This window comes from Streptomyces sp. NPDC111802 (assembly GCF_055634335.1).
Genome location: NZ_JBVKCZ010000037.1, coordinates 1 through 56390, shown reverse-complemented (window position 1 = coordinate 56390; position 56390 = coordinate 1). Strand labels below are relative to the sequence as shown.

The 56390-nt window shown below is 68.3% G+C and carries 53 protein-coding genes and 1 pseudogene; 30 read left to right on the top strand and 24 right to left on the bottom strand.

The genetic code is table 11. The features are described 5' to 3' along the window. Window positions 1-45: 45 nt before the first annotated feature. A complete protein-coding gene (locus ACZ7NC_RS33010) occupies window positions 46-885 on the bottom strand; it encodes a hypothetical protein (protein WP_471493541.1) in 840 nt (279 codons plus the stop codon). Continuing rightward, complete coding sequence (eccE, locus tag ACZ7NC_RS33005; protein WP_471493538.1) at window positions 885-2204, bottom strand: type VII secretion protein EccE; 1320 nt, start codon at window positions 2202-2204, stop codon at window positions 885-887. The genes ACZ7NC_RS33010 and eccE overlap by 1 nt, the downstream gene beginning before the upstream one ends. A 375-nt stretch (window positions 2205-2579) precedes the next feature. Between eccE and eccB the strand changes: the two genes are divergently transcribed. Both eccB and ACZ7NC_RS32995 read left to right on the top strand, forming a co-directional pair. After that, the gene (eccB, locus tag ACZ7NC_RS33000) at window positions 2580-4136 is read left to right on the top strand and encodes a type VII secretion protein EccB (protein ID WP_471493536.1); all 1557 of its coding nucleotides are present in this window, start codon (window positions 2580-2582) and stop codon (window positions 4134-4136) included. Between the two features lie 252 nt (window positions 4137-4388). Next, window positions 4389-4700, top strand: coding sequence for a WXG100 family type VII secretion target (locus ACZ7NC_RS32995; protein WP_471493534.1), 312 nt, complete (start codon window positions 4389-4391; stop codon window positions 4698-4700). Here ACZ7NC_RS32995 and ACZ7NC_RS32990 read toward each other — a convergent pair. Beyond that, window positions 4681-4848 carry a hypothetical protein gene (locus ACZ7NC_RS32990; RefSeq protein ID WP_471493532.1) on the bottom strand — a complete coding sequence of 56 codons (168 nt, stop codon included), beginning with the start codon at window positions 4846-4848 and terminating at the stop codon, window positions 4681-4683. The genes ACZ7NC_RS32995 and ACZ7NC_RS32990 overlap by 20 nt on opposite strands. A 29-nt stretch (window positions 4849-4877) precedes the next feature. Between ACZ7NC_RS32990 and ACZ7NC_RS32985 the strand changes: the two genes are divergently transcribed. From ACZ7NC_RS32985 to ACZ7NC_RS32945, 9 genes are all read left to right on the top strand, one after another. Then, window positions 4878-5168, top strand: a complete 291-nt coding sequence (locus ACZ7NC_RS32985; protein WP_393520412.1) for a WXG100 family type VII secretion target — start codon at window positions 4878-4880, stop codon at window positions 5166-5168. Window positions 5169-5386: 218 nt separating this feature from the next. After that, complete coding sequence (gene mycP / locus ACZ7NC_RS32980) at window positions 5387-6727, top strand: type VII secretion-associated serine protease mycosin (RefSeq protein WP_471493529.1); 1341 nt, start codon at window positions 5387-5389, stop codon at window positions 6725-6727. A gap of 82 nt (window positions 6728-6809) precedes the next feature. Beyond that, the gene (locus ACZ7NC_RS32975) at window positions 6810-7163 is read left to right on the top strand and encodes a hypothetical protein (protein WP_471493527.1); all 354 of its coding nucleotides are present in this window, start codon (window positions 6810-6812) and stop codon (window positions 7161-7163) included. Between the two features lie 37 nt (window positions 7164-7200). Further along, the gene (locus ACZ7NC_RS32970; RefSeq protein WP_471493525.1) at window positions 7201-8763 is read left to right on the top strand and encodes a hypothetical protein; all 1563 of its coding nucleotides are present in this window, start codon (window positions 7201-7203) and stop codon (window positions 8761-8763) included. An 84-nt stretch (window positions 8764-8847) separates the two neighbouring features. Continuing rightward, the gene (gene mycP / locus ACZ7NC_RS32965) at window positions 8848-10203 is read left to right on the top strand and encodes a type VII secretion-associated serine protease mycosin (protein WP_471493523.1); all 1356 of its coding nucleotides are present in this window, start codon (window positions 8848-8850) and stop codon (window positions 10201-10203) included. 444 nt (window positions 10204-10647) lie between these two features. Beyond that, window positions 10648-10983, top strand: coding sequence for a hypothetical protein (locus ACZ7NC_RS32960; RefSeq protein WP_471493520.1), 336 nt, complete (start codon window positions 10648-10650; stop codon window positions 10981-10983). Further along, window positions 10980-12143, top strand: a complete 1164-nt coding sequence (locus tag ACZ7NC_RS32955) for a WXG100 family type VII secretion target (protein ID WP_471493518.1) — start codon at window positions 10980-10982, stop codon at window positions 12141-12143. The genes ACZ7NC_RS32960 and ACZ7NC_RS32955 overlap by 4 nt, the downstream gene beginning before the upstream one ends. 29 nt (window positions 12144-12172) lie before the next feature. After that, the gene (locus tag ACZ7NC_RS32950) at window positions 12173-13486 is read left to right on the top strand and encodes a hypothetical protein (protein ID WP_471493516.1); all 1314 of its coding nucleotides are present in this window, start codon (window positions 12173-12175) and stop codon (window positions 13484-13486) included. A 3-nt stretch (window positions 13487-13489) separates the two neighbouring features. Then, window positions 13490-14071, top strand: coding sequence for a S8 family peptidase (locus tag ACZ7NC_RS32945; RefSeq protein WP_471493609.1), 582 nt, complete (start codon window positions 13490-13492; stop codon window positions 14069-14071). A 313-nt stretch (window positions 14072-14384) separates the two neighbouring features. Here ACZ7NC_RS32945 and ACZ7NC_RS32940 read toward each other — a convergent pair whose 3' ends face one another. Both ACZ7NC_RS32940 and ACZ7NC_RS32935 read right to left on the bottom strand, forming a co-directional pair. Further along, the gene (locus ACZ7NC_RS32940) at window positions 14385-14996 is read right to left on the bottom strand and encodes a hypothetical protein (RefSeq protein WP_471493514.1); all 612 of its coding nucleotides are present in this window, start codon (window positions 14994-14996) and stop codon (window positions 14385-14387) included. 33 nt (window positions 14997-15029) lie between these two features. Next, window positions 15030-15548, bottom strand: coding sequence for a hypothetical protein (locus tag ACZ7NC_RS32935; protein ID WP_471493512.1), 519 nt, complete (start codon window positions 15546-15548; stop codon window positions 15030-15032). A gap of 193 nt (window positions 15549-15741) precedes the next feature. Here ACZ7NC_RS32935 and ACZ7NC_RS32930 point away from each other — a divergent pair, with 193 nt between their 5' ends. The 7 genes from ACZ7NC_RS32930 to ACZ7NC_RS32900 all read left to right on the top strand — a co-directional run bounded on the left by ACZ7NC_RS32930 (window position 15742) and on the right by ACZ7NC_RS32900 (window position 20284). Then, window positions 15742-16065, top strand: a complete 324-nt coding sequence (locus tag ACZ7NC_RS32930) for a WXG100 family type VII secretion target (RefSeq protein ID WP_471493607.1) — start codon at window positions 15742-15744, stop codon at window positions 16063-16065. A gap of 20 nt (window positions 16066-16085) precedes the next feature. Continuing rightward, the gene (locus ACZ7NC_RS32925) at window positions 16086-17207 is read left to right on the top strand and encodes a WXG100-like domain-containing protein (protein ID WP_471493510.1); all 1122 of its coding nucleotides are present in this window, start codon (window positions 16086-16088) and stop codon (window positions 17205-17207) included. A 100-nt stretch (window positions 17208-17307) separates the two neighbouring features. Next, entirely contained in the window at window positions 17308-17697 is a 390-nt protein-coding gene (locus tag ACZ7NC_RS32920; protein WP_471493508.1) for a hypothetical protein, read from the top strand. A 331-nt stretch (window positions 17698-18028) separates the two neighbouring features. Beyond that, window positions 18029-18382, top strand: a complete 354-nt coding sequence (locus ACZ7NC_RS32915) for a hypothetical protein (protein ID WP_471493506.1) — start codon at window positions 18029-18031, stop codon at window positions 18380-18382. 119 nt (window positions 18383-18501) lie between these two features. Beyond that, window positions 18502-19632, top strand: a complete 1131-nt coding sequence (locus tag ACZ7NC_RS32910; protein ID WP_471493504.1) for a hypothetical protein — start codon at window positions 18502-18504, stop codon at window positions 19630-19632. Between the two features lie 21 nt (window positions 19633-19653). Further along, on the top strand, window positions 19654-19938 hold the full coding sequence (locus ACZ7NC_RS32905; RefSeq protein WP_471493502.1) for a hypothetical protein: 285 nt from the start codon (window positions 19654-19656) through the stop codon (window positions 19936-19938). Between the two features lie 4 nt (window positions 19939-19942). Next, on the top strand, window positions 19943-20284 hold the full coding sequence (locus ACZ7NC_RS32900) for a hypothetical protein (protein ID WP_471493500.1): 342 nt from the start codon (window positions 19943-19945) through the stop codon (window positions 20282-20284). Between the two features lie 78 nt (window positions 20285-20362). Here ACZ7NC_RS32900 and ACZ7NC_RS32895 read toward each other — a convergent pair whose 3' ends face one another. From ACZ7NC_RS32895 to ACZ7NC_RS32865, 7 genes are all read right to left on the bottom strand, one after another. After that, on the bottom strand, window positions 20363-20893 hold the full coding sequence (locus ACZ7NC_RS32895) for a hypothetical protein (protein WP_471493498.1): 531 nt from the start codon (window positions 20891-20893) through the stop codon (window positions 20363-20365). Window positions 20894-21222: 329 nt separating this feature from the next. Continuing rightward, window positions 21223-21468, bottom strand: a complete 246-nt coding sequence (locus tag ACZ7NC_RS32890) for a hypothetical protein (protein ID WP_471493496.1) — start codon at window positions 21466-21468, stop codon at window positions 21223-21225. 105 nt (window positions 21469-21573) lie between these two features. Then, window positions 21574-21732: a hypothetical protein gene (locus tag ACZ7NC_RS32885; protein ID WP_471493605.1), complete on the bottom strand. Its 159-nt coding sequence runs from the start codon at window positions 21730-21732 to the stop codon at window positions 21574-21576. Beyond that, complete coding sequence (locus ACZ7NC_RS32880) at window positions 21719-21874, bottom strand: contact-dependent growth inhibition system immunity protein (RefSeq protein WP_471493603.1); 156 nt, start codon at window positions 21872-21874, stop codon at window positions 21719-21721. Before ACZ7NC_RS32880 ends, ACZ7NC_RS32885 begins: the two co-directional genes overlap by 14 nt. A gap of 302 nt (window positions 21875-22176) precedes the next feature. Continuing rightward, on the bottom strand, window positions 22177-22488 hold the full coding sequence (locus ACZ7NC_RS32875; RefSeq protein ID WP_471493494.1) for a hypothetical protein: 312 nt from the start codon (window positions 22486-22488) through the stop codon (window positions 22177-22179). Between the two features lie 311 nt (window positions 22489-22799). After that, the gene (locus ACZ7NC_RS32870; protein ID WP_471493492.1) at window positions 22800-23108 is read right to left on the bottom strand and encodes a hypothetical protein; all 309 of its coding nucleotides are present in this window, start codon (window positions 23106-23108) and stop codon (window positions 22800-22802) included. A 201-nt stretch (window positions 23109-23309) separates the two neighbouring features. Continuing rightward, complete coding sequence (locus ACZ7NC_RS32865; protein ID WP_471493490.1) at window positions 23310-25466, bottom strand: SUKH-4 family immunity protein; 2157 nt, start codon at window positions 25464-25466, stop codon at window positions 23310-23312. 73 nt (window positions 25467-25539) lie between these two features. Between ACZ7NC_RS32865 and ACZ7NC_RS32860 the strand changes: the two are divergent. Further along, window positions 25540-25707, top strand: a pseudogene (locus tag ACZ7NC_RS32860) (IS5/IS1182 family transposase); the annotation flags it as partial. Between the two features lie 210 nt (window positions 25708-25917). Here ACZ7NC_RS32860 and ACZ7NC_RS32855 read toward each other — a convergent pair. From ACZ7NC_RS32855 to ACZ7NC_RS32845, 3 genes are all read right to left on the bottom strand, one after another. Continuing rightward, window positions 25918-28092, bottom strand: coding sequence for an SUKH-4 family immunity protein (locus ACZ7NC_RS32855; RefSeq protein WP_471493488.1), 2175 nt, complete (start codon window positions 28090-28092; stop codon window positions 25918-25920). A gap of 8 nt (window positions 28093-28100) precedes the next feature. Beyond that, a complete protein-coding gene (locus tag ACZ7NC_RS32850) occupies window positions 28101-32537 on the bottom strand; it encodes a toxin glutamine deamidase domain-containing protein (protein WP_471493601.1) in 4437 nt (1478 codons plus the stop codon). A gap of 214 nt (window positions 32538-32751) precedes the next feature. Continuing rightward, window positions 32752-33336 carry a hypothetical protein gene (locus tag ACZ7NC_RS32845; RefSeq protein ID WP_471493486.1) on the bottom strand — a complete coding sequence of 195 codons (585 nt, stop codon included), beginning with the start codon at window positions 33334-33336 and terminating at the stop codon, window positions 32752-32754. 241 nt (window positions 33337-33577) lie between these two features. Here ACZ7NC_RS32845 and ACZ7NC_RS32840 point away from each other — a divergent pair, with 241 nt between their 5' ends. Then, window positions 33578-33949 (top strand): hypothetical protein, encoded by a 372-nt coding sequence (locus ACZ7NC_RS32840; RefSeq protein ID WP_471493484.1) that lies wholly within the window; start codon window positions 33578-33580, stop codon window positions 33947-33949. Between the two features lie 47 nt (window positions 33950-33996). Here ACZ7NC_RS32840 and ACZ7NC_RS32835 read toward each other — a convergent pair whose 3' ends face one another. After that, entirely contained in the window at window positions 33997-34347 is a 351-nt protein-coding gene (locus ACZ7NC_RS32835; RefSeq protein ID WP_471493482.1) for an LppU/SCO3897 family protein, read from the bottom strand. Between the two features lie 355 nt (window positions 34348-34702). Here ACZ7NC_RS32835 and ACZ7NC_RS32830 point away from each other — a divergent pair, with 355 nt between their 5' ends. Further along, window positions 34703-35131 (top strand): hypothetical protein, encoded by a 429-nt coding sequence (locus ACZ7NC_RS32830; protein WP_471493480.1) that lies wholly within the window; start codon window positions 34703-34705, stop codon window positions 35129-35131. Between the two features lies 1 nt (window position 35132). Here the strand turns inward: ACZ7NC_RS32830 and ACZ7NC_RS32825 are convergent, their stop codons facing one another. The 6 genes from ACZ7NC_RS32825 to eccCa form a co-directional block, all read right to left on the bottom strand. Beyond that, window positions 35133-35387 (bottom strand): hypothetical protein, encoded by a 255-nt coding sequence (locus ACZ7NC_RS32825; protein ID WP_471493478.1) that lies wholly within the window; start codon window positions 35385-35387, stop codon window positions 35133-35135. A 112-nt stretch (window positions 35388-35499) separates the two neighbouring features. Further along, on the bottom strand, window positions 35500-36828 hold the full coding sequence (locus tag ACZ7NC_RS32820) for an SUKH-4 family immunity protein (RefSeq protein ID WP_471493476.1): 1329 nt from the start codon (window positions 36826-36828) through the stop codon (window positions 35500-35502). An 87-nt stretch (window positions 36829-36915) separates the two neighbouring features. Further along, window positions 36916-38844 (bottom strand): ATP-binding protein, encoded by a 1929-nt coding sequence (locus ACZ7NC_RS32815; RefSeq protein ID WP_471493474.1) that lies wholly within the window; start codon window positions 38842-38844, stop codon window positions 36916-36918. 79 nt (window positions 38845-38923) lie between these two features. Further along, on the bottom strand, window positions 38924-39241 hold the full coding sequence (locus ACZ7NC_RS32810; RefSeq protein WP_471493472.1) for a DUF397 domain-containing protein: 318 nt from the start codon (window positions 39239-39241) through the stop codon (window positions 38924-38926). Window positions 39242-39325: 84 nt separating this feature from the next. Continuing rightward, complete coding sequence (locus ACZ7NC_RS32805) at window positions 39326-39712, bottom strand: hypothetical protein (protein ID WP_471493470.1); 387 nt, start codon at window positions 39710-39712, stop codon at window positions 39326-39328. Window positions 39713-39866: 154 nt separating this feature from the next. After that, complete coding sequence (eccCa, locus tag ACZ7NC_RS32800; protein ID WP_471493468.1) at window positions 39867-43811, bottom strand: type VII secretion protein EccCa; 3945 nt, start codon at window positions 43809-43811, stop codon at window positions 39867-39869. A gap of 277 nt (window positions 43812-44088) precedes the next feature. On the opposite strand from eccCa, the gene eccD reads away from it, so the two are divergent. The 6 genes from eccD to ACZ7NC_RS32770 all read left to right on the top strand — a co-directional run bounded on the left by eccD (window position 44089) and on the right by ACZ7NC_RS32770 (window position 51222). Continuing rightward, window positions 44089-45546 (top strand): type VII secretion integral membrane protein EccD, encoded by a 1458-nt coding sequence (eccD, locus tag ACZ7NC_RS32795; RefSeq protein WP_471493466.1) that lies wholly within the window; start codon window positions 44089-44091, stop codon window positions 45544-45546. Between the two features lie 199 nt (window positions 45547-45745). Continuing rightward, the gene (gene rpsO / locus ACZ7NC_RS32790; protein WP_020138875.1) at window positions 45746-46033 is read left to right on the top strand and encodes a 30S ribosomal protein S15; all 288 of its coding nucleotides are present in this window, start codon (window positions 45746-45748) and stop codon (window positions 46031-46033) included. Window positions 46034-46361: 328 nt separating this feature from the next. Beyond that, window positions 46362-48584, top strand: a complete 2223-nt coding sequence (locus tag ACZ7NC_RS32785) for a polyribonucleotide nucleotidyltransferase (protein WP_471493464.1) — start codon at window positions 46362-46364, stop codon at window positions 48582-48584. Next, complete coding sequence (locus ACZ7NC_RS32780; protein WP_471493462.1) at window positions 48581-49960, top strand: M16 family metallopeptidase; 1380 nt, start codon at window positions 48581-48583, stop codon at window positions 49958-49960. The genes ACZ7NC_RS32785 and ACZ7NC_RS32780 overlap by 4 nt, the downstream gene beginning before the upstream one ends. 42 nt (window positions 49961-50002) lie before the next feature. Then, complete coding sequence (gene dapB, locus ACZ7NC_RS32775; protein ID WP_471493460.1) at window positions 50003-50755, top strand: 4-hydroxy-tetrahydrodipicolinate reductase; 753 nt, start codon at window positions 50003-50005, stop codon at window positions 50753-50755. A gap of 14 nt (window positions 50756-50769) precedes the next feature. Beyond that, window positions 50770-51222, top strand: a complete 453-nt coding sequence (locus tag ACZ7NC_RS32770) for a hypothetical protein (RefSeq protein WP_471493458.1) — start codon at window positions 50770-50772, stop codon at window positions 51220-51222. Window positions 51223-51367: 145 nt separating this feature from the next. On the opposite strand, the gene ACZ7NC_RS32765 is transcribed toward ACZ7NC_RS32770, so the two are convergent. Together ACZ7NC_RS32765 and ACZ7NC_RS32760 are read right to left on the bottom strand one after the other, a co-directional pair. Next, window positions 51368-51922 carry a hypothetical protein gene (locus tag ACZ7NC_RS32765; RefSeq protein ID WP_471493456.1) on the bottom strand — a complete coding sequence of 185 codons (555 nt, stop codon included), beginning with the start codon at window positions 51920-51922 and terminating at the stop codon, window positions 51368-51370. Between the two features lie 90 nt (window positions 51923-52012). Continuing rightward, window positions 52013-52249, bottom strand: a complete 237-nt coding sequence (locus ACZ7NC_RS32760; RefSeq protein ID WP_471493454.1) for a hypothetical protein — start codon at window positions 52247-52249, stop codon at window positions 52013-52015. A gap of 198 nt (window positions 52250-52447) precedes the next feature. On the opposite strand from ACZ7NC_RS32760, the gene thyX reads away from it, so the two are divergent. The 3 genes from thyX to ACZ7NC_RS32745 all read left to right on the top strand — a co-directional run bounded on the left by thyX (window position 52448) and on the right by ACZ7NC_RS32745 (window position 56133). Beyond that, entirely contained in the window at window positions 52448-53188 is a 741-nt protein-coding gene (gene thyX, locus ACZ7NC_RS32755; RefSeq protein ID WP_471493452.1) for an FAD-dependent thymidylate synthase, read from the top strand. Window positions 53189-53389: 201 nt separating this feature from the next. Further along, a complete protein-coding gene (gene dapA / locus ACZ7NC_RS32750; RefSeq protein ID WP_471493450.1) occupies window positions 53390-54289 on the top strand; it encodes a 4-hydroxy-tetrahydrodipicolinate synthase in 900 nt (299 codons plus the stop codon). A gap of 158 nt (window positions 54290-54447) precedes the next feature. Continuing rightward, window positions 54448-56133, top strand: coding sequence for a ribonuclease J (locus ACZ7NC_RS32745; protein ID WP_471493448.1), 1686 nt, complete (start codon window positions 54448-54450; stop codon window positions 56131-56133). The last annotated feature ends 257 nt before the right edge of the window (window positions 56134-56390 follow it).

The following is a 56390-nucleotide window of genomic DNA, read 5'->3' as shown; positions in this document are numbered from 1 at the left end:
CTGGGCGCGGCCCTGTTCAGGCTCCGCGCCGGGGGCGACGACGTATCAGTCCATACGGCGGGCGACGCCGAGCAGACCCGTCTCCGCATCGGTGGGGTCGGTCATGACGAACTTCTGGTGCTTGCGGGTGCACCACAGGGCGACCCCGTCGTGCAGGGTCGGCAGGTGCTGGAGCTGATCCTCGGGGATGCCCAGCGTGTCCCGTACGGCCTCGGTCTCGTAGGGCGAAATGCGCTGGATTCCCACCAGATGGGCCTGCGCCAGCCAGCGCGGAGCGTGCTCACTGACGAACGGCAGCACCGTCACGACGGCCTGCCACGGCACGGACGTCACACGACCGCGCGGCGGACGGATACCGCAGTCCCGGAACAGCACGACCGGACTCGACACCGACGGCCCCTGCGCGGGCACCCGGCCCACCGGGTAGACCGTCACACACTGCTGGCCGCCGCCCGCCGCCTGGGCCAACTGCTGCCAGGCCTGCGGACGTCCGGTCTCGACGCCCACGCGCGCTCCCGTCGCGGCGGCGCGCAGCGCCAGCACCTGGGCGAGCCACAGGCCACCCACGAGCACGACGTCGAAGGGGGTCGGACGGGACAGCCCGAGCACGGCCGGCTGCGACTCCGGGTCGGTGCCGATGATCACGCCGTCGTCACCGAGCGGCATGCTGATCGCCGCGAGTTCGTCGGCGGAGACGACATGGCGGTTGCGGCGCGGGCCGCGCAGCCCGAACCCCGGGCTGAAGATGCGCCGTTGCTGCTGCGGGGTCTCGGGCCGGATGATCGGGATCAGGCCGGTGTCGTTGGGCGAGGCCACGTGCGCGGGCGTGCGTGCGGGGTTACGGCCCTGCTGTCCCGGGGGCATCGTCTGGGCGGGCTGGGACATCAGTACGTACCTCCGAGCGGCAGAGTGGCGAGGGCTCCGGGGACCTGCTCCCGGTCGAGACGGACCAGGCCGACCTTCGAGGTACTGGCGGCCCGCTCCAACTCACGCCCGATCTGGCCGAGTTCGCTGTCGCCGCGAGCGGTGACGCGGATGTGCCCGGTGAGCGAGACACCCCGGTTGCCGGCCTTGCTCAGGGTCATGCTGAACGTCGTGGCGAGCACCGGCAGCGAGGTGAACCGCGTGACCAGCTCCGGCAACGCCGCACCGCCGCTGCCCAACTGCGGCCAGCGGGACACCCAGTACGTCGTGTGCCACCGGTCGTCGACCCGCCAGGTCCGCACCGACTCGACCGTACGGCGCTGGGTGCGCCCGTCCTGGCCGTGCTGCGCGTTCGCGCGCGGGTTCAGACAGCTGGACGTCGCCAGGGCCTGCACCAACTCGGTCTCGTCCAGGATCGTCGCCTTGAACCCGGCGCCGGCCAGCCGGCTCGCCAACTGGTCGGCCACGCGCAGCAGTGCGCGCTGGGCGCCGGGGACGCCGTCGCCGCGGGCCTGGACAGCCTCCGGGCACAGCTCCGGGTCGAGCTTGAGGGCGACCCAGGTGAGCCGCAGCGCGGGGGAGCCGGCCTGCGCCTGCAGGGGGCCGTACGACCGCGCGGCCAGCGACTGCTGCGGCAGGTGCGGCGCGGGCGCCGGCTGGGTGTGCTGTACGACCTGGACGGAGGCGAGCCGGATCCCGTCGACCTCGAGGGCGTCCTGGATCAGGCGGAGCGGCAACTGCCGCCCGGCGGCCGCGGGGCGCAGCGGCTGGTCTCCCGGCTGGACGAAGAGGACGGCGGTCAGGAAGGTGCCGTCGCCGATCATGCCGACCGAGCGGTCGTCACGGGAGACGAAGGAGGACGTCCGCAGCGCGGGGTCGCACTCCACGACCGGGACCAGCATCGCGTCGGTGCCGGGCGGGACGGGCGTCTTGGCGTCGCGTCGCCGCTGCCTCAGCGCGCGCGTCGTGTCGTACCACTCGGGCAGCGGGCGCCGTCCGCGGCGCAGAACCGCCAGCAGGAGCAGCAGTGCCGCCACGGCGCCGGCCGGGGCCAGCAGCCAGGAGGTGTCGGCGGCCCAGGCGACCAGCATGACCGCGGCCGCGAGTTCCACCAGGATGAGCTGTTGCAACCGCACCGGGCCAAGACCGCCCGGCCTGGGCAGCGTGCGCGGCGACGCGGCGGCGGGGGCTGCCGGAGCGGCCGACGTACGTCTGCCGTTCGGGTCTCCCTGTTGCTGCTGTGCGCGGCGTCCGCGCCGGGTGCTCGTAGCGCTGGTCATCCCCCGGGACATCCCTTTCGCGAAGTAAGTGGCCGTTCGCCGGGCCCACATCGTCAGGCATCTGTCAGGCGTCGTCAGGCATCGTCAAATGCGAGTGGCTCACGGTACCCGCTGCGGAACGCGAGGCGACACAGGGGACACCGAAACCCCAGGTGGTCAGCCTTTCACGGACCGAACCCGCGTGGTGGAGCGCTGTCGTGAAGCTCTGTGAAGATGCGGGGGCGGCCGCAGACCTGATGAATCGTCGCCGCCCGGCGCAGGGCATAGTAGGTGCCTGCGTGGCCGAAGCGGCCCTCCGCGCGCGGCCGGAACTTCGAGCACGGCCGAAAGCGCCGCAAACGCGATTGAGCATCACTAACGGGAGAAACGGGGACCATGGCAAAGCAGCGTCGGGATGAGCTGGCCGCCTACACCTTCGCTCGCAAGCGCACCGTCGCGGCGTTCCTGGCGCCGTCGCCGGGCGGCTCGGAGGAAGGCGCGCCGCGTCCGGTCCGTACGGTGATGCCCAGCCTGGCGGTCGGCGTGGTGCTGGTGATCGGCTTCATCGCGTGGGGCGTCATCAAGCCCACCGCGCCCAAGGGCTGGGACACACCGGGCGAATACATCATCGTCGACAGCGATTCCACGACGCGCTACGTGGTCCTCGACCCGGACCCGAAGGACAGCAAGGTGGAGAAGGTCCTCCACCCGGTCCTCAACTACGCCTCCGCCAAGCTGCTGCTCGACAAGGGCAAGGGCAGCGTCCTCGAGGTCCCCGGCAAGGAGATCGACAAGAGCGGCATCCGGCACGGCGCGACGATCGGCATTCCGTACGCCCCCGACCGGCTGCCCTCCAAGGAGGACGCGGAGAAGGCCAAGACCTGGGCCGTGTGCGAACGCCCCGCGCCGGGCGAGGAGGGTGCCATCGACCGGGCCGTCTTCGTCTTCGACGCCGATGACGCCAAGTCGCTCGGGAACTCGGGGAAGGTCGACCCGCGCGAGGCCCTGTACGTCGAGGACACCAAGACCAAGCTGGAGTACCTGGTCGACGGCAAGGGGAACCGCTTCCTGCTGGGCGGCAAGGAGGGTCTCGACCCCACCTCCATGGAGCAGCTGCGTTCCGCTGTCATCGGCAGCAGCGCCACGACCGAGCCGCAGCCGGTGAGCCAGGAGTGGCTGAACACCCTCAACGACGGCGGCGACGTCACCTTCCCAACGGTCCCGTCCGACGGCGGTCCCACCGCGGTCCAGGGCCTGCCCGCCGAGGCGAGCACGGTCGGCCAGGTGCTCAGGGCACGGGACGCGCAGAGCGAGCAGTTCTACGTCGTCCTCAAGGACGAGGTCGCCGCCATCTCGCCGTTCGTCGCCAACCTGCTGGTCGCACGCGACGAGGCCGGCGCCATCAAGGTCCCCACCCGGGACATCATCGAGGCCAACAACGGCCGGGCGGACCGCTTTTACGCGGACAAGGGCTGGCCCGAGTACGTTCCCAAGCAGGCCAACAGCGCGGACACGGCGACCGGCGAGGCCCGTACCACCTCGTGCAGCGTCTACAAGGGCGGCTTCGGCGCGGACAGGAAGCCGCAGCTGGCGGCCTGGGCCGGGACGAACTACCCCAAGAAGGTCATCACCGACTCACTGAGCGCCTACGTCTCCTCCGGCTCCGGCCTCCTCTTCCAGGAGGTCACCGGTTCGGCCGGGGGCGGTGGCGCGGTGTACCTGCTGACCGACACGGGCCTGCGGTACTCGCTGCCGGCGAGCAATGACAGCCAGGCGGAGAACGCCGACTCCGGCTCGTCCAAGGGCGAGGCGAGCGAGACGGACAAGGCGCGCACGCGACTTGGTTACGAGGACCTGTCCAACCCGGCGATCGTGCCGCAAACGTGGGCAACTTTCATCCCGAAGGGCCCGACGCTGGACACCGCGAGCGCCTCGCAGCCGCAGAGCCAGTGACGTAGCGCTGCCCTCCGGCCGACGGACCGACAGACGGCGACCAACGGGCCGGTGGGCAAAGGCACTTGAGTAAGACGCCGCACGGGTCACAGGTTGATCGCCCAAGTGTGTGAGCCGTGTAACTGATTGGCCTTGCCTGTGGTTGAGTGACAGGCTGACGATAGAGTGTTTGCAGCGCTCAAGCGTGCGAAGCGCCTCCGGGCACCGGAACAGGGTTTCCCGGATCAACGACGACATGGGGGAAGGTTCATCATGGCCGGCCAGTTCCGGGTAACAGAGGACGAACTCACCAAGCTCTCCAGCGACATCACCACCGTGAACGGTCAGCTGCAGGGCGAGATCCGCCGTCTCAACGGAGTGATCGACCAGATCGCCGGTGGCTGGAAGGGCCAGGCGGCCCAGTCCTACCGCCAGCTGCAGGACCGTTGGAACTCCGACGCGAAGCGGATGAGCGACATCCTCAACGACATCAAGGAAGCCGTGGACTCCACGCGGAGCAACTACTCCGCGTCGGAAGAGCAGCAGAACTCCGAGATCAGCAAGATCATGTCCGACTTCGGCTGATCAAGCCGAGCGGAATCCGGCTGTTCCAGCCGATCCGGATTGACCGGGGCCAGAAACAGGGCGGGTCGAACCAGCGGATCCAGTCGATCCAGCAGATCCAGCCAATCCAGCCAATCCAGTCAATCCAGCCGATCCAGTCGATCTCCACAGACTTCCAACGAATCTTCCTGAAAGGGAATGACGATGTCGATCCTCGTCAATTACGCCACGATCACCAACGCGTCCACGGACGTGAAGTCGACCGCCGGCCGTATCAAGCAGCAGCTCGACGACCTCGAGGCCGCCGTCAAGCGCGTCGCCAACTCCTGGGAGGGTGAGGCGCAGGAGGGCTACCAGCGCAAGCAGCGCGAGTGGGACCAGACCGCCGCTGACCTGCACGCCACCCTGCTGAAGATCTCCACGGCGCTGCAGAACGCCGCCGAGAACTACCAGGCCACTGAGAAGAGCAACGCCTCGACCTGGGGCTGAGCCCGTCGGCGACCCGAGGGACTTGAGATGATGGGAATCGGCCCAGCGGACGCCACGGCGTCCGCTGGGCCGACCTCTGCTTCGGGGTCGTACACAAACTCCGCGGGAGTGCACACGGCAAATCCCGCGAACATTCACACTCACCGCCACACGCGTGACATCTACATGACTCAGCTTCGAAGGAAGCACGCAGCAAGGAAGCCCTGGGGGACCGGAAGATGAGGGGCCTGAACGTGAAGGGCCGGACAGCCCGTTCGCGTAACCGCACCGGCCGCAACAGTGGAACCCGCGCACTGCAGCGGGCTTTCGGCGTGCTCGCGGTGACCGGGGTCTGCCTTGCTGCGGCGCCGCCCGCGCCGCTGACACCGACGCCCACCCGCCTGGCGGACGCGGGCGCACCCACCTCCGCCGGCGGCCCGGACTTCGGCCTGTCGGCCAGCACGGAATGCGTCTTCGGCGGTGACGTCATCAAGTCCACGCCGTGGTCGCTGCAGCGGATCCTCCTGGACCAGCTGTGGGCACAGGCGACGGGCAAGGGCGTCAAGGTCGCGGTGATCGACACGGGTGTCGACGACAGCAACAAGCAGCTGCGCGGCGCGGTGGCCTCGGGGAAGTCCTACGTCGGCGGTTCCGCCACCGACGACCTCGAGGGCCACGGGACCCGAGTCGCGGGCATCATCGCGGCTCGCTCGCTCAAGGGCACGGGTTTCGTGGGCATCGCCCCGGACGCCGAGATCCTCTCCTACCGCTACACGGGCGGGGAGGAGAAGCAGGGCAACTCACGGACGATGTCCCAGGCGATCAGCGCCGCGGTGGCTGCCGGCGCCAAGATCATCAACATTTCCTCGGACACCGCGAACAAGGAAGACAACGACGAACTGCGCGGCGCTGTCGCGTCTGCGGTGAACGCGGGTGCCCTCATCGTCGCGGCCGCCGGCAACGACGGAGCCGACGGCAAGTCCGCGAAGACGTACCCCGCCTCGTACGAGGGCGTCCTGGCGGTGGCCGCCTCCGACCGCAACGACGAGCGCGCCTTCTTCTCACAGTCCGGCGACTTCGTGGACGTGGCGGCCCCGGGCGTCGGCATGGTCTCCACGGTCCCCAAGGACGGCCAGTGCAACGCCGACGGCACGAGCTTCGCGGCGCCGTACGTCGCGGGCGTCGCGGCCCTCCTGAAGGACAAGCACTCCGACTGGACCGCATCCCAGATCGCCACCCGCATCGAGGAAACGGCCCAACGCCCGGGACGAGGCCCCAACCGCTACATCGGCTGGGGCGTGGTCGACCCGGTCGCGGCATTGTCGGACGACTCGACACCGGGCACCGCTCCGAAGCCGGATCCGCCGGTTGCGGCCGGGGCGGGCGGGGTCGTACCCATGGCTGTGACGATGGGCGAGAGCGAGACGGAACGGGAGCGCCGGGTCGCGATTTACGTACTGGGTACGGGACTTGCGCTTGCCCTTGTGGTTGCGGGGAGTGGGGTGGCTGTGCGGGACTGGCGTAGTCGACGGGTTGGTCGGGCCGGCCCGGGCGGGCCGGTTAGCGGGGCTGGGCGATGATGGCGCCGACGACGGCGATGACGAGGCGCGGGCACCGAGTGGGTGCTGACAACTTGAGAAACAGGGGAGAGGACAACGGGGTATGAGTGACGGAATGCGGGTTGATCTGAGCGCGCTGGATGAGGTCATCCGGAAGCTCTGGCGGTTGTTGGACGACATGGACAAGGCCGGCACCACGTCGAAGTACGACACAGAGATTCCGATGGATGCCTTCGGTCAGTCTTGCTTCTTCACAGAAGCCCGAGACCTGCATGGGGCTCAAGGCGAAATGAAGGCCAAGATCGAGACGATGATCAAGAAGCTCCATGAGCTGATCGACGACTTCAGCACGAAAACCTCGAAGGTACGAGACAAGTACAACGACGAGGAACACGAGATCAAGCAGAGCGTCGGGGGCAACCGGGGTGGCTCCACCAAGGGTCAGCTGGCGCAGTAGTCGGGTCCAGGCATAGCACTAACGAGGGGAGCGGACCATGGCCGATGCAGCAGGAGATTACAGGGCAAGCCAGCAGTACGCGGAAAACCAGCAAAAGCAAAGGCAAGCGGAACAGCAGAAGGAACACGACCGCAAGCTTGAGTCCGACAAGGTCGCGCAGAACGGCGGCGGAATCGATCGTTCGTCCTTCAAGACGGACTTCATTTCCTACTCGATCAATGGTCTGCGCCAGATGATCCTGGACTCCACTCCCGGAAAAGTCGCGGAGGCCGGCAGTCATTGGAAGTCGGTCCACAACGTCCTGTCCGGGGGCGACGGCGACGGCAAGGCCGGCGGTGTGGACCAGGTTTCGTCCAAGGACAGCGTCGCAGGCATGCTGCAGACCGCTGTCGAGAACGTCTTGGAGCACTGGGAAGGCCAGGCGGCTGAAGCCTTCAAGCGCCGGGCGGACGAGATCGCCGGTCAGGTCCGCAACGGTGCCGCGCACGCCAACTTCACAGCAGAGCAACTCTTTGCGATCAGCAAGGACCTTGATGCCGCCAAGACCAAGATGGAGGACATCAAGGAGCCGTCTCTCGCTGAGCGCGCTGGCGACAAGCTGAATGACAATGGCCGTGATGACGCCCAGATGAAGAAGGACTTGGCCTCAGGCGTCAGCGCCGGCACGGTTGCCGACGCGAACGAGAAGAGCCTGTCGCTTCAGATGGAGCGGCGGCTGCAGGCTGTGGCTGTGATGGAGGAGCTGGCGGCCAACTATCAGGTTTATACGAAGAACCTGAAGAGTGGCGGCGGCGTGAGGGATGACGGCGGCATTGAGCCCCCGAAAAACGACGTGACGATGCCTCCTCCGATTGCAATGCCGAGTTCATCGACAGGAGGGCCGGGCGCAGCCGGTGCAGGCAGCAAGCCTTGGAGCGCAGGTCCCACCAGCAGCATCAAGACGGCTCCTGCGGTGCCCCGCGATGCTGGCATTAACGGGGGCTCTCAGCTTCCGGCGACCCGAACAAGGGTCGACAGCATCAGCCCGGGCCTGAGTGGAACTGGCCCTGGTGCGGGCAGTGTCGGAGTCGGTGGTGGCGGTGGCAGCGCCGGTATCGGTGGCGGCGCCCAAGGGCCGGGGATCGTGGCTCCTGGCGGAACGTCCGGTCTTGGGCGCAGTGCCGCTGGACGCGCTGGCATTGGTGCCGGGGGCGGCCGCGCTGGTTTGGCCGGTGGTGGCTCGGCATCAGCGGGCCGCGGTGCTGGAGGCCGTGCTGGCATGGGTGGCATGGGTGGCGCGGGCGCGGGCGGGGCTGGCCGAAGCGGTGCTGGCGCCAGCGGTCGCGGAGCCCTCGCGAAGGCCCGTGGCGGCGTGGTCGGCGCGGCCAAGGGGGCCACCGGCAAGGGCACCGGTGGTGGTGCAGGCTTGCACGGCAGCCGGGGCGGAACCCAGCGCGGAGCCATGGCAGGCGGTATGGCTGGCGGCGCGGGTGGACGCAACGGACGGCGGAGCGAGGACGAGAACAGCCGGGGCGACCGTCCTGACTACTTGGTCGAGGACGAAGAGACCTGGATCTCGGAAGAGGACCGCAACCGCAACGTACCGCGAACGATCGAATAGTCACGCGGGCGAGCCGTAAGGAGAAGCTTCCGGCTCGCCGTGAAGGCTGGCGTAACCAGTCCTAGTTGAATGAGGAGCAAGGAATTGGGTGTCAAGGAAGTCTGGTCCACGGCAGGAGTCCTGACGTTGACGGGAGCCTTGCTCCTCACTTCAGCGCCGACTGCTTCAGCGGATTACATCCGAGACAGGCAGTGGGTCATTGATGTCGTTGACTTCAACAAGGTTTGGACAGAATCACAAGGGCAGGGCGTCACAGTAGCCGTTATCGACACCGGAGTTGACAGTAGCCACCCTGACTTGACAGGGCAGGTGTTGAAGGGCAAGGACTTCACTGGAACCGACGGGGACGGCCAAGTCGACAGTGTCGGCCACGGTACTGGCATGGCAAGTCTCATTGCGGGACACGGGCACGGGGCAAACAACTCTGCTGGTGTGATCGGTTTGGCACCTAAGGCCAAAATTCTACCCATCGTGGGTGGCGTCGAGGACAAATTCGACAACGAGCAGTGGGCCGAAGGCGTTCGCTACGCCGTGGATCAAGGCGCAAAGGTGATCAACCTGTCGTTCTCTGACCCGCTGGCTGAACCGGGTTCAGAAGGGGCGAATGCTATCGCATATGCGCAGCAGCACGACGTGGTTGTTGTGTCAGGCACCGGAAATGATGGACTTGGGAAGTTGGAGTACCCCGCTAGGCTCCCCGGCGTGGTAGCAGTAAACGCTATTGATGAATCGCTGAATCTTTGGGAGAACTCCAACTTCGGTCAGGGAGTGACTCTGGCTGCCCCAGGAGCAAATATCGTCCGAGCTAACCCCAGCAAGTCCAGCGGATACTCGGAAGGTAGCGGTGTCTCCGACGCCACCGCTTACGTCTCTGCTGCTGCTGCCCTCGTCCGCGCCAAATACCCGGACCTCACCGCAGGCCAGGTAATCAACCGGCTGATCAAATCAGCCACATTCCTAAAGCATGACGTCAAGAAAACGCCTGACGACGAGTACGGCTACGGCATCATCCGCCCGTATATGGCGCTGACAATGGACATCCCCAAGGGCTCCAAGCAGGGCCCGCTCGCCCAGTCCGCGCCGTCCGCGTCCACCAATTCAGGTGCTGCCTCGGATGACGACAGCACGAACCAGGCCGCCAAGAAAAAGAAGAAGTCTTCCTCCGGAAGCATCTTCCTCATCGCCGGCGTCGCAGCCGTCGTGGTCGTCATCGGCATCCTCTTCGTGGTAATCCGCAGCCGCCGCAACGGCGGCAACGGCGGGGGCCCCGGCTCCGGCGGCGGAACGCCCTCTCAGGGCACCGGATACCCGCCTCAGCCTCCGGCGGGCTATCAGCAGTACCCCAACACAGCTTCCAGTCAGGGGTACCCGACGCATCCAGGACAGTCGCCACAGCACCCCAACCCCTACGCCCAGCAGCCCCCGCACCAAGGGCAGTGAGCGCGCCGCGTGCCGGGGCAGGTGGATGAGTAGCAAACAGCCGAACAGTGGGTCGATGGTTCCGAATTCCGGGAATTTTCGTAGGTGCTGACGGACCTAGGGGCAAGTACGCGCTCAATGATCCAGATTCGACACCCACACGGTCATCTGGGTCCCACCTGTGTTGCTCCTCAAGCCCGCTAGGCGGGAAATGGCGCCACGTCATTCGCGAACCAGACCAGCCGCGATCACGCACGGATTCCTGCCGTGAAACCACCGGCTGTGGTGCTGGAGTGATATTGAAGCGACGGTGCGGAGGAGGCAGTGGGGGAGCCGGGGGTGGGAGAGAATTGGTCGAAGTAGACGTGACAGGTAATCAACAGCACCCACTTCAGAGACGCCTGCCTTAGTAATCGGCGGCTTACACCAATCGGTTCTCACGGATCATTCGGATGGGGGAAATAGGTGGCTGACGACGAGGCCTACTATGCGGACGGGGCAGGGAGAAGCCTGGCCAAGAAATTTGAGCTTCAGGCGTACGACCTGCGCGCATACCTCAAGAAGTTCGAGAATGAGACCGGTGAAGAGGCAATCTCTGACGGCTTTGGATTTCTCACGGAGTCGGACGAGGTCAGAAACGCCTACATTGAGTACTCAACGACTGCGGCTTCTGCAATGAAGGCACTTCACGAACATCTGGATGCTATCGCTGATGCCTTGAGGAAGGTCAACAAAAACACGGAAGTGAATGACCAGGATGTCGCTGCGCTCTTCGGTAAGGGATCCGGAGGTGACAGGTGAGCGGTAAGGAGACGGGCGCAGAAGAGATCGTCGAACTTGGCCTCGAGATCGTCAACCCCGGCGGTCGACCTGACGAGTTGAGGCAGGCCGCCAAGGCCTGGCGGCAGCTCAAGGCTGAAGTGGCGGGCGCGGACGGCCTACTCAAGGCGCTCGACAGAAATGTCGAAGACACAGTCGGTCACACTTGGCGCGGTGAAGCTGCGGAAGCCTTCAGGGAGCATTGGCGTAAGGTCAAATCTGCGGTCGAAGAAGGAGTCCAAGAGTACGACGACATCGCCAAGCAGCTGGATGAAGTGGCCGATGAGATCGAGACCGTCAACGACGAGATTCACGCGATCTACGCCGAAATCGGTGTCTCCATCGGTGTTGGCGTGGCTTTGTCATTTGTGAGCTTCGGGGTCGCGGGTGGTGCCGCCGCTGCGAATGTCACTCGACTCGCTGCTCAAGCGGTCCGCATCTCAGCCCGCCTCGGTACGTTGCTCCGGCGCATCGCGGCGGCAATCCGTGCCTACCAACAGGCCGGGAAGATGACCAAGCTGGCTGCCAGCTTCTTCGTCAACTGGGCTGGCAACACTGGTGGAACGCTGCTCGGTGCCGGCCTCTCCGGCCAAGACGTTGACGGCGCCAAGGTCTGGGAAGCAACCTGGCAGGGAGGACTTGCCGCAGCCGTCGGCACCCCTGCGGGTATGGGAGCAGCGAGCAAGGCCGGCAAGATCATGGATGACATGGCCTCTCCGCCGGGTGCTCTTGCCAAGAATCTCACTGAGAACATCACCGGTGGGGTTGTTGGCAACGTGGCTGGCGGGCTTGCCGTGGATGCTCATACCGCCCTCACGACAAATGAAGACCCCGAGTGGGGTAAGAATGCCCTAATCAATGCGGCAGGTGGGGCAATTGGCGGGGCAACAGTCGGCGGCGCCGGACACTACAGGGAAAACATCCCCGTTGCGGAGGGATGGGACACGTCACGTTACGGGCAGCGTGGCGAGAACCCCGACTTCTCCATTGAAGTGCCCGCTGGCGGTGTGGGTGCCGGACTGGCAGGGGCAGGAGGAGAGCTCACCGCCAGTGATGACGAGGATGGCAAGGACAAGGGGCCAGACGAGCCGACCACGGCTTTCGGCCGTAAGCAGCGCAGTCTTGAGGAAGATTTCGGATGATGAGAAGGTCCAGCACCCTGGCCCGCTGCTTGGCTCTGCTGGGCCTCAGTATGTCGGCTACGGTCGCCGCCATTTTGATCCAGCCCTCCACTCGCCCACCCAGGTGGGACCTTTTCGCAAGCCTCGTGGTGGCGGCAGTAGCTGCCAGCGGCGGTGTCCTCTTCCTCCGCCGCCGCCCGGTCGATCACCGGGGTTCGGGAAGCAAACACTGGTGGGTCGAGCAACGCAACGGTTGGGTCGGATTCGCAGCCTGGTCATGGGTGGTGCTCGCCTTCCTGGTGGCGTACGCAACGCTTTCTCCGACGCCTGCAGCGTGGGAGATCGTTGACGCGGGTTCAGCGATGCGTACCACCGAGGTCGAGAAGGTCCTGTCCACGAAGTACGTAAGCAGTCAGCGCACTGGGCATTACAGCTCCACAGTGTTGGTATCTGTGCCTTTCGACCAAGGGCCCGAGGTTTCTGAAGCAGAGATGACCTCGAGCAACAAGCCGAGGGCAGGAGAAGAGGTCTGGGTCCTCTTTGCACCGTCGTCACCCGACCTAGGGTTCTTTGTGGGGGATCGGCAGTCGCTCGAAGAGAAGATCGGCGGGCGAGCAGACCTGTGGACGGTCTTCTTGACTCTAGGGTGCTTGGCCTTCTGCTGGTTCATGAACTTGTTCGGCCGCTGGCGCTCCGATCCCGTGGCCGGCATCCATCGTTCGCGACAACAAGGAACACTCCACGCACTGCCCGTCTCCGTCACGGGGGTGGAAGTGGCCCTCGATGAGCGCCCGGCCTCTGCATCTGCGACCAAACATGTGAAGCCTCGCATTCGCGTGACGAGCGCGGAGTTCGGTGAGCTGTATCTGTATCTGGATGACATCGTCGACCCCCTGCCGCTTGCGCAACCGCTGATGGGCGTCGGTGGCCACGTCTACTGGCGACGGCCCACTCGGCAGCTCCCGTACGCGAATTCGGTCGGCTATGCCGTACTGATTTTGGATGGACAGCATTACGTCGCCGGATGGCTTGAGTCTGCGGACGCTTCAATCGACCTGCCGATGAGCGCACGTGTCCCGGCGGACCGGGAACTGCCGGCCGCAGGCGGGCTCCGAGCCCTTCACCCCACCTCCCCCGTGGAAGCAAGCGCCAATTCCACCGTCCTGAAGGCGCTCCTGCTCGGCACTATGGCCCTGGGCGTGATCACCCTTGGTGTCGGTGACGTCGCGACAGTTGCTCTCGCCATTGCGTCTGTGCTGGCAGTTCTGACCGGCCGGAGGCGTGCGGGACGTCAGGTGAAGCGGCATTTGGAGGGTCTTGCACCCGGCAGCGACTTGAGCACTGGCACGACCCGCAAGGCCTGATAGCTGAACTCGCAGGGGAAAACGATCTACGGATGCGCCGCCCTCGATCAACACAGAACCGACACCCGAGGGGCCTCTCTATCGGAATCATCACCCTCACATGTCCGGGTCGGGGCTGATGGCCTTGCTGATCGTGGCCGCTCGGTTGAGGCCGATGCTCAACTCGTTGAGGGGGGCCGCTTCGTTCCTTCTGATTCCCACTGCGACGTACTCAACGCGGGCTCATACCCTGCCGGTTATGCAGGCGTGATCTCGGTGGCGGCCACAAAGCCAGGGGGTGGGCGTGCCAACTTCTCGACCGTGCATACGTACAACGATGTGGCCGCGCCCGGCGTCGACATCGTCAGCGCCAATAACACCGGTGGTTACAGGTCGGTCGATGGCACCTCGCCGGCCTGTGCGCTCGCTGCCGGCGTCGTGGCCCTCATGCACGCGAAGAACCCAAAACTGACGCCCGCTCAGGTGAACGACGTGCTGATCGCCACTACCCATCGCCCCCCAGGGGGCGGTAACGCCATGCTCGGCTACGGCTTGATCAACGCGGATGCGGCAGTGGAGGCGGCTGCTTCGCCCCCAAGGACATGACGGGGGCGGTTCTGCACAAGGGCAATGAGCACCTGGCCACTCCGGATGGCACACCGAAGACCACGCACCCCGAGCTGGACCAAGGACTGTGGATGACGGGCCTCGTTGCTGCCGGTGTGGGATTGGTTTTCTTGATCGGTGGTGTACTCCTCGCGCGGTCGGGCCGACGCCCGGTTCAGGCGGGTGTGGCCGGCATGGCGCAGCCTCACGGGCCCTTCCCCGGCTGAGTCCTCACACTGAACGGCAAGGCTCCTGTTGAGCTCGAGGCGTGGCCTTGAGCTCAACAGGAGCCTTGGGACTTTTCCAGGTCCCGTTACACGAAGAACATCACCAGCAAGCTGACCGCGAAGCCGATCACGCCCACCGCGATCAGGGTGTATACCGTGCTGATCAGGCCTTGCCCCGCCGTCTGCCTGGCTCGCTGGAAGTCGGACGTGCCGCCGAAGGCGAAGCCCGTGGTGGTGCAGAGGAGGCCTAGGGCGAGGGGGAGCAGGGCTGCGAACCACCACACGCAGCCGACCGCGATCGCGCCGACCCACCCGTGGTCCTGCTGGTAGGACGTCTCGCCGGTCTTGAGGGCCTCGATGACGTCGCCGCGCTGGTGCAGGGCATCGCTCTTGAGCTCCGCGTTGATGTCCTTGGCGGAGCCGTCGGTCGCGGTGAAGGTGCCGTAGCACCACTTGGTCTTGGTCTTCTTGCGTGAACTGCTCGATGTGCTCGAGCGGTACTTGTAGTCGACGGTGCAGGTCTCGACGGTGAGCTTGCCCGGGGTGGACGTGGCATAGGAGTAGGGGCCGAGGTAGGCGCCCAGAGCCAGGAGGACCATGCCTACGAGGATCAGGCCCGCGCCGATGAGGCGGCCGAGGCCCGAACGGTCTCCGGGGGCGGTGGTGTTGGGCCAGGGGGCGCCTTGTACTTGTGTCATTGGGGGTGACTCCTCAGAGTGCGAATACGCGCATCACAGGGCGAATGCGCAGACGAGTGCCGCAAGGATGCCCAGGGTGAAGAGGCCGCCCACGAGAGGGCCGGTGACGGTGGGGGCCGGCAGGGAATTCCAGGAGGCCGTGAAACCGGGGCCGTTGCGTGAGCCGAAGCCGGTGAGAAGGCAGAAGATGCCGGATGCCAGCAAGGAGAGGCACAGCGCGAGAATCGCGGCGTCGTCGCCGGGGTGCCGGCCCTGCGGCAGTTCGAAGGTATCGCCTACTTGCACCACAGGGATTTTCGACCCGGTCTCGAAACGCGATGAAGTGTCCACTTCTATGTTTTGGTAAGAAGTCTCACCGTGTTGCGCGGCCCAGCTTCCGGTGCAGCTGAACTTGAGTTCGGTGGAACGTCGACGGGTGCCGTAGTGGGTCTTCGTGTGCGTCTCGCATGAAGAAACGGTGAGGGTTCCTGTCGTGCCGTCACCGGAGAGTTCACTGCGGACTTCCGGAATGGTCACCGTGGCGACGGCAGCGGCGGTGAGAAGTAGTCCCACTCCGATGAGTCTTCCCATCCACAGGCTCGCTGAGCTGCTGTAACGCGGCCGCGTTGTCACCACTTGGGGGTCCCTTTAGATAACTTGACGATCTCTTGACCGATGGGGTTTCTGGGGTGTGCGCGAGGAGTCTAAGCTATCGGCCTGTCGTGCAATATGACGTGCTGCAAAGGGAGTTCGGGGGAGAGTGGCGATGTTCGACACCTTTAGCGTGGACACGGCCGTACTACGGCGTCAGGGGCAGAAGTTCGCCGATCTCGGAGGCGATTTTGCGAGCGCTTCCAAGCGTCTTCGGAGTGACCTCGAAGGGATCGGGGAGCCGTGGGCGGACGCCGATTTCGGAGAGATCTTCGGGGACATTTACACGCCAATTCGTGACGGAATCTTCACGTCCATGGACAGCCTCGCGGAACGGCTCCAGCAGATCGGGCACAACCTGCAGGACAACGCTCGTAACTACGACGCCTCCGAGGCGTCGAACAGTGGCCTGCTTGGCGGCATCGCCGGTCAACTCTAAGCGAATTCGGGGTTATCGGTATGTCGCTCACACTGCCCGGCGAGCTCGTCTGGGTGCTCGACCTCCTCGGCTACAGCTGGCCCGAGGCCGACGAAGAAGCGCTGCACCAGGTCGCCGAGACCTGGCGGAGCTTCGGTGCTGAACTGGAGAAGATCGAGGCGCAGGGCGAAGGCCTCGCCCGCACCGTCGTCGCGTGCAACTTCGGCTCCGCCATCGAGGGCTTCAGCAAGGACTGGGGCGCTTACACGGGCGCGAACGGCGAGGACAGTTATCTCCCGGACGCGAAGACCGCCTGCGACGTGATCGCCTTCGCCTTCGACGCGGCAGCAATCGCGGTCCTCACGGCGAAATTGTCCGTGATCGCCCAGCTCATCGCCCTGGCCATCGAGATCATCGCGGCCCAGGCGGCGGCCCCCTTCACCTTCGGGCTGTCCGAGATCGGCGCGCTGGGCGCGACTCAGGCCACGCGCTTGATCGTCCGGGAGCTGCTGGACCGGCTCAAGAAGGAGGTCATGGAGGCGGTCACCAAGGCCATGGAGCACGCCACCATGGACGCCCTCAAGAAGGTCGCCAAGAAGGTGGTCAAGGACCAGGTCAAGCAGTTCGTCCAGGAGAAGGTGGTCGACGCCGCCAAGGACAAGGCCCGCGAGGCCGCCGTCGGTATGGCTCAGAACGTCGGCCAGCAGAGCATCGAGGCCTACTTCGACGCACGCTCCGGCATCGACCTCGGCGAGACGGCGGACGTCGCCAAGACGGCGGCCGGTGAATATCTGGACGGCCTGAAGAACGAGGTCAGCGGGGGCGAGGGATCCTCGCTCGCCGGCTACGCGGATCCGAACACGTATGTGGATCACGCGAAGGAGACCGTCACGGGAGCGGTCGGGGATCGCGCACAGCAGGGGGTCGACGCGCTGGTCGGTCACGGTGCCAACGCCGGCGCCACCTCAGGCGCCGGGGATGTGCAGGCCTCCGACGGAAGTGCGGCCACTGCCGCCTCAGCAGACTCCGGGTCCTCCAGCGCCTCGGACACCGCACGGGCTGCCAGTCGGGGGACGACAACGAGCTCCGCGACGCGCTCGGGCTCGGGTTCGTCCGCTTCCACAGCGCCCGCGGACGACTGGGCTCGGAATGAGTTCGGATGAAGCCGCCACTGCCTCCCATCGCCCGCAGAGCCCGCACCTCCTCTACGGCCCTCAGTGCCTCGACCGCCTCCACCGCCGACAGCAAGGACGCATCGCACCCATGACCGCGGACCGGGAAATCCAGGACGAGGAACTCATGGGCATCGCCCGGGACCCCGAGCAGGCCCTGCGGCTGCGCCGTTCCCTGCGCACGATCGCCGGCGCGACTTCGCTCAGCCCCGAACTGCGTGAGATGGCGCGGTCCGTGCTGAGCGGGGGTGTCGACATCAAGGACGCCCTCCAGGACCCCCGCTACACCGAGGCCGTGTACCAGCGGATGCATGAGATTCGCCGGGCCGCCGACGACCAGACGCACGCGGAACGCCAGCAGTCCAAGGCCCGGTTCGTGGAGTGGGACGCGCGGCAGCAGGCGGACCTGGACCGGGAGCGTGCTGAGCGGGATGCGCCGGTGCGCGGCTCGGGCGGGGGAGGGCGGGCGGTTCAGCGCTGAGGTGCGGGCAGCCGTATCGGGGCCAGACGTACTGCACAGTGGGCAGTTTATTCAGTATGGATGGATTGTCGCCCTATCTGATGAATTCGATCGACGGCGCGCAATTCTCCTCGGAACCTTCACGCTCAGCCGCCCGCCGGTCAATTCGCGTGAGTGCAGGGACGATACGGCTCCTCTACGAGGTGCCCGAACCGACCGTGTGTTGAAGCGTTCACGCGTGCGTTGGTAGGTTCACGCCGGTCGACACCCGCCGAACCTCCGATGAGGTAATCCCTTGGACAGCGCCGCCAACAGTTCTGACAAACGCGTAGACGACTCCGAGTTTTTGGAGATGACCCAGCAGGACGCCGTCCAGGCCAAGATGCTGCGGCAGTCGCTGGAGCATCTCGCCTCGGGGCTGGGCGGTCCGGCGCTGAAGGAGATGGCCCAGGAGGTTCTCTCCGGCCGCATGGGGCTGCGTGAGGCGGCCAATGTGTCGGCCTATGCCGAGGAAGCCGTGACGCAGTCGGCCCCGCTCGCCGAGAAGTGGGCCTCCATGTCCGACAGTGAGCGTGAGGCGCTCGCCGCGGACGGGGAGCGCCGGCTCGAGGAGCAGCGGCGGCAGCTCGATGAGGAACGGCGTGCGGAGTCCGAGAACCGGTCGGGCCCGTCGAGGCACGACGGACGCGGCTGGTCCTTGTACTGAGGCACTCGGGTGCTGAGGTGCTGTGCCGGGGTGCTGAGCGGTCGTACGCGGTGGCGAGTCGCCGTGCCCGGCGGCACCGAACCGCCGACCGTTGATCTGATGCAGGCAATGGGGGAGATATGAACTTTCGTGTAGAACCCGGTGCGATCGACGGCTTCTCGAAGCTGGTGGGGCGTGCCGCGGACGGCAGTGCGCAGGCTGTCTCGTACACCGGCAATCACGCGCAGATCGAGAAGTCGGCGGGCGGAGCGGCCTGGGACCTGGTCGCGGGTGACCACGACCAGTACGTCAGCGAGGCCAAGAAGGCTCTGGACAAGGTCAAGAGCCTTCTGGAGGCATCCGAGAAGGAACTGACGGGCACCGCCAAGTACTACCGGGAGACGGACACCGACGAGGCGGCCAAGCTCGACGCCACCTATCCGGGATCCAAGGTGTCGGGCGGCGGTTCCGGGGGCGACCCGCAGGACTTCTCCGACGCCAGTGACGCCGTGGATGTGCTGAAGCCTCCGGGCGACCCGACGAACCCCATCGTCAAGTACGCGTCGGGTCACGCGGACGAGTACCAGATGAACCCCGTGCAGAAGACGCTGGGCAGCGTCCTCGACCTGGGCAGCCCCTCGGCGATGGCCGTGGAGGCGTCCAAACTGCTCTTCGACTTCGACCCCTTCGCCGAGTGTACGAACTGGGTGTTCGGCGACTGGAACAAGTACAACGACTGCTCCGACGTATGGGGCAATCTCGCCTCCTTCTGCGACGCGGTGGCCGCCAATGTCCGCAAGGGCACGCAGAACGTCGGTCTGAGCTGGGACGGCAACGCCGCGAACGCCGCGACCGTGTACTTCGACGAGTTCACCAAGAAACTCGAGGAGATCAAGGAGACCTTCAAGTCCCTGCAGAGCTGTTATGCGCAGGCGGCGCAGATGGCGTTCCAGTTCGCGGAATTCCTCAAGTCGTTCCTGGTGATGTTCTGCGATCTGCTCGTCATCTGGCTGGTGAATCTGCTCGCGGCACAGGCCGTCAACGCCATCCCGGTCGGTGGGCAGGCCGCGTCGATCGCGATGTTCGCGCTGGCAGCGGCACAGGCCATCCGGCTCATGCAGATGTGGGCCGAGGCGGCCAAGGCGTTCGACACGTTCGCGTCGGCGCTGGCCGCGCTCGGGGTGGTCATGTCGGCGGCCGTGAACGGGTTCTCGGCAGCGGACGGTTTTCCGCAGGTGGGTACCAGTGGCTACGACCACGCCGCGGTGTAGGCGCCAGGAGGCCAGGTCGTCATGAGTTTCTTCGGTGGGGTCAGCGACCTCGAGCTCTTCCTCTCGCGTTGTCGCGTCATGAGCGTCGCCTCGGTGCCGGTGTGCTTGGCCGCGATGGTCTTCTTCATCAAGGAAGAGGGCTGGCACTTCAGTCTGCTGTTGTGTTGTGTGCTGCCGCTGGCCGCCGCCTATCTGGGCATTCGGGGCAAGAGTGAGATCCGTGCGGGGATGGCAGCGTCAGGGCTCGCCTTGGCCCTCGCCACACTGCCGTTGACGTTCGTGTTGGCGTCGCTCGAGGGGGCGTAGCGCGATGGGCATTTCGTCGTCCGGGGATGGCGATGAGCTGCGGGCGCGGTTGCAGGCTCAGGGCCGGGCGGAGCTCGCGGAGGGGCGGCGGCGCGATGCGCGCCGGGTGCGTGGGTTGTACGCGGCGTTCGCTGGGTTGGTGACCCTCGTCTGCCTCGTCCTGATCGTCGTACGGCTCGGTGGGGGTGACGCGGCGGGTGTCTGGGTCGCCACGTATGCCGGGGGTGTTGTCCTCGGCGGTCTGGGCTTTGTCCTCGCTCGGGGCGGCCGTACGCGCTGGGCGATCACGGTGATCTGCGTCGCCGTAGCGCTGGCGAGCCTCGGCGACAGCCCGGCTCTGCGCTGAAGCGAGCTCGCCGAGGACCGGGGCTCGGCTACCGACCGGGCTCCAAGAGGGCGGCCCGGACCGGCACCTGATGAGACGTCACATCTGACGGCGCCTGCTACCGATGAGGTACGCGAGGCCCCACGCGGCGGCCGCCGCGAGCAGCAGGCCGAGCGGCGAGAACCAGTCGACTCCGCCATCGATCTCGTTGTTCCACCACGCCTTGGCCGGGATGAGCGGGTCGGCCTCCATCATGTCCCCGATGGCAGCGGTCGACTGGCTCTCGGCGATGAGGAGCGGGATGGCGTTGGTGAAGCCGAAGAAGGTGCCGGCCGCGGCGATGACGGCCCCACTGACGTGGGCGCCGGTACTGCGATGGCCCACCAGACCGACCAGGCATCCGACGATCGCGCCGTTGATCAGCGCGTGGACCAGGTAGATGGTGTGCGCCTGGGTGAGGGTCTGGTCCTTGTATGTGGCCAGGACGAGACCGCTGTAGAGCAGCGAGACGATGACCGACGCGAACAGGCCGAGGAAGACGGCGCCTACGGGGTGACCGCTTGCGTTCGGGCGCTGCCCGTAGGGCGCCTGGAACGGCGATGTCGACTGCATCGGGTACATCGGTTGCATCGGCTGCCCCGGGGCCGGGGCCGGGGGCATTCCGGGGTGCATCGGAGGCTGGCCGGGGACGGGCGGCACTCCAGCCTGCACGGGGGGCTGGCCGGGAACGGCCGGCGGGCCGAACCCCGGTGCCTGCTGCGGCGGGGCCGGTTGCATGTACGGGTTGCCGGGGTCTTGCGGGGGCTGCTGGGGCGGCGGTTGGAACGGCGGCTGGCTCATCGGATTCCCACGGAGTGAACAGATAGGAACAGCAAGTTATCAGTGAGATCAGGAGGGGGCCGTGGGGGTCGGCGCGGACTACGTGAAGACCGCCGGGCTCGGAGTAGGGTCCAGGTGGCTCAACCCACCGGGAAAGCGGAGGCTGTACGGCTCCAGCCCTGGCCGCCGAAGGGGACCGAGCACCATGGGCCGTCGACGAAACCGATCTCGTGGTCGCCGCCCGCCACGTCGCTGCGGTCGCGGATCCAGGTGACATTGCGAAGGTCCGTGGTCCACCCCGCCTCGGTCGCGCCGGGCCTGCCGGTGAAGGAACGGGCTCGGGAGGCGTACGCGAGTTGGAGTCGGCGGTCGGTGATCTGCAGCATGACCGCCGTGCTGTTCCTGGTCCGAGGCAGTACGGCGCGGGCCGGCTGGCGGGCCAAGCTGTTGCAGCCGCCGTGGAAGGGCTTGCCACACCCCGCATCAGTGCTCTACGGAGTCATGAACCGCTCAACCTTCTGCTGCAGGTCAGGTGGCAGGTCGGTCAACTCCGCGACAATCACGCGAAGCTCTCGGCCGAGTCCGGAAGCCTCAGTCCAGACCGCTGGGTTCCTGGTGAGGGCCGCGGACAGTAGATCACCTTCGTACATGTCCCCCTCTGCCATCGGGGTTGTCCCGCAACACCTCGAGTGCCAGCGGCAGGAGATCGGGCAGTCCAATGTCCTGCCCGATCAACAGACGCATGTCCTCGACGGTCAGCTCACCGATCGGCCGACGCCGCAAGGCGTGCACCGTAGCGACAAGACGGGTGGCGTCGGTCGACGGGGCTGGCCAGCGGTCGCGTTCAAGCTCTTCAAGGGATCGGTCACGGTTCAAGGGGCGGGGCACACCCGATTGTCCTACGACGAGATCTCAAACGCGGTATCAGCAAGGGCAATATCGATCCACGTTGCCGAGGCTCGAACCAGCCAGTCACTGACGGCGCGCTCGGCTTCAGCAAGCCGCGACCGTCCCCTGCTGGAGCACATCGGCACACGGCAGTGATCCAGCACCGTCCGGCCGCAAGCCCCCCCCCCGCCCAGGTCACCCAGGTGTCAGACCCATTCAGCCCCGTAGGAGGCCAAGTCCCAGGTGCTGTCCTCGAAGTCGTGCCCGTCGAGGATGAGCGTCCACGCCTCGGCCCGGGTGGCGGCACCATCGATCTGCTCGCACCACCTGGCGAGGTTGTGCTGCGCGTCCTTGTGGTCGGCGACGTAGGGGAAGTGTGTCCTGCGGAACTCGTCGTACAACCGGACCATGGCGAAGAAGTGTGTGAGGCTGCTGCCGGCGACGGGGGCGGGCGAGCCACCCGTGGTGTCCCTGAAGAGCCGACCGGTGCTGCCGTCGAGCAGGAGCCTGGAGTACATCCAGGTACCGAGCTCGTATCGGCACTCATCCCCCGGCAGTCGATCAGTGTGGCGCTGGGCCAGCGGTCCCGAACTGCTCGTAGATACGCGGTCTTGCCGCTGAGCGCAGGACCGAGAACAGAGAACACCCGCCGCTGCCGTGCGGGTAGCTCCCGCCAGACCTCGATGAGAGCCCAGTCCTCAGCGTTGATCTCGGGCACTGGGGTGATCCCTTCCTGTCTGCGCGACTGGCGCCGGGTGGTCGAGAGAGGCTGAACCGGGAACGGCCGGGCCGGTGGTGGCGGGCCCGCCGTGTCGAGGTCTATGGATGCCTACGGGCAGATGAATTCGTCGGTGTCCGTGACGTGGCCCCAGTTTCTCGTGGCTGCCGCGGCGGGGTCGATGGCCGCCAGCCAGGACCTGAGTTCGTCGATGAGATCCTCCCCGTCGAGGCCGCCGCTCGTGCTGTAGGCCGGCATGTACTTCCAGTGCAGGCACACCACCGCGGTGAGCTGGGCCAGGGAGGAGCCGGCCAGGGGGTCGCCGGGCCGCTCGTCGTCGATCGCGCCCTTCCTCGACTGTCGCAGTACGCGGCCGGTGGGGCCGTCGAGGAGCAGGACGCCGCCGATCCAGGTCTCCACAGGGCTCGAATTCCGCATACATCGCCGACGCTTCGTAGCCCCCCGGATTCGCCCGGTCGCGCACGGAATGCGTCGCCGAGCAACCGGGTCGGCCGGCACGCCCGGACGGCGCCACGCATGATCGCCGGGCCCGCCGCCGACACCGATGGGCGCGCCCGCGGGGACGCGGAGCACCTCGGCCCGGCCGCCCAGGTGGATCCGTCAGACCCGGTCGTCGAAGTTGTAGTCCTCGAAGACCCGTTGCCAGCCCTGTGTCCGGAAGGCCTGAGGGTCGATGCGGTTCAGCCAGTGACGTACATCCGTCTCGGTGTCCTCGACCGACCAGTCGGAGGCGAACCACCAGTAGTAGAGGCGGACCATGGCGACGAACTGGCCGAGACTGCTTCCGGCCAGCGCGTCGTCGATCCCCGACGAACCGTCCTGCAGCACGCTCCCGTCGCGGCCGTCGAGGAGGAGTCGCGCACCTTGCCAGCTGCCGAGGGAGAAATACGTGGGCTCCGTCTCGGCCGGCTTGCCGAGGGGCTCGGTGACGGGGCGCAGGCCCGTGTCCGCAAGGCCGGTGGTGTCGAGTTCGAGGAAGCCGGTGACACAGGGGAAGCCGACTGTGGAGAGGAATTCGCGCGCGCCGATGTCAGAAAGGGTGGCCGGCAGGGTCTCCTGCGGGAAACGGTTGACCGCCGCAGCTCCCCAGACGTCGGTCAGCCAATCGGTCGTGGGGGTCAGGGCCACAGTCGGCAAGTCCGCCGGAGCGAGCTTCGTGTCGGTGCCCACCAGACACTTGAGGAGGCCTGGTGCGGCTTCCTGCTCGGCGCTCTGATTGATCTCGACCACGCACACCCCGTCGGTCGAGGCCAGAGCGATGAGACGGCCCGAGCGTACGCCGCGACGGATGTACTCGGGCATGCGGGGCAGATCCACTTCGCCGCCGGCGGCTCCGGCAGGGCGCCATCCTTGAGGCCCCTGATCCGCCTGTGTCATGCCGGACGCGTCCGCTGCCTCTGCGGGCTCGGTTCGGGGAGCGCCTGTGGCCAGGTCCCAGGTGCCGATGTGGTCGCGGCGGGTGCGGGCCGTGAGCAGGTCGCCGGTCGGTGTGTGCACGATCCGGAGTGTCCGGATGACGGGGCGCCTGACCAGTGCGTCCGTGCTGAAAACGCCGGCACCGACGCCCTCGGCCCAGAGCGTCCGCCAGGGCAGGGCCACGGGCCCGGCCGCCGACAGGAGCCGATCGGCGGCTGCTTTCTCCGTCGGCCCGCCCTGCATCAGGGTCAGGTGCAACAGCGCCAGCCACTCACCTTGGGACGACGGCCGAACACCACGGCGCGTCAGGTAATGGAGGCGGGCCCCGGCACTTCCCTGCGGGATGGGCAGCTCCTGGAACGCGGCCTCGAACGCCTCGAAGAGCGACTCGTGGCCGACCCCGGTGACTGCTGCGACGTCCTCGAGGAATGCGTCGAACCGGCCGGCCGCCGCAGCGTGACCGGCCAGGGCGTGACCGGCGTACCAGCGTGTCGCCGCGGAGGCGTCTGTGGCCGACAGCGCGGTGACTGCGCGCGCGTGACAGGACCTGGCCTCCTCGGCAGGCATCTCCGTACGCAGTTGCCGGGCCACTGCCTCCTGCTTGAAGGACACGAGGGGAGTGCCCGCCCCGTCGTCCGTCCGATGGATCCAGTCACCGGCCGCCGCGTCGCCGAGCAGCGACTCGAGCCGGGACTCCGGGACGTCCCGGCCGAGGGCCGAACAGAGCAGGGACCACACGGACATGGGAACGAAGCGGTGCTCGGCCAAGGCCAGTGCACGGAGGGCGGACGACAAGGCCGCATCCTCGTCCGGCTCCGCCAAGCCGGGCATGGCCTCGAAGCCCCCCTGCAGCGTCAGATGCCGTCCGCCCAACTCGGCAGCCCTGCCCGGAGCATCGTCGACTTCGACCAGCAAGCGCATCCGCAGCCCGCGCCGATGGTGCTTGATCAGCGCCCGTGCCACCTGATCGAGCACACGCTCCGGTTCGCGCGAGGTGCGCAACCGGCCCGCCCACTGCGTGTTGGTGAGTACGACCACGGGGTCGTCGCTGATCCGGCCGACCACGACGGCGAAGTTGCCCTTGAAGGAGTCCGTGGCGGCGATGCCAAGGGCCGAGGCCACGTCCCGGGCCACCTCCTCCGCGGACCTGCCGGCGCAGTCGACGTGGGCCGCGGCCGGATGGCGGGCAACGACCGCGCGTAGCAGCGCCGTTCTGCCGCTGCCCGCGCGCCCGCCGATCCACAGCCAGGCGCTGGTGTTGCGAGGCCGGTCGATCCATCGCAGCGCACGGTTCAGCGCGAGTTCTGCCGTGACTTCATCCGGGTTCGGGGTGGTACTCATGCGTCAGGTCTTTCCTACCGTCAGGTCTTCTCTATGCAGGCCTCTTTGGCGTCGGCAAGGCGTAGGCCTTGAGAAACGTCCCGGGCGGGACTTCCTCCAGGCCGAGGAGGACGACAACGCCGAGCACCGCAAGGTCCGGACCCGCGTGGAACATGGCATCGGCCGAATGAAGAACTACAAGATCGTCCGCGACTGCGGTCAGCGCGGCGACGTCCTCCGTCACGCGGTCCAAGCCGCCGCGTGCTCGTTCGACTCGGAAGAGCTGGCCACGCGGCTCCCGCTCCGCGCGGGGACGAGCGGAACCTGCGAGCGGCGTACCGGCCCACCGGTCCCTGTTGGGGCCAGAGCCCCGGTCTGCCGTCCGCCGTTGCGGACACCAGCGCCTGGCCGGCGCGGGACTGGGCCGCGGAATCCCAAGGCCGTCCCCCGCCAGTCACGCTCGTTGGGTGCGTCAGTCGTTATGCAGTGCGTACGTCCACGCTTCGGACTGGGAGCCGGCCGCGTCGATTTCCCAGACGGCATCTTCGATGTGCTGCCGGAACAGATGGTCTTCGTCCCGGTTCTCCACCGTGCCGAGAATGCGACGTCCGGTGATCCACCATGTGACCATGGCCAGGAAGCGGTCGAGGGACGTTGCGACGAGGAAACCGTCGAGCCCGCTCTCGTCGGCTGTGCGCGGCATGCGCAGGACGTGTCCGGAGGGGCCGTCGATCACGATCTCGGCGCCCATCCACAGACCGATCTGGAAGAACGGGCCGCTTTCTGCGGGCTGTTCGATGTCTTTGGTCCAGGCCAGTTCCCACAGGAATTTGTCGTAATCAGGCTCCAGCCTGATTCCCTTTTCGTCCATGACGGGAAGACCGATGCTGGTGAGTACCCGGCGGGCCGTTTCGTCGGTGAGTCCGGTCGGCAGGTCTTCCGGTCGGCTGCGCAGAACGGGCGCGTTGGGGAAGAGCTTTGCCAGATCGGCCGCGGTCGTCGCGGAGGCGTCCGTGAGGAGAGTGGGGCCTGCGGCTGTCTTTGCGCCAAGAAGCGGAGCCCCGCGGAGGGGAGTGAGGACGTGCTCTGCTTCCGTATCGGCGGCCTCCACGGCGAAGGCACCCCCGGGGCCGGCGAACACGGTCAGGGCGCCCATACGCAGTGAGACAGGCAGGAACTCGTCATCGGGCCCCTCCTCGCTGTCGTTGTGAGCCAGGAGTTCGCGTCGACGGGTCGGGCCGGCCCAGCCCGTCTCCGGGGGCCAGGTCAGTGCATTCGTGGCCTCGTCGGGGAAGTCCTCGTCGAACCAGGGGCCTGCTACGAGCTCCGCGGTCTGGGCGTCCCACACACGCACACCCTTGTCCGAGGCCTTTGCGGCCACCGCCGGGCGACCGTGCCAGCGCACCTCGAACAGGGTGTAGACGGGACCGGGCTCGAGGTAGCTCGGGTCGTAGCCGCCCGGGGGGCGCCAGTGGGTCCATCGGGTCTTCCAGGGAAGACGTACGCCGGATTGTTCGATGGCGGCGCACAGTTCGGCGTCGTTGCGCGCCTTGGCCATCAGGTGCAGCCACGCCGCCCACTCGCCCTGATTCGTCGGCGCCACCCCGTACATCCACAAGTACACCGCGTCGGCGGCTGCGTTGGAACCGGGCACCGATCCGTCATGCGCGCAGTGGGCTGCGTCCAGGAGTGCGTTCTGCGGAAGGTTGGCCAGGACGCCGCCGTCTCGCAGCAGCTCGTCGAACTCGCCTGCCTGTACCGCGTGCATGGCCAGACCGTGGGCGGCGTAACGGCCCAGTGGGCCGGAGGCGGCCCAGCCGTCCGGGTGCCGCAGCCGGGGAGCGAGCTCGCGCAGCCACCGGGCCATGTGGCTGTTGACCTGTTGGCTCAACTCGGCCGGTGTCTCACGGCGCAGTGCTTCGGCCACCGCTTCGTCGGCGAAGGAGACTTCCGCGTCGGTCACGGTGAGGACTTCGGGGAAGCGGTCGGCAAGCTCGCGCAGGGCTGCCTCGTCGTGGCCCGGGGCTTCTGCGGCTCGGGCCAGCTCGTTCCAGGCTTCCCAGGGCACACGTCGTGGCTCGGACAGGGCCAGTGCCCGCAACTGCGGAGACTGCGAGGCGGCTACGATTGCGGACGCGCGTGCGATCTGCTGGCCGTCGGGCGATGTGTCGTCAAGCCAGAGCTGAGGCCAACGACGCGGCCGTTCGTCAGGAGCCGGGGGCGGCGCATCGACCACAACGCTCGGTCCGGCGAGGGCGAGACGCTCCGACACCCGTTCGCGAACGAGAGATGGCTGGGCGGACCTGCGGGTGAGCCCTGCCTGGCCCGCGAGTGTGATCAGAACCAGCTTGCCGGCCCCGTGCCGACGGACGGCCTCGCGCCAGGTATAGGGCCGCGCCTTGTCCTCGGGCACCCCGACGAGCCTGAGAGCGCTTCGGAACACGTCTTCCGCATCCACTTCCGTGGCATCGAGCAACACACTTTGGGCGATGTGCCGGTGCACTTCTTCGAGGACGCCCGTCGTGCCGGTGACGCTGACGACTTCCACATGCCTCTTCTTGGGGTCGCCGTCGCCCCACCAGTCACGTATCTGTGCGACTGCCTGGTCCGGAGCGAGGCGTTCGGGGCCGTGGGACGACTCGGACATGGAACTCCCTACTGCGGCGGATCGACGTGCAGCATAGCCTTCGCCCAAACCGAGCCGATGGCTGAGAGATGGCGATCCATCTCGGCCTGCATCTCCTCCTCATTCTCGGTGCGTATCTTCTTCACCCTGTTGGCTATCTGCTGGTCGGTGAGCCCGCTCTTCTCCTGCTGGCTCTTCAACTTCTCCCGTGCTGCGTCCCGTTGGGCCACACCTTCGGGATCGGTCCGGTACGTGGTGCTGTAGTAGACGGGAACCTTTCCGTCCTTGAAATCCGGGTGCGTACGCAGTCGTGTCGAGCAATCGGCGTGCCCCTGCCCGGAACCGCACGGTTCGCGCTCCGTGTAGAGGCCGGCCATCCGGTACTTCTTGCCTTCCGGACCTGAGTTCGTTCTGTCGAACCAGTCGAGGAGGTGTTTCTCCGAGTGCCGGGGACTGACACCAGTGGGGTCCGCCGGGACTGAGGAGTCGACGACGAAGGTGCTGTTTCCTTTGTTGTCGACGACTTCGATGACGGCGTAGTTCTTGCCTGAGAAGTCGGGCTTGTGTGGCGCCATGGCGTCGATGAGGGCGTTGACCTGGGCATTGGTGGGGCTGGCTTTGTGTTCTCCGGTGACTCGATGATGAAGTTCGGAGATGTTCTTGTTGGTCTCCGGGTCCGAACGGTACATCTTCGGGAATTTCGCGTTGGCCTCGTCGCGGGCCTCGGAGCTGCGCGCCCGATCGTTGTCGGCGGCTACGTCGGGTGTTCCGTCGGAGCGTGTGGAGTCCGCGTAGGGGCGGCCGTCCCGGTCGTGTTCGGGATTGTGTCCCACTCCCTGGCTCTCGTGGTATCCAAGGCTGAGCCGGGCCAGCGAGGCGACAACGGCGTACCGCTGTCCGTCGTTCATCTGACGGAAGTCGTCGCCCAGGGCGTCTTCCAGTTCCTGTCGCGTGAACGCGGTGGGCGGCAGGTCGGTGTCGCCGTTCTCGCGGGCCTGGTTGTACGCGTCCATCCGGTCCGCGGCAGTCTGCAGGAGGGGCGTCAGACGGCCTTCGTCCGCCCAGTTCCGGAGACTGTCGTGTACGGGGTCCAGCCCGATGCGGTGGACCTTCAGACCGCGCGGAGCATCCGGGTCGTAGTCCTTGTGCTGGTCCTGGTCGTCGCTCGGGTAGTTGCGGATCTCCTGCTGGGGCGAGTCCGGAGGGAGGTTCTGGTGCTCTTCCGTTCTGTCCTCCGGCTTGGGCAACGACTTGTTGCGCTCTTCCCGGGTCGGGTCGTCGGGCGGATTCTGGTCGTCCTGCTTCGGATCTGCGCCTGCTGGATCCTCCGCCGGTCGTCGGTCGGTCCCGGCGGGAGTGAGGGGGGTCTCTCGGCCGGCCTGGTTGGTGCTGTCGGGGCGTGAGCGGTCACCCGTGGGTCCACCGTCGGGCGAGACCGGCTGCCTGTTCCCGTCCAGCGGAATCGCGAAGACACCGTTGTTCCCATTGTGCAGCGGCGTCGAGCTCTGCTGCCCCGTCTGGGCGTCGATGTATGTGATCTCGCCGTTGTGGTTGACGGCGTTCCACGCGTGCGCCCGCCCGTTGGCGTCCTGCGTGATGATCACGGCCTGCGAGCCGTGGCCGCTGTTGCGGAGGGTGTTTTCCAGGCGGTTGAAGGCGTCGCGGCCGTTGCCCATGTCGCTGAAGCGGGCGCCGAGGGTGTTCTCGATGCGGTCGCGGCCGCCCTTTTCGCCGCGGTCCGAGGGGTTGCCGTCGGCGTCCAGGTCGGGTGTACGGCTGGCCGCTGCCGTGGGGTTGCCCGCGTAGGTGTCCACCGTGGACAGGGCCACGTCGACACAGTTGTTGTTGCGGCCGGGGGCGTCCCGGCCTTCGCCGTTGATGCGCTCGACCCAGCGGCCGTCCGCCGGGTTGGGCGGCCGGGTCGGGTCGCCGTTCTCGTCTCGGGGGACCGCGTTGTCGAGGGCGTCCTGCTCCGCCCGGGTGGGGTCGGTGACGCCGCCCGGGGGATTGGTGTTGCGGGTCTCCGAGGCCGGAGTCGGGGGCTCCTTCGGCTTCGGGGTGTCCGAGGAGTTCTGCTGGTTGGGGTTGTGAGGGGTGGAGTCCGGGGACTGTGGGGTGGACTGCTGGGGCTGGTTGTTCGGCGTCGGGGTCACGGTCACGTGGTGGACCGGGACCGGGATGACCTGCGGCTGCTGCTGTTGGTTCGGGGTGTTCGCCGGGGGCTGTTGGGTGTTGGGCTGCGCCCCCGGCTGGTTCGGGGTGTTCGGCGTGCTGCCCGCGGGCTGGTGGGGTGGCCTGGCGGGGGAGGGGCCGGCGCTCGGCTGGTTCGGAGTGCCGGGCGTGCCCTGAGGGGTGGGGGAGTTGGTGGCGGAACCGGGCTGGGTCGAGGAGTTCGGGGTGCCGCTGCTCGATGTCGGGGTGTGCCCGGGGCCGGTACTGGTCGAGGGGGAAGGCGTCGACGTGGGGGTGCTCGCGGACGGCGATGCGGTCCTGGAGGGTGTCGACTGGGCCGGGTTCTGGTTCGGGCTGGTCGTGCTCGGGTTCTGGCCCGGGGTGGTGGTACGGGTGCCGGTGGCCGGGTCCGTGGTGTTGCGGGGCGGTGTGCGGTCGCCCGGGGTCGTGCCAGGGGTGTTGCCGGGCGTGGAGCGGTCGCCCGGGGGCGTGTTGCCGGGCGTGTTGCGAGGCGTGGTCGCGTCGCCCGGCGTCGTGCTCCCAGGTGTGCGCAGAGTCGGTATTCGCCCGTCGGGCGTGCTGGATGTACGCCCGTCCGCCGTACCGGGTGTTCGGCCGTCCGGAGTCGGTGTCGGCGTGCTCCGAGGCGTCGTCGGTGACGTGGGGCTCGGTGTGGACGCGGGACCGGTCCCTGCGGCGGACGGCGTGCCGACGGAAGGGTTCTTCGCCGGGCCCGAGTTGGGATTCGGGCTCGTAGCGGACGGAGCGCTGCCGGAGGCACTGGGACTGTGGTGCCCACCCGGTGCCGCACCCCCGGTGGAAGGTGCCGTGGGCGACGTCGGCATCGCTGAGCCGCCGTCCGACCGGCTGCCTGAACTGGAGGGAGAGGAGTCGGCCGTCGGTGTCGGTGCTGCGTTGGACTGCGTGGGGGTGGTGGCGGCCAGGCTGTCGATGTTGGTGCCGATCGAGCCGCCGCCCGGCGAGGACGACGTACCACCCGACGATGTGGGAGCCGGTCCGGAGTGCGGGCTCGGCGAGGAGAGACCGGAGACGGACGGGCCGCCGCCCGAGTGCGAAGGGCCGGACGTGCTCGGAGTGCCGGACGAACTGCTGGAGTCGGAGCCGTTGGACGAGGGACCGCCGGGTGAGGGGTCGTCGAAGTCCGACAGGGACGGCCCCGCAGAGGGACCCGGCCTTGAGTACGGGCTGTCCGAGGACGAGGGATTCCCGGCATCCGGTCCCGACCCGGAGCCGGAGTCGGGATCCGCACCGATATTGGGTGCGCCGATGTCGTTGCCGCCCGTGTCGGCGGATATGCCGTTGCCTATGTTCGCGCCGGGAATGTTGCCGTTGCCCGCACGGGTCGAGGTGTTGGAGTCGGACCCTGACGAACTTGACTCGGAAGACGAAGAGTCGGAGGAAGAGGAGTCGGAGGACGACGAATCCGAGGACGACGAATCCGAGGAAGGGGAATCCGAGGAGGACTTTGGGCTCTCCGACCCGGAGTCGCCGCCGATGTCACCCCCCGACGGCCCCGACGGCCCGTCGTACCCATCGATGCGGCTGTCGACCGCGTGCCGGGCCCGGCTGCCCGCCTTCTGCCCCAGACTGTCGCGGACGCCCTCGGCAAGGGTCTGCGGGGTCTGCTTCAGGGCGTCCAGGCCCGCAGTGCCGCCGGCCTTGATGGTGGCGCCGATGTCGTAGCCCTCCTGGGCGCCGAAGCCGACGTTCACGGTCTGGCGGATGAGGTCGGTGATGATCGCCTCGATCGCCGAGATCGCGGGCTCCTTCATCGCCTCGACGATCGCCTCCATCAACGCCTTTTTGAGCTCGTCGAGCAGGCGGCGCACGATCAGCCGGGTGACCTGCGTGGCGCCGAGGCCGGCGACCTCGGACAGGCCGAAGGTGAAGGGCGCGGCGGCGTGCGCGGCCACGATCTCGATGGCCAGGGCGATCAGCTGGGCGATCACCGCCCACTTGGCGAACTCGACGAGGTAGGCGCAGGCCTCCATCACATTCGCGATGATGAAGGCGGCCTCGGCGGCGTTCCGGAGGTAGCCGTCGCCCGCGCCGCCGTCGAACTTCTCGTAGGTCTTGGAGAACTTGTCGATCGATTCCCCGGCGTTGTGCGCCAGGACCTGGCGGGCGCTGGCGTTCGCGGCGGTGTGCAGCCCGTTGACCTTCTCGCCGAACTCCCGCCACAGGGCGGCCGAGTCTCTGAGCTTGTCCTCGTCCGCCGTTGGCCACCTGTAGCCCAGCATCTCGAGAACCCACTCGAGCTCGTCCGGCAGCATCATCGACACAGCAGCTAGCACCCCCGTAAGCCAGACGGCTGTACAACTCCCCCACCCGTCAAGGGAAATCACCCAGGAGTACAGCCGCCCGCAAAGTTTACGGACTTACCAGCAGGCTGGTTCAGGGGGTTGCTGTCACAAATCCGTTGCAGGTCGCCACCGTCGCGCGAAGGGCAGCGGTCCCGGCACCGGTCCGGTGGCGACACCGCTCGGTTCAGTGCGTACGGCCCCGGGTGCGCTCCCGGTGCCCCCTGACGTCGGGCCGGCCGATGTGACCCTCGGCGCGCTCGGACTCGCCGAGCCAGATGTGCGGGACGTACTGCTTGACCGCCGAGGTGACCTGCTGTTGTTGGGCGGCGGGGAAGGGGAGGCGGTGGCGCAGGCGCGGCAGGTCGGGGTGCAGTGGCTCCTCGTCGCGGACCAGGGTCCACAGGACCGGGTCGTCGCGGTCGATGGGGCCGGACGGGAACAGCTCCAGCGAGTAGACCTTCGTGGTGCGGCCGAACCTGCTCCAGTACAGACCGACTCCGGCGAGGGTCTGCCAGGGGATGACGTTGCGGGCCTTGCCGTTGTCGACCCACAGGCCGGTGTGGTCGAGGAGGATCCGGTTGTGGCGGTTCGCCCAGTGGCCGATGAAAAGGAAGGCACCGAGGACGCCGAGCGCCAGCATGACCAGCAGCCCCGCGAAACCCGCGACGCTCGACTCACCCTTCTGGTTCCCGGTAGCAACCAGCACCGCGCCGAAGACGCCCACGAAGCCGATCGCTATGAGGACGACGGAACAGGGGAGCCCGGTCATGGCGCCTCTGCGGCCGGTCCGTATGACCGTGGCGTTGGGGGAGGGCGTAGGTGTGTGCGGGGGCAACATGGTGCGTGAGCCTATCGAATCCCGGGACGTGGTCGGCGGGCGCGTGCCGCCCGCCAACGCGCCTCGGCCGCAGCGCATTTACGCCTTCCGGAGCCGGCGCGACCCGCCGATCCCCCGGCTCACGGCTTGCCGGTGCTTCACGCCCGTACGACTGGTACTACGCTGCCTCGTCATGACGACGCACGACGGAGAACAGGCGCTGGCGGAACGCGGCGAGGGGGATTCGGTCCGGCAGGGCACGGACGGACTCCAGGTGCGTTTCCGAGAGCTGCGGGCTCCGGCATTCGGGACGGAACGGTCGCAGCAGGCGTGGAGCGCCCGTATCGGCCTCATGGGCGCCGGCGCGCTGGTCGGGCTGGGCTGCCTGTTCGGGATCGTCGGGCGCCTCGACAGCGGTACGGGCGTCTGGACCGTGGCGTACGTCGTGGGCCTCGCCCTGGCCGGTCCCGGCGTGGAGCTGGCACGACGCGGCCGTACCCGCTGGGCCCTGATGGCGATCATCGTGGCGGCGGTGGGCGCGACGCTGGGGAACGCGTTGCCCTGACCCCACCCCAGCTTCGGTCCGCCGCCCCGACACGGGCGAACCCCAGCTCACACCTTCGTGAAGCACATCGTGTAGTCGAAGCGCCGGCTGTTGTAGTGCTGAATGCCGTAGTCGTACGCCGACGTGCACTCCTGGCCCTGGCCGGGCAGCAGTTCACCCATCTTGTACTCGGCCTCCGGTGAGCCGCAGTCGACGACCGTGGGCACCGGCTCGCCCTTCGGGTCCGCGACCTTGACGCAGTCGCCGACCTCCGGTTCGTGCGTCTTGGCCTCCTCGGCGGCGGCCGACGCCGACGCCTCCGCCTTCGCCTTTCCGCCGGTGGGGCTGGTGTTGTAGTCCCAGACGTAATAGCCCAGTCCGCCGACGACCGCGATGACGACGACCGCGGCCTTCACCATCCGCAACGCGGCTCCCGGCTGCGGACGTTGAGGCCCGCCCGGCGGCTGCGGCTGCTGGGGCGGGTATCCGTACGGCGGCTGCGGCTGTTGCCCGTACGGCTGCTGTGGTTGGCCATACGGCTGCTGCGGCTGACCGTACTGCGGTTGCCCGTACGGCTGATTCGGGTACTGCGGTGGAGGCGTCGACATGCCTGGGGACCCCGTACTGGATGAGCGTTGCATGAGCGAAAGTAAGATCAACTCATGGTTGACGGAGCGCAGACTACCCTCCGAGGCCGGCCGCGGCACCGCGCCCCCGCGTGACGGGAGATACTGCGGGTGCCGAGTGCGGACAGGAGCAGCGAGGAGAAGCGACATGGCCAAGCAATCCGACAACTCACCGAACCGGGACGGCTCTTCGCAGGACCGAGGCGTACTGGACGAGGCACTCGAACCGGCGCAGATCCGTTCGCTGAACTCCGCCCTGCGCAAGCTGACCGAGACCGACGGAGTCAGCAAGGACATGCAGGAAGCCGCCAAGAAGCTGCTCTCCGGCCGCCTCGCCCTGCGCGATGCCCTCGACGACCCCGCGGTGGCACGCGCCCTGGGCGGAGGAATGGCGTCCCTGCGCGGTCAGTGGGAGTCGCTGTCGGAGGAGGAGCGCGACCGCGTCAGGCACGGGGAGGCGTCGCCGAGTGGTGGCCCCTCCTCCGGGGCGGCAGAGCCCAAGGGCCCGCAGAGTCAGTCCTCGCAGCCCCCGAAGAAGAGCCAGGGGCGCCACAGCGGCGGATTCTCGCTGTACTGATTCAGGAGGCCTGGCGCTGCTCGCGGTACCGCGCGATGGCCGTCCGGGTCGGGTAGTTGGGGACGGTGACGGTCTCGCCGGTGTCCTTGGCGACCACGATCTTGCTGCCGCCGGGCGGAGCGGGCTGCGGCCGGCCGGCGGCGTCCGTGACCGGCGGGAACACCGCGTACACCAGGTACCCGATGTCGAACTCCTCGGCGCGCAGCTCGGCCGGGGTGCCGTCCGGCAGCTTGGGCTGCGCGTAGCGGCTCCGCACGATGTCGAGAGCCTACTCGGCGGTGGTGGGCGGGGCCGCGTTCTCCGAAGTCACGTGCTGCGCTCCTGGTCGGGTGGGTCCGGATGTCGCGGCGGGATCCTCGCGGCGCAGGTCAGAACAGCCCGTGCCACATCTGCTCGACGATCAGTGACCACCAGGTCTCCGCGTTCGCGAGCGCGGACGCGTCGATGGCCACCAACTGCTCCTGCAGCGCGGCGACTTCACCGCCGACCGCGACCGGGTCCAGGCCGCGCATCCGCTGCCGTACGGTGCTGAGCAGCGCCAGAGAGCGGGCGAAGGCGGCGGCCGAGACGTTGACGTAGCGGGCGGTGGCCGTCACCGGATCGACGGCCCAGACCGCGCCGAGGCCGTCCGGCTGCCCCGCCCCCGGCCGGCACTGCACCGCGATGACCGCCACGCCGTCGAAGCCGATCCGTGCCAGGTGCGCCAGGACGCCGATCTTCTCCTCGCCGGCCGGGCTGCGCCGCTCCCGCAGATTCGCCGCGACGTCGGTGAACAGGCCACCGGCAGGCGGCGCGTCGGGCCGGTCGGCGGTGAAGAAAAGCGGGAGGTCGGCGGGAAGCCCCGCCCACGTGAGCGTCGCCTTGATGTCCTCCGGCAGCGGGCTGCCCGCGATGACGTCGGCGTCGTAGCGACGTACGCCGTCCTCACCGAAGACCTCGACGAGATGACGGCCGAGGGCCTCGTCGGTCATCGGCTCCGCGGGCGTCATCTGGGCGGGAACCGGGACGCGGTACGGGCGGGGCGGCGGCTGCTGACCGGCGATCCGGTGCATCGTCTCGACCTGCTCGACCAGCGCCGCGATGCCCTCGGCCCGCGCCTCGGGGCGGGCACCGTAGGTCTGTGAGCAGGAGAGCTGCGCGTTCGGGAAGGTGTTGAGGAGTTCGGCCGTGTAGCCGCCGGGGAGCAGGCTGGGGCGCAGGTCGGTGTGGATGGCCAGGACACTGTCGACAGGGACGTTCATCCGCCGCAATTCGGCCCACGCCTGGTACTCGGCGGGGGGCAGGCCGGGGCCGGAGTTGCGGAAGAGGGTGGTCTCCTCGCCGTTCGCCGGGTCGACGTAGGTGAAGACGGCCGTGTTGCCCGGGCCGGTGACCGGACGGGTCCCTCCCGGCGAACCCTTCCCCTGAGCCGCGCCGCCGTGCTTCTGCCGGTACATCCGCACGACCTCGTCCACCGGCACCGACGGCCACACCGTCAACTCGCCGGTACGGCGGTCCACGACCCCGCACGCGTTGCCGATCTCGGCGGGCGGCCGCCGCTCCCCGGTCTCCGGGTCCCGCTCGGGCTCCGCGGGCGCGGCCCACACGACCCAGCCCAGGTCGAACTCCTGCGTCCGGACCTCACGGCGCGGCTCCGCCGAGCCCTCAGGGTTGAGCCACCGGTCGGCGATGGCGAGCGCCTGCTCCTGGCTGGTCACGGGGGAGGCTCCTTCGGAATGGTCGATGGGGGCTGGGGGACGAGGGGTGGGCCGGTGTCGTGGACTCCACGCGGCGGTCGTACGTGGCTACGAGGCTATCCCCGCGCCCGCCGAGCGGATACGCAGGGCCTTCGCCCCGCGCTCGGTGGCGAGGAGCAGGATCCCGTCGGGGGACAGGTCGGCGGCGGTGAAGGGGGTGTCGGAGATCAGCGCGGCGACGACCTCCTGGCTCGCGCGTTCCCAGACGCGCAGGTAGTCGGCGCCACGGCTCAGCCCCAGCGGGGCGGCGGCACGTTCCTCCTCGGAGGGACGAAGGATCTGCCGTGGGTCGGCGTCGCCGAGGTGGTCCGGCTGGACGAGGCCATGGACGAGCACCGCGGAAGGAGACCCCTCGCCGACCGGGAGCGCCTCGGGTGTGCCGGCGGGCACGACGAGGACGGCGACCGGGACGGCCGGTCCGTCCGGGCGGGGCAGGCTGCCGACCGTCACGGCGCTGATGCCGGGGACGGGCAGGCTCCACAGTGTCTGCCAGGGCAGTTCGAGGCCGAGCCGTCGGCGTATCGCGTCGGCGTACTCGGGCAGGCCGTCCTCGACGAACGCGGTCTCCAGCAGGGCGGCACGCAGCGTGACCGGCGCCTGGGTGCGGGTCAGCAGCGGGGCCGTACGCAGATACGTACGGGCCGCGGCGCCCAGCTCCTCGACCGGTACGGCCTCCACGGCGGAGCGCAGCGGCACCGGATCGGCATGGACGAACAGCCCGGGATCCGTGAGGAGTTGAGGCAGCAGCCCCGCCTCCAGCGTGTGCCCCGCGATGTTGTCGCGTACGTAGGGGTCGGCCTTGCTCCAGTCCTGCTCGGGCACGGCCTCCAGCAGCGCCATCGCGACCTGCGTCTGAGCGGCGCGGACGCCGGGCAGTGCGGCGCGGATCTCGTCCCCGACGGCCGGGTGCAGCAGCCGCAGCAGCGTACGGGGCCCGTCCGCCCCGTCGGCTTCCACTTCCTCGGGCAGTACGAAGGGTCCGGCGAGGAGCATCCCGTCGGCGATGGCCTGGCTCATGTCCCGCCCGGCGACCGCGCTCACGAGCCGCGCCCACAGCTGGACCGGTATCCCCTCCGCCTCCGCCAGGGCGAGCGGGGCCAGCAGCAGCCGTAGCGTCCGCGGGTCGGCGCCGAGCCGCTCGGCATGCAGGTCCAGGGCCTCGCCGACGGACGTCGGCAGGTACCTCTCGTCGGCCGGGTCGAAGTCCTCCGGGGCCATCAGGGCGCAGTTGACGGCGAGTTGGACGACCAGCGGACTGGTCCCGGCCCGGCGTCCGATCGCCGCTCCCAGGGCGAGACGGACCGCGGGATCCACGGTGAACGGCAGCTCGGGCGCCCCGAACTCCGGGTTCAGCGCGGCCTGGGCCTGCAGCACCAACCCCTCGGGGTCGGCCCACTCAGGCTCGTCCAGATCGATGACCTGCGCGGTGCCGGGCGGCAGGCCTGCGGCCAGCTCGGCGGCCAGCGGTCGTGGCACCTCCGCCAGCAGCCGGACCGTCCCGGTGGCGGCCAGGGGAGCCAGTACCTCCCGTACGAGCCGGGCGGGCTCATCCGCGGCCCGCACCGGACCGGCGCGGTCGACGTCCGGTACGACGACGGTCACCGGCTCGTCGAGGGCGGCCAGTTCGGCGAACACGTCCTCGGTGCCGGCGGCGTCGAGCTCGTAGTGGTCGGCGAGCAGCCAGAGGACCTGGGCCGCGGTCAGCCCGTCGGGGGCCGGTACGGCCGGGGCCGGCAGGTCCGGCGGCACCGTCGACGGATCCAGCTCGTCCAGCGGCAGCCGCTTGCGGTACTCCGGCTCGCACAGCATCAGGAACCCGGTGATCAGCCGCGAACGCCCGCTGCCGGAGCTGCCGGTGAGCACGACCACCCGCGGAGCGCCGGGCGCGGCCGCGCGCCAGGAGGTGAGCGCACGCAGCGCGGCCGTCCGGCCGCCTATGTGGGGGTGCGGTGCGTAGTCCTCGGTCGAGCCGGTCATGGGTCCCCGTCCTCCGCCGTCGCGGATGCCTTCGCCTACGACGCCGATCTTAGGCGCCCGGCCTGGCCCGGAGCGCGGCCTACTCGGCCGCCACCCCACCGTTGTGCGGCGCCGCCTCCAGATCGAACTCCCCGTCCCGCGCCCCCAGCACGAACGCCCGCCACTCCGCCTCGGTGTAGCGCAACACGGTGCCGGGATCCAGGGAGGACCGCATGGCCACCGCGCCCGCGGGCAGGTACGCGATCTCGACGCGCTCCTCGTCCGCCTCGGTGCCGGGCGCGCAGTGCCACTCGACCCCCGAGATGTCGAGGGCGTAGAGCTCGTCCCGCTCCCGCTCCTTGCGTGCCTTGATGTCCTCGGCCTGAGTCCCGACCTCGTTGTCCCGTGCCTCGGTCATGCCGCTGGGCCTCTTCCTGACGTGCGAACGACGAACGTGTCTCACCCTACTGGCGTCGATCGCCCCGCACGTGCCCGTCGCGGATCAGAGGCTCTGGTGAGGCCGCAACCTGGCGTGTACGGCACCGGACGGCACCTTCACCTGGCCGTCGTAGTCGGCCATCGTGTCCTTCCAGATGGCGTCCTGCTCGGCCTCGTTCAGTTCGTGCGCCACGCCCATCTTGGTGAAGGCGACACCCATCCCGGCGATGCGCTCCGCGAGGCTGCCCATCGACTCGTACATGCCGTCGCGCAGGCCCTCGTAGACGACGCCGAACTTCTCGCCGATGTCGTCGTCACCCCACGGCGGGGTGTCACCCTTCTCGAGCGCGGTCAGCCCGGTCTGCAGGGCCGTCACGGCCTTGGCGAAGTCCAGGCCGGTATTGAACATGTGGAAGCCCTCGGTCTTGAGGACCTGAGGATCGGAATCCATGTAGTCCGACGGCACAACTGCCCCCCGTGGCTGGTCTTTTCTGTCGTGACGCCACCTTAGCCGGGGCGCCCGTACGAGACCCAGCCCCCAGGGACAACGGGAAGGGGCGGCACCCACGCGGGTACCGCCCCTGAACACTCGACCCGGCCGACTGTCAGAACCGGTTCGGCAGCCAACCCGTCTGAATCAGCTGCCCACCACGTCGGCGCGTGTGGAAGTACCCCCGGCCCGGCGGCAGTTGCGACGCCGTGATGTTGCCCAGCAGCTGGCCCTCCGACCGGTCGCCGGAGAGCACGACACCCTGGGCGCCCAGCTCGCGCATCCGCTGCATCACCGGCTCGTACAGCGAGCGGCTCGCGCCGCCCGAGGCACGGGAGATGATGACGCGCAGGCCGATGTCACGGGCGAACGGCAGGTACTCCAGGAGCGGGGCCAGCGGGTTCATGCCCGTCGCCACCAGGTCGTAGTCGTCGACGATGACGAACGCGTCCGGGCTGTTGTACCAACTGCGGTTGCGCAGCTGCTCGGGCGTCACGTCCGGGCCGGGCATCCGGCGGTGCATGGAGCCGGCCAGGCCCTCCAGCGTCTCCGTCAGGGCGGGCGCCGAGGCGCAGTACCGCGACAGGTGCGAGTCGGGCACGCCCTCCAGGTGGGCACGCCGGTAGTCGCCCATGACGATCTTCGCCTGGTCCGGCGTGTAGCGCTCGGTGATCTGCTTGACCAGCAGCCTGAGCAGCGCGGACTTTCCGGACTCGCTCTCACCGAACACGATGAAGAGCGGGTCGGTCTCGAAGTCGACGAAGACCGGCGAGAGCGACGACTCGTCGATACCGACGGCGACGCCACGGTCAGGGTGTTCGAAGCCCTTGGGCAGACGGTCCGCCGGCAGCATGGTGGGCAGCAGTCGCACGGCCGGGGCGTGGCTGCCCTGCCAGTTCTCGTTGATGCCGCCGAGGAGGATCGACGTCGCCTCGGACAGGTCCTCCGTCGCCGAGGAGCCGTCGACGCGCGGCAGCGCCGTCATGAAGTGCAGCTTGTCCGGCGTCAGACCACGGCCCGGCACGGTGGCGGGGACGTTCTGCGCGACCTTGCGGTCGATCTCGGACTCCGTCGGGTCACCGAGCCGGAGCTCGATGCGGTTCTGGAGCATGTCCTTGAGCGCGGGACGCACCTCGGTGTAGCGGCTCGCCGTCAGGATCACGTGCACACCGAAGCCGAGGCCTCGGGTGGCGATCTCCGTGACGGTCGCCTCCAGCATCTCGTAGTCCGTCTTGAAGGTGGCCCAGCCGTCGATGACCAGGAAGACGTCACCCCAGACCTGGTCCGGCAGCTGGCCGGCGGCCCGGCGCTGACGGTAGGTCGTGACCGAGTCGACGTTGTTCGCGCGGAAGTACTCCTCGCGCGCGTTGAGGATGCCCTCGACCTCGCTGACCGTACGGCGCACCTTTTCGGCGTCGAGCCGGTTGGCGACGCCGCCGACGTGCGCCAGGTCCTCCATCGAGATCAGCGAGCCACCGCCGAAGTCCAGGCAGTAGAACTGCACTTCGGACGGCGTGTGGGTGAGCGCGAACGACGAGATGAGCGTACGCAGCAGCGTCGACTTGCCGGACTGCGGACCACCGACGAACAGACCGTGGCCCGCGCCGCCCGCGAAGTCCCGGTACAGCACGTCACGCCGCTGCTCGAACGGCTTGTCCACCAGGCCGACCGGCACGTTGAGCCGGCCGAGCGCCGTGTAGTCGGGCGCGGTCAGACCGCGGTCCTGGGTGACGGCGAGCTGCGGGAGCAGCTGCTCCAGCGAGGGAGCCTCCTCCAGCGGGGGCAGCCACACCTGGTGGGCGGGCGGTCCCTGGTTGATCATCCGGCTGACCAGGACGTCCAGGACGGTGTCGGCGAGCGCGTCGTCCACCCGGTTGTCGGGCTCCGGCTCCTCGATCACCGGCTGCGGGGGCAGCGCCACGTGCTCCGCCGAGAACAGCGCGGGCCGCAGCTGCGTCGAGCGGTGCACCCGGGACGGGCCCTCACCGTGGTACGGCCCCGACACGTACGCCGCCTTGAAGCGGACCATGGTGTCGGTGTCGTAGCGCAGATAGCCGGAGCCGGGGATCGACGGCAGGTGGTAGGCGTCCGGGACACCGATCGCCGTACGGGACTCGGCGGCGGAGAAGGTCCGCAGACCGATCCGGTACGACAGATAGGTGTCCAGGCCGCGCAGCTTGCCCTCTTCGAGGCGCTGCGACGCCAGCAGCAGGTGGATGCCCAGCGATCGGCCGATACGGCCGATCTGGATGAACATGTCGATGAAGTCCGGCTTGGCCGTGAGGAGTTCGGAGAACTCGTCGAGCACGATCACCAGCGAGGCCATCGGCTCCAGTGCGGCACCGGCCGCCCGGGCCTTCTCGTAGTCGTGCAGGTTGGCGTAGTTGCCGGCCGAGCGCAGCAGCTCCTGACGGCGCTGCGTCTCACCCATGATCGAGTCGCGCATGCGGTCGACGAGGGTGAGGTCGTCCGCGAGGTTGGTGATGACGGCCGCGGTGTGCGGCATGTCCGCCATGCCGGCGAAGGTCGCACCGCCCTTGAAGTCCGCGAGGATGAAGTTCAGCGTCTCCGAGGAGTGCGTCACCGCGAGACCGAGCACCAGCGTACGCAGCACCTCGGACTTACCGGAACCGGTGGCGCCGACGCACAGACCGTGCGGGCCCATGCCCTCCTGCGAGGCCTCCTTGAGGTCCAGCATGACCGGCTCGCCGTTCTCGCCGACACCGATCGGCACGCGCAGCCGCTCGTGCAGCGTTCGGGGACGCCAGGTGCGGGAGACGTCGACGGTGCCCGCGTCGCCGATGCCCATCAGGTCGGTGAAGTCCAGGTTGGACAGGAGGGGTTCGCCCTCCTCCGCGGAGCCGACCCGGAACGGGGCCAGCTGCCGGGCCAGGGACTCGGCCTGCGCCACGTTCAGGATGTCCGGCTTGCCGGTGTACGCGGACTCGTGGCCGACGAACAGCCGCATCCGCTCCGGCTTCGCGTAGATCGTCAGACCGGCGCGCAGCTCCTCCTCCAGCGGGCCGGGGGAGATCTCCAGGAACGTGACGCCCTGGAGGCCCTCGGCGCTGGCGAGTTCGGAGTCCGGCGGCACGGTGCCGCCGTCGAGCACCACGATCAGGTGCGGCTGGTCGTAGACGGGAGCCGCCTCACGGTTCCAGCGGGGCCGGTCGCCCAACTGGTCCGCCAGCGCCTCCTCCAGCTCCCCGAGGTCGTCGAAGAGGAGCCGGGCCGAGCCCGCCCCGTCCTTGGCCTTCGGATGCTGGCTGTGCGGCAGCCACTTGATCCAGTCCCAGTCCACCGCCGCGGAGGGGTGTGCCACCACGGCGATCATCAGGTCCTCGGGCGAGTGCAGCGTCGCCAGCTGGGACAGGGACGCACGGGCGTTGCCGTAGACCGTGTCGCTCTCGCCGCAGATCGTCACGTGGTAAAAGGCGCGCAGCGAGATGGACACCGGCAGATCGGACAGACTGCCGTGCGCGTCGAGGAACGCCTTCATGGCCGCCGCGGTCAGCGGCTCCAGCTCCTCCTTGGGAGCCGTCTCCGGCGCGACGAGCGGGGTGTTCAACTGCTGCACACCACGGCCGATCCGTACGGAGGCGAAGTCGGCGTCCATCGGACGCCGCTCCCACAGCCGCTTGCCGTCGGCGGCCACCGCCCACAGCTGCTCCGGGTCGGGGTGCTGGAACAGCTGGCTCTGCCGCTGGAGTTCCGCGGTCTTGTGCACGTCCTTGCGGACCTGCTCCAGATAGCGGAAGTAGTCACGCCGGTCCTGGGCCATCCCCGCGCCGCCGCCCTGACGGGACTTGGCGAACTGGGCGATGGCCATGGCCAGCGTCGAGGCCAGCATCAGCCCACCGACGACCCTCATGTACGAGGGCAGGTTGGGCATGAAGAAGAAGCCGACGGAACCCAGCATGCCCATCATGGGCAGCAGGTTCATCAGCATGCTTTCGTCGCCCTCGCGAGGGATCTCGGGGGGCGTCTCCAGTTTGACCTCGCCGTCCGGGACGGCCGGCGGCACTATCCGCGGTGGTCGTTTGATGATGACGACGCTCACCGATGCACTCATCCTTCGCGATTGATACGTCTTGGCACCGACGCCCCCGTGTACCGCTGTGCCGAGATGGTCTCTCGTTCGCGTAGGCGTCGTTCGCGCAGAGGCCGATCCTACTGATGCGTCCGGTGCCCGAGGGAGGGAGGCGGATGGAGATGCGGCGCAGGTCCTGGGAGGAATGAGGGAGGTGGGCCCTGAGCCGGGTGCGGCAACGGATATGGTGGCGCTCCGCGTCGTACGAGCGGCGCGAGGAAGCCTTGTCTAGCAGGGGGAACACCAGGTGAGCACGGGGACTTCGACAGGTTTCTGCCGAATCACCATCGCAGCACCGGACAGTCGTGTGGACGTCGCGCTGCCCGAGGACTTGCCGATCCAGGACCTCTTTCCCGAGATCGTGAGGCTCTCGGGCATGGTCCAGTCCGACACCAGCCCCTCGGGCTACCACCTCGTGACGCGCGAGGGCCAAGTGCTCGACGCGAGTCGCTCGTTGCTGGAGCACCGGGTCAGGGACGGTGACGTGCTGCTGCTGCGCACCTTCGCCGACTCACTGCCGCCGGCCGTGCACGACGACGTGGTGGACGCCATCGCCGCCGCGGTCAAGCAGGACACCCGCAGCTGGAACGACAACCTGATGCGGGTGGCCGGTCTCGTCGCGGGTTCGCTGCTGCTGGTCATGCTCGGCTTCGTCTTCTGGTTCGCGGATCCGCTACGGCACGACATGCACGGCCTCCAGGGCATCCTGGCCGGCGTGACCGCGCTCGCCCTGACGGCGCTGGCGGGTGTGCGGGCCCGGGTCTACGACGACCGCGGCTCCGCCGTCGCACTCGGCATCTCGGCGCTGCCGCACGCGCTCATCGCGGGCTCCGGTGTCATCCCGCAGGACGCGGGTGAGGGTCCCGGCAGGATCCAGTTCCTCGTCGGCTGTGTCGCCGTACTGCTCTTCTCCGTCGTACTGATCATGCTGCTGCCGCAGGGCGACGCCCCGTTCGTGGCCGCCGCTCTGGCCTCCGCGATCGGCACGCTCGCCGTGTTCTGCGGGGTGCTCACCGAGGCGGAGCCCCGCGAGATCGCCGCCGGCACCTCGGTCGTCGCCCTGGCGGTCGTCGGCTTCCTGCCCGGCTGGTCGTCCCGCTTCGCCAAGCTGCCGATCGGCTTCCGCAACCCCGAGGACCTGGCCCGCGCCCGCCGCGAGGGCCGTGAGGGCGACCTGGAGGCCGTGGACGTCCAGCGCATCGTCGCCCAGACCAGCCGGGGCCACGAACTGCTGCTCGGCCTGGTCGGCGGCTGCGCCGCGGTGATCATCGGCGCGGGCGGCGCGGTCCTCGGCTTCAGCGACAGCGGCTGGGCCCAGCTGCTCGCCCTGTGCACCGGCCTCGCCGCGATGCTGCGGGCCCGGCTGTTCCGCTACACCGCCCAGGTCACCTGCCTGTTCGTGGCCGGTGTCATCACGCTGGCCCTGCTGGTCCTCGGCCTCGCGATCTCGCCGCCGGCCGACGTCATCATGGATCTGCTCCAGGGCAACTCCGGTCCGGTCGACGTACGGACCCTGTGGCTCGGCGCCTCGGTCGGCGCCGGTGTGCTGCTGCTGATCGCGATCGCCCTGATCGTGCCGCAGAAGGGGCTCTCTCCCTTCTGGGGCCGCATGCTGGACCTCGCGGACTCGCTGGTGCTGCTCTCGCTGGTCCCGATCTGCCTGGCCGTCCTCGACGTCTACGCCAAGGTCCGCGGCGGCATCTGAACCCGGGCGGTGCCCCTGGGCACCGCCTGTCAGGAGCGTGCCCGCATGCTGGTACGCTGTGTGACGGCCGTTTGTGTACGCGCCCCCGGTACTTCTGGGGGCTGCGCCCAGCGGATCCCCGCCTCCCGAGTCACGGAAGCTCCCCTGAGTAGCAGACCAGGGGCACTCGGTGGCAACAGAAGACTCACGAGGAGTACGCGTGTCGCTCGACGCCGCTACGAAGAAGCAGATCATCACCGAGTTCGGTACCAAGGAGGGCGACACCGGCTCCCCCGAGGTCCAGGTCGCGATGCTCTCGCGCCGTATCTCGGACCTGACCGAGCACCTCAAGACCCACAAGCACGACCACCACTCCCGTCGTGGTCTGCTGATCCTGGTCGGTCAGCGTCGCCGCCTTCTCCAGTACCTGGCGAAGAAGGACATCCAGCGCTTCCGTACGCTGGTCGACCGCCTCGGCATCCGCCGCGGTGCGGCGGGCGCGAAGTAAGACGCCACGAGGGGAGCGGTTCCCGGAGGATCGGGAGCCGCTCCCTTTGCCGTACATACGGAAAGTCAGCCGTACGTGCGGAAACATGCGGAGTGTCACGCACGCTTTGTAGTGTGGTAGCACAACGCAATACGGACGACACAGCACGATGAAAAGAGGAGAAGCGCGCCTCGCCGCCGCCGGTCCTCGGTAGTGGCCCCCGGGGAGTGAGCCCCGGGTGCTTCGATCGAAGACCGGCCCGCACCAGACGGAGCGCTTCTCCGGAACCGTCCCCCTGCCACACGGGCAGCCACGGGACAAAGACGACAAAGTAACGGAGAAAACGCTAGTGGAGAACGAGACCCACTACGCCGAGGCCGTCATCGACAACGGCTCCTTCGGCACCCGCACGATCCGCTTCGAGACGGGCCGCCTGGCCAAGCAGGCCGCCGGCTCCGCCGTGGCGTACCTGGACGACGACACCATGGTGCTGTCGGCCACCACCGCCTCCAAGAACCCCAAGGACCAGCTCGACTTCTTCCCGCTGACGGTGGATGTCGAGGAGCGGATGTACGCCGCCGGCAAGATCCCCGGCAGCTTCTTCCGCCGTGAGGGCCGCCCCTCCGAGGACGCCATCCTCACCTGCCGCCTCATCGACCGCCCGCTGCGCCCGTCCTTCAAGAAGGGCCTGCGCAACGAGATCCAGGTCGTCGCCACGATCATGGCGCTCAACCCCGACCACCTGTACGACGTCGTGGCGATCAACGCCGCTTCCGCGTCCACGCAGCTGGCCGGTCTGCCCTTCTCCGGCCCGATCGGCGGCGTCCGCGTCGCGCTGATCCGCGGCCAGTGGGTCGCCTTCCCGACGCACACCGAGCTCGAGGACGCCGTCTTCGACATGGTCGTCGCGGGCCGCACCCTGGAGGACGGCGACGTCGCGATCATGATGGTCGAGGCCGAGGCCACCGAGGGGACCATCAAGCTGGTCCAGGGTGGCGCCGAGGCCCCGACCGAGGAGGTCGTGGCCGCCGGTCTGGAAGCCGCGAAGCCCTTCATCAAGGTCCTGTGCAAGGCCCAGGCCGACCTCGCCGCGAAGGCCGCCAAGCCGACCGGCGAGTTCCCGATCTTCCTGGACTACCAGGACGACGTCCTCGAGGCCCTGACCGCCGCCGTCAAGCCGGAGCTCGCCTCCGCGCTGACCATCGCCGGCAAGCAGGAGCGCGAGTCCGAGCTGGACCGCGTCAAGGCCCTCGCCGCCGAGAAGCTCCTGCCGGAGTTCGAGGGCCGCGAGAAGGAGATCTCCGCCGCGTACCGCTCGCTGACCAAGTCCCTGGTCCGTGAGCGCGTCATCAAGGAGAAGAAGCGCATCGACGGCCGTGGCGTGACGGACATCCGTACGCTCGCCGCCGAGGTCGAGGCCATCCCGCGCGTGCACGGCTCCGCGGTGTTCGAGCGTGGCGAGACCCAGATCCTGGGCGTCACCACTCTGAACATGCTCCGCATGGAGCAGCAGCTGGACACCCTCTCCCCGGTGACCCGCAAGCGCTACATGCACAACTACAACTTCCCGCCGTACTCCACCGGTGAGACCGGCCGCGTCGGCTCCCCGAAGCGCCGCGAGATCGGCCACGGCGCCCTCGCCGAGCGCGCCCTGGTCCCGGTCCTGCCGACGCGCGAGGAGTTCCCCTACGCGATCCGCCAGGTCTCCGAGGCGCTCAGCTCGAACGGCTCGACGTCCATGGGCTCGGTCTGCGCCTCCACCATGTCGCTGCTGAACGCCGGTGTGCCGCTGAAGGCCCCGGTCGCCGGTATCGCCATGGGCCTGATCTCCCAGGACATCGAGGGCGAGACCCACTACGTCACCCTCACCGACATCCTCGGTGCGGAGGACGCCTTCGGCGACATGGACTTCAAGGTCGCCGGCACCAAGGAGTTCGTGACCGCCCTCCAGCTCGACACCAAGCTGGACGGCATCCCGGCCTCCGTCCTGGCCGCCGCCCTCAAGCAGGCCCGTGACGCCCGCCTCCACATCCTCGACGTGATGATGGAAGCGATCGACACGCCGGACGAGATGTCCCCGAACGCGCCGCGGATCATCACCGTGAAGATCCCGGTCGACAAGATCGGTGAGGTCATCGGCCCCAAGGGCAAGATGATCAACCAGATCCAGGAGGACACCGGCGCCGAGATCACGATCGAGGACGACGGCACCATCTACATCGGTGCCGCCGACGGCCCGGCCGCCGAGGCCGCCCGCACCACGATCAACTCGATCGCCAACCCGACCATGCCGGAGGTCGGCGAGCGCTACCTGGGCACGGTCGTGAAGACGACCACCTTCGGTGCGTTCGTGTCGCTGCTCCCGGGCAAGGACGGTCTGCTGCACATCTCGCAGATCCGCAAGCTGGCCGGCGGCAAGCGCGTGGAGAACGTCGAAGACGTGCTCGGCGTGGGCGCCAAGGTCCAGGTCGAGATCGCCGAGATCGACTCCCGCGGCAAGCTCTCCCTCATCCCCGTGATCGAGGGCGAGGAAGGCTCCGAGGACGACAAGAAGGACGACGCCGACCAGTGACGTCGAGTAGCTCCACGACGACGGCCCGCACCTCCTCGGAGGCGCGGGCCGTCGCCCGTACCCAAACCCTCATCAAGGGCGCGAACGGCATCGGCACAGTCCGTAAGACCACCCTCCCGGGCGGCCTGCGCATCGTCACCGAGACCCTGCCCTCGGTCCGCTCCGCCACCTTCGGCATCTGGGCGCACGTCGGCTCCCGCGACGAGACCCCGGCCCTGAACGGCGCCACGCACTACCTGGAGCACCTGCTCTTCAAGGGCACCACCCGCAGGTCGGCCCTGGACATCTCCTCCGCCCTCGACGCGGTCGGCGGCGAGATGAACGCCTTCACGGCGAAGGAGTACACGTGCTACTACGCGCGCGTGCTCGACGCCGACCTGCCGCTCGCCATCGACGTCGTCTGCGACATGCTGACCGGCTCCCTCATCCTCGAAGAGGACGTCAACGTCGAGCGGGGCGCCATCCTCGAAGAGATCGCCATGACCGAGGACGACCCGGGCGACTGTGTGCACGACCTCTTCGCGCACACCATGTTCGGCGACAACCCCCTCGGCCGCCCGGTCCTCGGCACCGTCGACACGGTCAACGCCCTGACCGCCGACCGCATCCGCCGCTTCTACAAGAAGCACTACGACCCGACGCACCTGGTCGTGGCCGCGGCCGGCAACATCGACCACAACAAGGTCGTACGACAGGTCCGCGCGGCCTTCGAGAAGGCGGGCGCCTTCAAGAACGGCGACGCCGAGCCCATCGCACCGCGGGGCGGCCGGCGCGCCCTGCGCACCGCGGGCCGCGTCGAGCTCCTCGGCCGCAAGACCGAGCAGGCCCATGTCGTCCTCGGTATGCCGGGACTGGCCCGCACGGACGAGCGCCGCTGGGCCCTGGGCGTGCTCAACACCGCCCTCGGCGGCGGGATGTCCTCCCGGCTGTTCCAGGAGGTGCGCGAGAAGCGGGGCCTCGCCTACAGCGTGTACTCGTACACCTCCGGCTTCGCCGACTGCGGCCTGTTCGGGGTGTACGCGGGCTGCAGGCCCTCGCAGGTCCACGACGTGCTGAAGATCTGCCGTGACGAACTCGACCAGGTCGCCGAACACGGCCTGTCCGACGACGAGATCGATCGCGCCATCGGCCAGCTCCGCGGCTCCACCGTCCTCGGCCTGGAGGACACCGGCGCGCTCATGAACCGCATCGGCAAGAGCGAGCTGTGCTGGGGCGAGCAGATGTCCGTCGACGACATGCTGGCCCGGATAGCGGCGGTGACCCCGGACGACGTCCGCTCGGTCGCCCGCGAGATCCTGGGCCGGCGGCCCTCGCTGTCGGTCATCGGCCCGCTCAAGGACAAGCAGGCGTCCCGGCTCAACGACGCCGTGGCCTGACCTGCCCGCCCTCGGAACATCCGACGTAAGGAAGCAACAGAGATGAGCAAGCTGCGCGTTGCGGTCCTCGGCGCCAAGGGCCGCATCGGCTCCGAGGCGGTACGAGCGATCGAGGCCGCCGAGGACATGGAGCTGGTCGCCGCCCTGAGCCGGGGCGGCAAGCTGGAGACCCTCGCGGAGACGGGCGCCCAGGTGGCCGTCGAACTGACCACGCCCGACTCGGTGATGGCCAACCTCGACTACTGCGTGCACCACGGCATCCACGCGGTCGTCGGCACGACGGGCTGGACCGACGAGCGCCTCGCGCAGCTGAACGGCTGGCTGTCCGCCTCCCCGGAGACGGGTGTGCTCATCGCTCCGAACTTCTCCATCGGAGCCGTACTGACGATGAAGTTCGCGCAGATCGCCGCGCCCTACTTCGAGTCCGTCGAGGTCGTCGAGCTGCATCACCCGAAGAAGGTCGACGCCCCCTCCGGCACCGCCACCCGCACCGCCCAGCTCATCGCCGAGGCCCGCCGCGCCGCCGGTACGGCCCCCGCGCCGGACGCCACGGAGACCGCCCTGGACGGCGCGCGCGGCGCCAGCGTCGACGGGGTCCCGGTCCACGCGGTCCGGCTGCGTGGCCTGCTGGCCCACCAGGAGGTCCTGCTCGGCGGCGAGGGCGAGACCCTGACCGTCCGCCACGACTCCCTCCACCACAGCAGCTTCATGCCGGGCATCCTGCTCGGCGCCCGCCGCGTGGTGACCACTCCGGGCCTGACCTTCGGCCTGGAACACTTCCTGGACCTGGGCTGACCAGGAGCTCACGAATGCGCGCGAAGATCTCCTACGCCATAACGGCCGCCGTCCTGGTCGTCTACTTCGTCCTGGTCGGCAGCCGTGGCGTGATGCTCATCCAGTCCGGCACGGTCATCACCGTCACCTTCGGCGTGGCGGTGCTGATCCTGCCGGTCATCGGCCTGTGGTTCCTGTGGAAGAACACCCAGTTCGTCCGCAAGGCCAACGCCCTGGCCGCCGAACTCGACGCCGAGGGCGGCCTGCCCGTCGACGAACTGAGGCGCACGCCCGGCGGCCGAATCGACCGTGACTCGGCCGACGAGGTCTTCGCCAGGCGCAGGGCCGAGACGGAGTCGGCCCCCGACGACTGGCGCAGCTGGTTCCGCCTCGCCGTGGCCTACCACGACGCCCGGGACACCCCGCGGGCGCGCAAGGCGATGCAGCGGGCCATCGCTCTGCACGAGGGCAGGACGATCGAGGCCTGAGCGCCACAACGCCGCGTGCCTGAGCGCTCCGACGACGATTCAGACCTACGAGGCCGATTCAGCCGTACGACGATCGCCAGGCCGTACGCCGAAGGGGCCGGCCCGCATACGCCGCGGACCGGCCCCTTCGGCGTAACCGTCGCTGTCAGCGGCGCGCGTTCTCCGCAGCCCACGCCTCGATCGCGTCGGCGGCCCGGTCGAACGCTGCGACCCGTGCCAGGAAGTCCGCGTTGTGCGTGGTCATCAGCGTCGGCGTGTCATCCGCCGCCCGACCCCGCCGTACGAGCATCAGCGCCTGCCCCTGCACGGTGCGCGGCAACCCCAGCCAGCGCACCGGCTGCTGCACCGTCCGCACGGCGACGACCTGGTCCCAGGGCACCGTACGCGTGACGAGGAAGCTCACACGCCGCAGTCCGCGGGCGCTCACCCACACGCCCGCGCGCAGCAGCCGCAGGGCGACGGCGATGACCGCCAGCGCGATGGCGAAGATCACCGCGGCCTCGTTCACCGTGCCGGTCAGGGCGATGATGACCGCCGCGAACAGCACGAACGAGGCGAGCAGCAGCCCCAGCGCCGACATGCCGACCCGCCACGGCCCGGGACGGTAGGGACGCCGCCAGCGGTCGTGGTCGTCGAAGGGCAGCGCGATGTCGTCGGCTGCCTCGAATGCGCGGTCGGCCGTCAGGAAGGGCAGGGGCACGGCTGGTCCTCACTCAATCCATGCTTGGGCGGTGCCCGGTGAGGTTATCGACCCGTGTCCCCGCTCACCACCTCTGGGGGTCCGATGGAGTCAGTGCCCCTGGGAGGCCTGTGACTGCTGGGCCGGCGTGGACGCGTCGGTGGACAGCGCCGGCATGCCGACGACCAGCGAGCCCACGAGTCCGGCGACGAGGGTGAGCCCCAGCAGCCAGCGCCCTGCTATCTGACCGACGGACGCCCGCTCTCGGGGCGGGGGACTGACATTGCTGCGGAACCTGTCGGCCTCGGCGAGGAAGGCGAACGGGACGGGCTCGCGCCGACCGAACATCAGGGACTTCTCCTCTTGGAATCGTGGGGGTGACCGTCACCAACACAGACGAGCGAGTGCCCCAAAAGGTGCCCGGTTTCACCGAATTCACAGAAATTCGCCGGCGTATGTCGTGGCCCGGCACCGAACGCCCCGTTGTCAGTCCCGACCCGTAGAGTGGGCGCCGCCCAGCGAAGTGATGGAAGGACCCTCCGAGCCGTGACCGACACCCCCGTCGACGACCCCAAGCCCAGCTTCCGCAGTGACGTCACCGTCGAACTGGTCAAGCACAGCGCTGCCGACTCCGACGTGCTGTGGGCCGCCCGCGTCTCCACCGCCGGTGAGCAGTCCCTGGAGGAGCTGCAGAAGGACCCGGAGCGCTCCAAGGGCCTGATCAACTACCTGATGCGGGACCGGCACGGCAGCCCCTTCGAGCACAACTCGATGACCTTCTTCATCAGCGCCCCGATCTTCGTCTTCCGCGAGTTCATGCGGCACCGCGTGGGCTGGTCGTACAACGAGGAGAGCGGCCGCTACCGCGAGCTCCAGCCCGTCTTCTACGTCCCCGGCGCGGACCGCAAGCTCGTCCAGGAGGGCCGCCCCGGCAAGTACGTCTTCGTGGAGGGCACCGAGGCCCAGCAGGAGCTGGTCTCCCGCACCATGGAGGACTCCTACCTCCGGGCGTACGAGGCCTACCAGGAGATGCTCGCCGCCGGCGTCGCCCGCGAGGTCGCCCGCGCGGTCCTCCCGGTCGGCCTGTTCTCCTCGATGTACGCCACCTGCAATGCCCGCTCCCTGATGCACTTCCTCGGCCTGCGTACCCAGCACGAGCTGGCCAAGGTCCCGTCCTTCCCGCAGCGGGAGATCGAGATGGTCGGCGAGAAGATGGAGGCGGAGTGGGCCAAGCTCATGCCGCTGACGTACGCCGCCTTCAATGCGAACGGCCGCGTGGCGCCGTAACGCGACCCGGGCACGGGGGCCGTGGGTCAGTCTCATGAGGTGTCCGGATTGCGGCATTTAGAGAAGTTCATCTAGCCTGATCAAACGGACCCGGCACTGCTTGAACCCCCGAGCAGGCAGTGCCGGGCTCCATATTTGTCCTGACTTTCCCGCACCCCCCGAGGGCAGACCCGGCCGTGCGCAACGAGTAGCGTGTAACCCATGGCTCCGACCTCCACTCCGCAGACCCCCTTCGGGAGGGTCCTCACCGCCATGATCACGCCCTTCACGGCGGACGGCGCACTCGACCTCGACGGCGCACAGCGGCTCGCCACGCACCTGGTGGACGCAGGCAACGACGGCCTGATCATCAACGGCACCACCGGCGAGTCGCCCACCACCAGCGATGCGGAGAAATCGGACCTGGTACGAGCGGTACTGGAGGCCGTCGGCGACCGAGCCCACGTCGTGGCCGGTGTCGGCACCAACGACACCCGTCACAGCCTCGAGCTCGCCCGCGCGGCACAGCAGGTGGGCGCACACGGCCTGCTGGTCGTCACGCCGTACTACAACAAGCCCCCGCAGGAGGGCTTGTACCGGCACTTCACAGCCATCGCCGACGCCACCGACCTGCCGGTGATGCTCTACGACATCCCCGGTCGCAGCGGCGTCCCGATCAACACCGAGACGATCGTCCGGCTCGCCGAGCACCCGCGCATCGTCGCCAACAAGGACGCCAAGGGCGACCTCGGCCGCGCCAGCTGGGCCATCGCGCGCACCGGCCTCGCCTGGTACTCGGGCGACGACATGCTGAACCTGCCGCTGCTCTCCGTGGGCGCGGTCGGCTTTGTCTCGGTCGTCGGCCATGTGGTCACCCCCGACCTGCGCGCGCTCGTCGACGCGTATGTCTCCGGTGACGTCCAGAAGGCCACCGAGATCCACCAGAAGCTGCTCCCGGTCTACACCGGCATGTTCCGCACCCAGGGCGTCATGACCACCAAGGCCGCCCTCGCCCTCCAGGGCCTGCCGGCCGGGCCGCTGCGCGCCCCCATGGCGGAGTGCTCCCCCGAGGAGATCGAACAGCTCAAGATCGATCTTGCTGCCGGCGGGGTACAGCTCTAACACCAGACTTCGCGCGCAAGGCGCGCAAACAGACTCCACAACTGAATAAGCGGGCCACCGGTGCCTGCGCACTACACACAACGACAACTGCTTCTGCACGAACGTCACGCGCGCCACGTGCCCGACCGGTACGTGGCGCGTGTGGTGAGGAGAGTCTTTTGAGTCATCCGCATCCTGAACTCGGCACGCCCCCGCCGCTCCCCGAAGGCGGCCTGCGGGTCACCCCGCTCGGCGGCCTCGGCGAAATCGGCCGAAACATGACGGTCTTCGAGTACGGAGGCCGCCTGCTGATCGTCGACTGCGGAGTGCTCTTCCCTGAAGAGGAGCAGCCCGGAATCGACCTGATCCTGCCGGACTTCTCGTCCATCCGGGACCGCCTCGACGACATCGAGGGCATCGTCCTCACCCACGGCCACGAGGACCACATCGGCGGCGTCCCCTTCCTCCTCCGCGAGAAGCCGGACATCCCGCTGATCGGCTCCAAGCTGACCCTCGCCCTCATCGAGGCCAAGCTCCAGGAGCACCGCATCCGCCCCTACACCCTCGAGGTGGCCGAGGGGCACCGTGAGCGCATCGGTCCCTTCGACTGCGAGTTCGTCGCGGTCAACCACTCCATCCCGGACGCCCTGGCGGTCGCCATCCGCACCCCGGCCGGCATGGTGGTGCACACGGGTGACTTCAAGATGGACCAGCTCCCGCTGGACAACCGTCTGACCGACCTCCATGCGTTCGCACGTCTGAGCGAGGAAGGCATCGACCTTCTCCTCTCCGACTCCACGAACGCGGAAGTGCCGGGCTTCACGCCGCACGAGCGCGACATCTCCAACGTTCTGCGCCAGGTCTTCGCCGGCGCCCGCAAGCGCGTGATCGTGGCGAGCTTCGCCAGCCATGTCCACCGCATCCAGCAGATCCTGGACGCGGCCCACGAATACGGCCGCCGGGTCGCCTTCGTCGGCCGCTCGATGGTCCGCAACATGGGCATCGCACGCGACCTGGGCTACCTGAAGGTCCCGCCGGGCCTGGTGGTGGACGTCAAGACGCTCGACGACCTCCCGGACCATGAGATCGTCCTGGTCTGCACCGGCTCCCAGGGCGAACCGATGGCGGCCCTGTCCCGCATGGCCAACCGCGACCACCAGATCCGCATCGTCGACGGCGACACGGTGATCCTCGCGTCGTCCCTCATCCCCGGCAACGAGAACGCGGTCTACCGCGTCATCAACGGCCTGACCCGCTGGGGCGCGAACGTCATCCACAAGGGCAACGCCAAGGTCCACGTCTCGGGCCACGCGTCCGCCGGTGAGTTGCTGTACTTCTACAACATCTGCCGCCCGAAGAACCTGATGCCGGTGCACGGCGAATGGCGCCACCTGCGCGCCAACGCCGAACTGGGCGCCCTGACCGGCGTCCCGCACGACCGCATCGTCATCGCCGAGGACGGCGTCGCCGTCGACCTCATCGAGGGCAAGGCGAAGATCTCCGGCAAGGTCCAGGCGGGTTACGTCTACGTCGACGGCCTCTCGGTCGGCGACGTGGGCGAGCCGGCGCTCAAGGACCGCAAGATCCTCGGCGACGAGGGCATCATCTCGGTCTTCCTGGTGGTGGACTCCTCCACCGGCAAGATCACGGGAGGCCCGCACATCCAGGCCCGCGGCTCCGGTATCGAGGACACCGCCTTCGGGGATGTCATCCCGAAGATCACGGAGGTACTGGAGCGATCGGCCCAGGACGGTGTGGTCGAGCCGCACCAGCTGCAGCAGCTGGTGCGTCGGACCCTCGGCAAGTGGGTCTCGGACACCTATCGCCGCAGGCCGATGATCCTGCCTGTGGTGGTAGAGGTCTGACGGTCCGTCGGACGTTCGACTGCGTGAACCTGGAGCGGGGCGCCTCGATTTGCATCGGGCAGCCCCGCTCCAGTACGTTTACGGCTCCGCCCGACCGGGAACCCGGCCACCTCGTGTGCCGGAACCAGTCCCCGGAGGGGGCGGGAATTCCGACTCAGAATCTCTGATAAAGTCGGAACCGCCGGAAAGGGAAACGCGAGAGCGGGAACCTGGAAAGCACCGAGGAAATCGGATCGGAAAAGGATCTGATAGAGTCG

Excerpts from the sequence above, each read along its gene's own strand:
- ACZ7NC_RS33010 (WP_471493541.1), bottom strand. The coding sequence starts at position 885 with ATGTCCCAGCCCGCCCAGACGATGCCCCCGGGACAGCAGGGCCGTAAC.
- eccE (WP_471493538.1), bottom strand. The coding sequence starts at position 2,204 with ATGACCAGCGCTACGAGCACCCGGCGCGGACGCCGCGCACAGCAGCAA.
- eccB (WP_471493536.1), top strand. The coding sequence starts at position 2,580 with ATGGCAAAGCAGCGTCGGGATGAGCTGGCCGCCTACACCTTCGCTCGC.
- ACZ7NC_RS32995 (WP_471493534.1), top strand. The coding sequence starts at position 4,389 with ATGGCCGGCCAGTTCCGGGTAACAGAGGACGAACTCACCAAGCTCTCC.
- ACZ7NC_RS32985 (WP_393520412.1), top strand. The coding sequence starts at position 4,878 with ATGACGATGTCGATCCTCGTCAATTACGCCACGATCACCAACGCGTCC.
- mycP (WP_471493529.1), top strand. The coding sequence starts at position 5,387 with ATGAGGGGCCTGAACGTGAAGGGCCGGACAGCCCGTTCGCGTAACCGC.
- ACZ7NC_RS32975 (WP_471493527.1), top strand. The coding sequence starts at position 6,810 with ATGAGTGACGGAATGCGGGTTGATCTGAGCGCGCTGGATGAGGTCATC.
- ACZ7NC_RS32970 (WP_471493525.1), top strand. The coding sequence starts at position 7,201 with ATGGCCGATGCAGCAGGAGATTACAGGGCAAGCCAGCAGTACGCGGAA.
- ACZ7NC_RS32940 (WP_471493514.1), bottom strand. The coding sequence starts at position 14,996 with ATGACACAAGTACAAGGCGCCCCCTGGCCCAACACCACCGCCCCCGGA.
- ACZ7NC_RS32930 (WP_471493607.1), top strand. The coding sequence starts at position 15,742 with ATGTTCGACACCTTTAGCGTGGACACGGCCGTACTACGGCGTCAGGGG.
- ACZ7NC_RS32925 (WP_471493510.1), top strand. The coding sequence starts at position 16,086 with ATGTCGCTCACACTGCCCGGCGAGCTCGTCTGGGTGCTCGACCTCCTC.
- ACZ7NC_RS32920 (WP_471493508.1), top strand. The coding sequence starts at position 17,308 with ATGACCGCGGACCGGGAAATCCAGGACGAGGAACTCATGGGCATCGCC.
- ACZ7NC_RS32915 (WP_471493506.1), top strand. The coding sequence starts at position 18,029 with ATGACCCAGCAGGACGCCGTCCAGGCCAAGATGCTGCGGCAGTCGCTG.
- ACZ7NC_RS32910 (WP_471493504.1), top strand. The coding sequence starts at position 18,502 with ATGAACTTTCGTGTAGAACCCGGTGCGATCGACGGCTTCTCGAAGCTG.
- ACZ7NC_RS32905 (WP_471493502.1), top strand. The coding sequence starts at position 19,654 with ATGAGTTTCTTCGGTGGGGTCAGCGACCTCGAGCTCTTCCTCTCGCGT.
- ACZ7NC_RS32900 (WP_471493500.1), top strand. The coding sequence starts at position 19,943 with ATGGGCATTTCGTCGTCCGGGGATGGCGATGAGCTGCGGGCGCGGTTG.
- ACZ7NC_RS32895 (WP_471493498.1), bottom strand. The coding sequence starts at position 20,893 with ATGCAACCGATGTACCCGATGCAGTCGACATCGCCGTTCCAGGCGCCC.
- ACZ7NC_RS32890 (WP_471493496.1), bottom strand. The coding sequence starts at position 21,468 with ATGCTGCAGATCACCGACCGCCGACTCCAACTCGCGTACGCCTCCCGA.
- ACZ7NC_RS32885 (WP_471493605.1), bottom strand. The coding sequence starts at position 21,732 with ATGTACGAAGGTGATCTACTGTCCGCGGCCCTCACCAGGAACCCAGCG.
- ACZ7NC_RS32875 (WP_471493494.1), bottom strand. The coding sequence starts at position 22,488 with ATGTACTCCAGGCTCCTGCTCGACGGCAGCACCGGTCGGCTCTTCAGG.
- ACZ7NC_RS32865 (WP_471493490.1), bottom strand. The coding sequence starts at position 25,466 with ATGAGTACCACCCCGAACCCGGATGAAGTCACGGCAGAACTCGCGCTG.
- ACZ7NC_RS32855 (WP_471493488.1), bottom strand. The coding sequence starts at position 28,092 with ATGTCCGAGTCGTCCCACGGCCCCGAACGCCTCGCTCCGGACCAGGCA.
- ACZ7NC_RS32850 (WP_471493601.1), bottom strand. The coding sequence starts at position 32,537 with ATGCTGCCGGACGAGCTCGAGTGGGTTCTCGAGATGCTGGGCTACAGG.
- ACZ7NC_RS32845 (WP_471493486.1), bottom strand. The coding sequence starts at position 33,336 with ATGACCGGGCTCCCCTGTTCCGTCGTCCTCATAGCGATCGGCTTCGTG.
- ACZ7NC_RS32840 (WP_471493484.1), top strand. The coding sequence starts at position 33,578 with ATGACGACGCACGACGGAGAACAGGCGCTGGCGGAACGCGGCGAGGGG.
- ACZ7NC_RS32835 (WP_471493482.1), bottom strand. The coding sequence starts at position 34,347 with ATGGTGAAGGCCGCGGTCGTCGTCATCGCGGTCGTCGGCGGACTGGGC.
- ACZ7NC_RS32830 (WP_471493480.1), top strand. The coding sequence starts at position 34,703 with ATGGCCAAGCAATCCGACAACTCACCGAACCGGGACGGCTCTTCGCAG.
- ACZ7NC_RS32815 (WP_471493474.1), bottom strand. The coding sequence starts at position 38,844 with ATGACCGGCTCGACCGAGGACTACGCACCGCACCCCCACATAGGCGGC.
- ACZ7NC_RS32810 (WP_471493472.1), bottom strand. The coding sequence starts at position 39,241 with ATGACCGAGGCACGGGACAACGAGGTCGGGACTCAGGCCGAGGACATC.
- ACZ7NC_RS32805 (WP_471493470.1), bottom strand. The coding sequence starts at position 39,712 with ATGGATTCCGATCCTCAGGTCCTCAAGACCGAGGGCTTCCACATGTTC.
- dapB (WP_471493460.1), top strand. The coding sequence starts at position 50,003 with ATGAGCAAGCTGCGCGTTGCGGTCCTCGGCGCCAAGGGCCGCATCGGC.
- ACZ7NC_RS32770 (WP_471493458.1), top strand. The coding sequence starts at position 50,770 with ATGCGCGCGAAGATCTCCTACGCCATAACGGCCGCCGTCCTGGTCGTC.
- ACZ7NC_RS32760 (WP_471493454.1), bottom strand. The coding sequence starts at position 52,249 with ATGTTCGGTCGGCGCGAGCCCGTCCCGTTCGCCTTCCTCGCCGAGGCC.
- dapA (WP_471493450.1), top strand. The coding sequence starts at position 53,390 with ATGGCTCCGACCTCCACTCCGCAGACCCCCTTCGGGAGGGTCCTCACC.